The sequence below is a fragment of the Paenibacillus sp. NPDC101420 genome (assembly GCF_050277435.1).
Taxonomy (GTDB): domain Bacteria; phylum Bacillota; class Bacilli; order Paenibacillales; family Paenibacillaceae; genus Paenibacillus_AQ.
Map to the genome: position 1 here is coordinate 1,625,939 of NZ_JBNNSE010000001.1, position 57,671 is coordinate 1,683,609.

Below are 57,671 nucleotides of genomic sequence, written 5' to 3' on the forward strand. Positions count from 1 at the left end.
TCCAATTGATGACCCGTTACTCGCTTAACTGCATCTGGACTCCAAAAGGTTCGAACATCCGCAAAAATTTGTGCAGTATTCGTAAGCAAATAATTGAACAGCATCGTTACTCCGTTCAGGCTATCATTCTCTGTCGCTACGATATAAGGTGTACGTTTGCCATTCCAGTCAAAAGAGGAGTTCAGTATCGTTTCCATGAAATCCCCATTAGGAAAATGATCCGTCCATTGGCGTTGACCTTGGAACCCACCCACAATCGCATTATGACCGTTGGCCTCTTCCTCAAAGCCCAGCTCAGCGAGAACAGGATTTCCGATCATCAGATCACGGGCGATCAATGTCATTTTCACACAAGTCCCCCACTGCTTCTCTTTCTCATCATCACTTATTTGCAGATGCTTCGGATTATTATCGGCACCAACTTGGCAGTTTTCTTTGGTCCACGCGAGTGCTCGCTCATATTCCTCTTTATCATAAATCTCCTCTTCAAAGCGGCGTACATATTCTGACATATCTATATATTCATTACGCATTCCCAGATACTCTTGGAAGAACTGTTCATTCACAATCGATCCAGCAATCCCCATCGAAACAGAACCCATTGATAAATAGGATTTACCTCTCATTTGAGCGACAGCCAACCCAGCTTTGGCGAACTGCAGCAATTTAGTCTGCACATCCGCTGGAATCTCCTCACTGCTAGACTCCTGAACATCCTCACCATAGATACCAAACGCCGGAATTCCTTTTTGTGCATAAGCAGAGAGAACAGCAGCTAGATATACCGCACCTGGGCGTTCCGTTCCGTTAAATCCCCAAACCGCATGTGGGATTGAGGCATCCATATCCATCGTTTCAGAACCATAACACCAGCAAGGGGTCACAGTAATCGATACGCCAACATTAGCCCCGGCAAATTTCTGAGCCGCAGCAGCAGCTTCTTTAACACCACCAATCGTAGAATCGGCAATGATGCACTCTACGGGGCGGCCATCCGGATAAAATAAGTTCTCTTCAATAAACTTAGCTACCCGCTGAGCCATACCCATGGTTTGAGCTTCTAACGATTCGCGAACCCCTCTTCTTCTGCCATCAATGGTCGGGCGGATGCCAATTTTCGGATAGTTTTCTATCACTGCTGTTCCTCCTCAAGATCATCTTAGTATCATCGGTAATGGACCTATTTCTCCTTCATCATAAAATATGGAAACGCTTTAGTCAACATAAAACAACATATTTATAGATAAATTATGTGGTTTTATGTGGTATTAATATTATTATACTGTGGTATTATGTGAATATGAGGTTATTTCTTTGATTTATTGGGCAATGTAGTATACTAGGAAGTAGATGATGATAGAGGTGAGTGAACGGATGAAAGCATTTGAACGGCGGGATTTAATCATTAATGAGCTGTATAGACAAAAGAAAGTCCATGTCGCTCAGCTGGCGCAAAAATTCAATGTCTCGGAAGAGACCATTCGGCGGGATCTGGATAAACTGGACAAGGAAGGACTTGCCAAGAAAAATTATGGCGGTGCAATCCTTAATGCCCACACGAATGAAGACCCTCCCTATGTGAGTAGACATCAGGTAAATATAGAGGCCAAACGTACGATAGCTGATCATGTTCTCCAATTAATTAATGATGGGGACAGTTTGGTGACGGATACGAGTTCAACAGTTTTTGAGGCTTTACGGAGAATTATAGAGGAGAAAAACAATCTTACGATTATTACGAATTCTTTGGTTGTATTATCCGAATTTCAACATTCTGGGCAAAAGCTAATTTCCACTGGTGGAATACTAGGCCCCGAGACTAGCTCCTTCGTTGGACATACCGCCTCGCAGACTATTCAAAAATATAATGTGGACGTAGCCATATTCAGCTGTAAAGCTTTGTCTATGACTGGTGGGCTCAGCGATTCGAATGAAGAAGAAAGTGAACTAAAGATTCTGATGCAACAGCAGGCGAATAAAGTAGTTTTGCTCGCAGATCACTCTAAGTTCGATAGGACTGCGTTCATTAAATTATTTAGTTTCGATCGAGTGGATTATATCGTTACAGACGAGAAGCCTTCTGAGGAATGGATCGAGTTTCTGAATAACTATCATATATCTCTTATCTATGCACCCGCTGAGTAATCAGTAGGTGCATAAATAAAGATAAGGGGGAATCTTTATTTCACTAGTCGTTTAAAAGACCACTTTTCTCTACGATCTTCAGCCACTCCCCAGCAATCAGATCATGCCCAGCCGCTGTAGGGTGAACGCCGTCCCACAGCCAGTAGGCTGCATCTATTCTACGAGTACCTGCATCAAATGCTTCCTGTAAAGGAACAAACACAGCATTAAATTCCTCTGCAAGCTGCTTAACAACACCCTGATAATGAGTAATCCGCTCTTTCCATTCGTCCCATTGTTCTGCCGGAGCTCCGGTATTTAGAATAAAAGGCTCACACAAGACCAGCTTCGTTTGCGGAAGTACTTCCCCAGTTTCTTCAAGCACATGACGGTACGCACGTTCAAAGCGGTCCGTTATACCACTTGGTTCCCCTTTCATTGTTCTCCAAAGATCATTAACACCAATTAAAATACTGATGATATTCGGCTGAAGGTAAATCGCATCCTCATTCCAGCGTGCATATAAATCGGAGATCCGATCCCCACTAATTCCACGGTTATAGAACACGAGATTCTGCTCAGCCCGTTCGTTGCCTAGCTTACCGCCAATGATATATGCATAGCTATGTCCTAGAATATGATTGGGATCTTCATCACGACCACGGCTTCCATCCGTAATAGAATCACCCTGAAACAAAATCACTTTTTTAGCTTTAGAAGTTGGAATAGTCATTACTACGATTCATCTCCTTGATCTCGTCTTTTACATGAAACATTCAAGTTGAATGTTTCATAGGATACAAGTAAAGTTAACATATACAACTCAAGGAGGGAAGAAAATAATGAAATACAGAAGACTAGGCAAATCAGGACTAAAAGTCAGTGAAATCGGCTTAGGCAGCTGGCTTACATATGGAACAGCAGCAGAGCAAAAGGCAGCAGACGCCTGCATCAGCAAAGCTTTTGAATGCGGTATCAATTTCTTTGATACTGCTAATGCTTATAACCGTGGTGAAGGCGAAAAAGCAATGGGCGCTGCTCTTCGTGCTTATGAAAGATCATCTTATGTGCTGAGTACAAAGGTATTCTTCCCCATGGGGGATGATGTGAATAATCGTGGTTTGTCACGTAAGCACATCATGGAGCAATGTGAAGCTAGCCTTCGCCGTTTAGGAACCGATTATATTGATGTCTATTTTTGTCATCGCTTTGACAGAGAGACGCCTGTGGAGGAAACTTTACGCGCGCTGGACGACCTAACTGCACAAGGTAAAATTCTGTATTCAGCAGTGAGCGAATGGAGCGCAGCTCAAATTTCTGACGCCACCGGCATTTCACGCAGACTAAATCTGCGTCCGCTTATTTCCAATCAGCCTATCTATAACATGTTCGAACGTTACATTGAAGATGAGGTACTTGAGGTATCTCAGCGTGAGGGCCTCGGACAAGTGGTCTTTTCCCCACTCGCCCAAGGTATTCTGACAGGTAAATACAAACCTGGACAACAGCCTCCGGCAGGAACCCGCGCAGCTGATGATTCGGTAAATGGCGTCATTCGCAGCTACTTCCGCGATGATGTACTGACTGTTGTCGGACAGCTGGATGAACTAGCTAATAGTCTTGATTTGAAGCTGTCGCAACTAGCGTTAGCTTGGACCCTACGGCAACCTGGTGTAAGTTCTGCAATTATTGGGGCCAGTAAGCCAGCACAGGTGGAAGAGAACGCCCAAGCTGTTGATGCCGTTCTATCTCTAGATACTTTGGAGCGAATTGAAGAGATTCTAAAGCCAGTAGCCGATTTCGCTCCAGCGAGATAATCTAAAAGAGGTTGTACCAAAAGCCACAGCAATTGGCTTAGGTACAACCTCTTTTTTCTTAAGAGATCAATTTGGATTCTTCGGCTTGTTCAGCCGCCTTTTCGATATAACGCTCCAGCGGCTTTTTGAGCGTTAGCGCCAGTAAGAGTGCTATTACACCGAATAGGATCAAATAAAGACAATCGCGAATCGCCACTTCGGGCAGAATCCCCCCTACCGCCTCCCGCATCAAACTAATCGCATAAGTAAATGGCATAAACGGATTCAACATTTGAAAGAAATGACCTGTTGTACTGATTGGAAACGTACCGCCAGAGCTTGAGAATTGAAGCACCATGAATACGATTGCTATCCCCTTCCCAACATTGCCGAATACGGAGACAAGGGTAAAAACAATCGTCACGAATACGATACTAATTAATACTGCAAAAAGGACAAACCACACCTTGTCCACCACATAACATTTCAGAATAAAGATATTCCCAAGTACAGCCACCAACGCTTGCAGAATTCCAACCGTAAGAAACGTCAGCAGACGTCCAAAATACAATTGATACCGTTTGTACACAATTCCCTCAGTATCCACTCCCGTTCGGAGAAGTGAGATTAGGAGTGTGCCACCTACCCATAAGGAAAGTACAACATAAAAAGGAGTCATAGCCGAACCATAATTCGGAATAGGATATAACTTATTCTCTTTTAATACTACCGGATTGGCTAAAAAATCACTTTTGCTCTTAATATCCCCTCCGATCAGCTCAGCAATCTCTCCCAGATCCACCTCATCTTTGATCTGACGGATGGTAGCTGCCGCTTTACGAATCGAATCTTCCAGTATCGGAAGATCATTTCGCACCATATCCGCTGCGACCGCCACTCCCTTATCCGCACGGGGGAGACCTGTACGTATCAGATCAGAAATCTGGTGCACCCGTTCCTCTACAGCCGGCAGATCCTGACGGACGAAATTTGCAGCTTGTTGTATTTTTTCTCCTGCAACAGGCAAGCTGCTCTGAATTAGTGGAAGTGTATCGCGAACAAAAGTACCAAAGCTCTGTGTCTTATCTGCGACACCGCTAGCTGCTGTATGTACCGCTTCACGAATAGCTGGTAAGTCCTGCTGTAGACTAGCCAAGCTTGATTGTCCGAACTCAATCGCTGCCATAGTCTCCTCAAGAAGGGTACCCAGCGCCGATAGACGATCCGGAACTTGTTCCAGGGCAGTCGCTGTAGTCTCAGCAGCAGTGGATATTTGCTCTAATGTATTTTTTATAGCAGGGATAGTTGCCGCTTCATATTCGGAAATAAGCTTCGAAATGGCTACGTTCCCTTCGCCAGATTTAAGACCCAATTGCTTAACATTACTCGGATCAGGCTGACTCTCATTTTGTAGATCCGTCGCCAGCGAGTTTACCAAAGAAGACTGCCTGCTCAAGGCATTGTTTACAGCCTTCAAGGTGCCAATCTCAGCATTAGTTACTGTTCCTGGTGAGAATGTATTCAGTGCCGATAACAAAGAAAGCGTATGATCCATCACGTTACTTCCCGACACCAGCTGAGCGGAAACTGACTCAAGTTGCTCGCGTACCGCTTGCGGGTCAAGATCTTCTCCCTGCAGCAGTTCAGCAAGCTGAACTACTGCGTTCTCCGTATTTTGCAGCAGGTATATATTTTGTTTGAGGGCGGCAGGTACCGCTTCAAATGCAGCATTACTCTTCTCTAAGAACTGTTGAAGCTCTAGAACAAAATCATTTCCAGCAGTTACAATTTTGTCGGCCTTAGGTAGCGCAGTTAGGGCAGTGTTAACAACTTTATTTGCTTCCGCAAGACCTTCCGACGCCTTGTCCATGATTTGTTCCACTTCACCAAAATGATTATCAAGTTGAACGATTAGCTGTGCTGCTTGCTCAATTTTGGGTAGCTTATCCTGCAGCTCCCCTAAATGATCTGCAACATTGGCAATTTGAGGCCAATGTTCAGCTATTTTTTCTAAAGCCAATCCCGCCTTTTCAACCTCAGGCAGCTTATCCTCCAGCTTAGAGATGCGCGTTGCCGATGCATGAATTTGCGGCCATTGCTCCTCAATTTTCAATACATGCTGGCCTGCCGTTTCAATCTCGGGGAGACTTGCCTCTAACTTAAACAACCCTTTTTCAACCTTGCGTATAATAGGCAATTCAGATTGGAATTTTGAATCAATTTGCTTTAAAGCCGTAAATACGGTTTCGCTAATGGTTTCCGTAAAATTCTCACTGATCTGTGTTGTAATTGAAGAGGCACCTTTATCTGTGATTTTAGGGGCAATAGCATTTATCTTCTCATTGACGGTATATTCAATCTCTGGTTTCACGATCCTGCCTTCGAGGATTCCTGTCATTCTTTTGGAGAAATCAGCAGGGATAACAATACTCGCATAATAATCTCCACGCTTCACACCGTTGTGCGCAGCTTCTGCATCTACGAAGGTCCAGCCTAAGCTTTTATTATTCCGAAGACTTTCCATGACATCATTGCCGATATTGAAGCTCTTATCCTTCACAGTGGTCCCTTCATCCAAACTGGTTACAGCAATCTGAATGCCAGAGGTATTACTGTAGGGATCCCACACCGCCGCAACGTTAAACCAATCATACACAGATGGTAACACCACCAAAGCAGCGATCAGGAACACGGCCACAGGAACCTTAAATACGTTGCGCCAGTCGTTCCTATAAATCCGTAGTATTCCACCCATTCGTTGCTCCCCCTAATCTGTATGTTTTGACATTTTAATATGCCCGAGGAGACAAACTTTTACTATCATTTTTAGTGGATTCATGACCGGTATCGTTTTTCAGAAATATTTTTAAAAAATTGCAACAAAACCTGCTCGTTTAACGTAATAGAAGTATATAGCCCGTTTAGGAAAAAACGTAGCGGGTAATAAGATATATACAACCTTTTTACATATCTCAAGGGGGAGATTTCTAATGTTTAAGAAAAAGTCAGCGTATGTGTTACCGGTTGTTGTTCTATTGTTTCTTTCCCTAATTACTACTGCTAGTACCGTTGGAACACGAGTAGATGCGCAAGATAGTGGCAAGACTCAGCAACAGACGGTATATATCCATACTATTCAATCCGAGAATGGCAAGCTTTCCATTACAGCCGATGAAATAAACTGGTATCAGGGTGCTGATGCTGACCGAATCTTTGCTGAGAGAGACCCAGAAGGTGCAGCAGAAATTGGCGGAGCTCCAGACGGATATTATGTTGTTAATGATGTTGATACACTGACAACCTATCCGATCGCGGATAACGCAAAAGTCACCATGCAGATCTTTGATCACACTGGTAACATTGAGGACTTAGACATTCAGTGGAACGAAGCCGTTACCTTACAGCAATTTATCGATCAATTTAATAAAACGGATATTTTCGATCTAAGCCAGTTCCCTTATCACCTTACGATTCAAGACGGCGTAATCACTTCCATCGTGCAACAATATATACCTTAAGCAGCAACACGTAACATATGAAAAAGAGGGTTACCCAGCGGCCATTTACGTGGCTTAGGGGTAACCCTCTTTTTTTTGCAAAACGGATTATTTTTATTGCGCATCCTTAACAGGTACTCCAAAATTCGGCGTGCCATCTTCATTCCAATGGAAGACCTGAGCACGTGTATGACGGTTTGGATCATAAAGAGGATCGCCAGTAATTTCTTTATAATTGCGGCAGTGGTAGATGAGCACATCTTCCCCATTTTCATTGACCGTGAAGCTATTATGGCCTGGACCGAATTGTCCATTTTCTTCATTTGTTTGGAATACAGGATTTGGTAGTTTAGTCCATGAAGCTGCCTCCAGAAGTTCGCTGTCTTCATCCGCTACTAATAGTCCCATGCAATAATTGAAGTCTGTAGCACTCGCCGAAAAGCTGATAAAGATACAACCATTTCGTTTCAGTACTGCTGCGCCTTCGTTTACTTTGTACCCTATAATTTCCCAGTCATGCTCTGGAGTAGCAATCATAGTCTGAGGACCTGTGAGTGTCCACGGATTGCTCATTTCAGAAATATACAGATTAGAATTACCCTCAATATTCAGGTCCTTCTGAGCCCATACATAGTACAGTTTTCCTTTATGCTGAAACGTTGTCGCATCCAAAGCGAACGATTCCCAAGCAGTCTTCACTTGACCTTTTTCTACCCATGTTCCTTCTAAGGGATTAGCAGATGCATTCTCGAGCGCAAACATACGGTGATCGAACAAACCATCCGTCGTCTCCGTAGTCCGTGCTGCAGCAAAGTAAATGTACCATTTTCCGTCTATGTAATGAATTTCCGGCGCCCAAATGTTAGCACTAAGCGGCCCCGTCTCATACTTGCGCCATGCTACAACTGGTTCTGCAGTAGTTAATCCTTCGATGGTTGTCGATCTTCTTACTTCGATCCGGTCGTATTCTGGAACAGAAGCTGTGAAATAATAATATCCATCCGTATGTTTATATACCCATGGATCAGCACGTTGCTCCACCAATGGGTTGTTGTACTCTCTACTCGTATCCATAATCTCTCTCCTCTATAAAAGCTTTAACAATGCAGAACCATGCGGTGGAAGAACCTGCGTAACCCCTTCATTAGTAACTTCCAGGTCATGGCTTTGCCACAGATTACGTATCGTTTTTGGAACTGAAACATTTAGCTTTTGGAACGATACCTGAAGTGTCGACTCTTTGTCACTGAGATTAAACAACGCTACATAGTGGTTACCTTGTTCATCCTCAGAAGTCCAGATTGCATACTCTTCGTTCCGCTCTACTTGTCTACCACCCTTACCAAAATGATGTAGGTGAAGCACTTCCCTATTGGTTAACAAAGATAATGTCCACTCATCATTGTCTCTAAGCTCTCCCCCGAACATTAAAGGCGAACGGAATATAGTCCAGAGCGTCATCATGGTAACCTGTTCGTCTGGAGTAAACCTTGTAAATCGGTCTCCCCCGCCATCAACGGAACGAATCCCAAGATGACCTAGCGGCAGCATATCGCAGTCTGGCCAATGTCCAGGCTGAACGTAAGGAGCCCATTTTTCGCAGCGCTCGAACATTCCACGCAGCAAATGCCAATGATCCCAATAATCGTCGGTCATTCTCCACAGGTTAGCATGTTCAGCTAAGTGTTCAGCCTCTTCTACCGGAGCAGGTCCAGGTGAAAGACTAAGCACCATTTCACGACCACAGCGGTCGATAGCCTTACGGATCATGGCAACTTCGTCTTTGTGGTATCCATAAATACGTGAAGCGGCAATATCATCCACCTTCACATAATCTACGCCCCAACTGGCATACAGCTGGAAGAGAGAATCATAGTAAGCCTGACTGCCTTCTTTAGAAGCATCTACTCCATACATATCTGTATTCCACGGACATATAGAATTGGGATGTGCGATATCACGTGCAGTTTGCTCAGATCCTAGAATGGAACTTGCCGCATGAACGGCCTGTCGAGGGATTCCACGCATAATATGGATGCCGAATTTCAACCCTAATCCATGCACATATTCAGCGAGTGGGGCAAAACCTTTGCCTCCCTTTGCGGAAGGAAAACGATTTTCTGCCGGTTGAAGTCTGGAATACTCGTCCATGACCAGCGGTACAAAGTTACGATATTGCGAAGAGTTCGCTCCAGGCTCATACCACTGAATATCTACAACAACATATTCCCAGCCAAATCCCTTCAAATGAGCAGCCATATATTCAGCGTTGCCTCTTACCTCTTCTTCATTAACACTAGCTCCGTAACAGTCCCAGCTATTCCAGCCCATCGGGGGCGTTGCAGCTAACATAATGATTTTCACGTCCTTTTCTAAGACTTTCAGTTTAAAAATAGCATAGACAAAAAGACTTGTAAACATATTTATTTAAACCTTTTAATGCTTTTATAAAATAAATAGTGAAAGTAACATGATTCCGGTGTAAAACCATCTTATTTCGTGAATTAGTTTCATTAATTTTTAAATTAAATTAGATTAAATGCAAAAACAGGAAAAAATCCCCCTTATTTTTATCTTTCTACAAAATAAGGAAGGATGCTTTATTTATATGCTATATTAGTTTATAATTTCATAAAACAGTATTCATTTATGACCATTTGGAAGAAGGTATTGATAAAATGATCTATATTAAAGATTTAATGAGTGGTCTTGAAATATTCAAGGCGCTTAGTTCTGAAATCAGAATCCTCATACTCGAACTTTTAGCTACCAATCAAGCACTGAATCTGAATGAAATTGCCAAGAAGCTGAACCTCAGCAATGGCGCAATTACGATGCATATTAAAAAGTTAGAAGAAAGCGGTCTCATCGAGATAAACACATCTGTGGGTAAACACGGTATTCAGAAGGTCTGCTATTTAAATAAGGATAAGCTTATTGTTGATCTTCGCAGCAAGGATGTTGATAATCTCTACGAAGTAGAAATCCAAGTAGGACATTATAGCAACTATCAGGCTGTTCCGACCTGCGGTCTTGCTACCAAAGACAGCATTATCGGCGACTTCGACGAACCCCGTTATTTCGCTGATCCTCAGCGGATTGAATCCGAAATCATTTGGATGGCTGAAGGCTTTCTCGAATATAGAATTCCGAACTATCTTAAAGCTAATCAAACGTTCCGCGAAATCCAATTCTCGATGGAGATTGGCTCTGAGGCCCCTGGATCTAACGATAACTATCCCTCCGATCTTTATTTCTACTTAAATGGAATTGAAATCGGCTACTGGACTAGTCCTGGAGATTTCGGAGACACCCGTGGAACGTTTAATCCAGACTGGTGGCCTCCACATTTAAACCAATATGGTATGCTCAAACTGATCCGTATTAATAATGAAGGTAGCTTTATTGACGGTTGCCGGATTTCTGACGTGACCCTGGATGATATTCAGCTTGATTACAAGAGCGAGCTTACTTTCCGGATAGCCGTAACGGACAAGCCTGTAAACAAACGCGGGCTCACCATTTACGGCAAACATTTCGGCAACTATAGCCAGGACTTACTGGCGCGTGTACTATATGATGTTCATGAAGTAGAAATTGGCGCTTCTCGTACTGCCGTTACCTTATCAGAGTAAAATATTCCCTAAACAAAAAGACCTTAGAACCAGCAATAACTGGTCTAAGGTCTTCTTTTACTTTGTATATTTTTTTGAGTTTGACTCATAATAACCCTGTCTCCCAAACCACCGAGAAGGAGTGTTTCGAATGCGTGAAGGTCTAATTCCCGCTGTTCTTGGAACCGTCGTAACCGCTTCTAGCGCCGCTTTTCTTGGAAGCAAGTATAAGATGGCAGCAACAGGCGTACTTGGATTTGGTCTGGCTCATGTCGTATTGGGTGCCATTGATCTGTTTGAGCATCGGTAAGGATTGGAAGATGCCGGGTGGCATAAACACTGCCCGGTTTTTTTGATATACATATTTTGCGCAATTAGAGCTACTTCTTCATACACGAATCATGAATCATGAATCCAACATTCCATGAAGCATACGGACTCAGATGACGTTATCTGCTTATTTTTAGCCCCTCGTTTTCAATAGCAGGAACCACACCGAACTCAAAAAAGAAGGGCTGTCCCATCAGCTATTTTCATAGCTTTTGGGACAGCCCCTCTTAGTGTTGAATATTTATTTTATAGCAATATAAAATAAACGTTCCGCATCATCATCCGCCTCTATCCACTCGAAATCGGCGTAGGTCTTCACATCACTAAATCCAGCCTTAAGCAGTTCATCCTTCATCCACTGGGGATCGTAGGCACGCTGAATATGCGTCTCTTCGAAACGGCGATATACATCACTCCGTCCCTCTTCGCGAGCGAAAATGGACAGATGATGTTCTATTTCGCGGCGTGGAACATCCATCTCACAAGTCCAAATATAAGACACCGATGGTTCGTCCAGAATAAAGGGCTGCTCTTCTTCATAACGGATCAGTGTGTTTGGGTGATGCACATCGAACAGAAAGGTGCCACCTTGCTTTAGTCCTGCAAAGGTACTAGCAAAGACAGCTCTGATATCGTCTTCTTCCAGCACATAATTCAGACAATCACAGAAAGAAATCACAGAATCCACAAGCTCTGGAAGCTCCCATTCCTTCATGTTTTGTCTAATCCAACGAACACTACCTTCACGCAAGAAACGCCGTCCCTGGGGATGCTCTTCCATTTTGCGCTGTGCCACTGAGAGCATATCTGAAGATAGATCGATTCCGGTCATATGATACCCTGAACCCGCCAAAGGAATAGTGATACTCCCGGTGCCGCAGCCAAGCTCAGCCACGGTTACAGGCTTACCGTATTTGCTCCATGCGGTTTCAGCAAAGGAGATCCAATCAGGATACGGCATATCTGCCATGAGCTCATCGTATACATAAGCAAATTTCCCATAGGAAGACACTAGTACACCGCTTTCTATTACAACATTTAATATGATTCTATTATTGACCCATCGAGCATAAACGCTCTAGGCGTCCCCACAAGATCTCTTATGTTTTAAATTATTCGGTTGTTTCTTCATTTCCCTCGGTTGAACCTTCCTCTTCCTTAGGAGCAAGATACGTCCAATTCTCTTTTTGGGTAATATGGCCTTCCTTCATCAGCTTTCCAAGCGCACGCTTAAAGGCTGATTTACTAATTCCGAAACGCTGCTTGATAATATCCGGTGGTGTAGCATCCGAATAAGGCATCGCTCCACCCGGACGGGCATGCAAGAATTCCAAAATCGTGGCAGAGTCTACATCCATGCCTACTTCTTTACGGAGACCCATAGAAAGGTTAACACGACCATCCTCGCGAATATGGGAGACACGTGCTTCGAACTGCTCTCCAAGACGTAGTAGACGACTCCGTTCAGAGGAATGGACCATACCGATAATACCAAAGCCTAAAACCCCAGCATCTACAAGAACAAAAGTCCCCATTTGCAGCGGTTTGTACACCCGGGCTGTCACAGTCTGTCCCATCCAGGATTCAGGCGCAGGAAGAGCTAGCGGAGCTAGTTCCTGTTCTCCAGCTAATTTAGCACGAAGACGCCCCTGTTTATCATGCTCCATAATCGCATACACATAGTCGCCGATCTGAGGGCGCAGCTCTGGAAGCTCTGGAAGCTCACGAATAGGCAGCAGCAGCTGCCGTCCGAGACCCATTTCCAAGAAGCAACCTAGACGCGGATGGATATCAGCCACTTCCAATAAGGCCATTTCGCCCAATGTCAGAAACGGTTTCTTCATCGTTGCCGCTAGACGGTCCTCGGTATCGAAGAAGATAAAGACTTCTACTTTATCGCCTGTCTTAACCTTCTCGGTAAGCTCAGTATAATGCAGCATAACATCCTGATCTCCTGCATTCAGGAAAAATCCGTATGGGGATACCTCTCTTACTACATTAAGTGTAACTGTAGTTCCTGCAATCAGGCTCATACAGTCTCCACTACCTTCGCATCCGACCACAGACGCTCAATATTGTAGTATTCACGTTCATCGCGGTGGAAAATATGAACAATAACATCTCCAAGATCCATCAGCACCCAGCGTGCTGAATCCATTCCTTCGATCCCCTTAATTACTCCGCCTGCTTCATGGACCACTTTGCGGACTTCGGTGGCGATGGACTGAACTTGGGTATCCGAATTACCGTGACATACAACAAAGTAATCACTAATCGGTGAAACAGTACGCAGATCTAATGCCACTACGTTCATTGCTTTTTTATCTTCCACAGCCTTAAGGGCCAGTTCTAACAGCTTGCTTGGTTGTACACTCATATTTTATCCTCCAATATTCTAACTAAATCATTACGCGCCAGTACCGTTAACGGAAAGATCACTCGGCGTTTTTCCAGTAGCAAACTAATCGTAGAATCAAATCCAGCGACTAGTCCTTCTTCCAAACTTACTTTAGCCAGCTTACGTATCTTATCAACGCCTGGAAAATCTCGGCCAGGCTCGATATAGTCGGCGAGACAGACAATTTTCTCAAGTAAACTCATGTCTTCACGACCTGAGGTGTGAAAACGGATCGCATTAAGAATATCCGGATCTGTGATCCCATAATCTTGCTCTGCTACAAAGGCACCTACTTCCGAATGCCACAGCTGCTTGTCATGCTTCAGAAGATTCAAGTTCAGATGATTCTGCTCGATAATCTCCTTCATTCTCTCCACAGGCCAATACTTGGCCACATCATGCAGAATTGCCGCTGTCTCCGCACGCTCAGGATCAGCGCCATATTGCTCCGCTAGTTGAATGGATGACTCCATGACGCCCAGTGTATGCTTCCAGCGCTTAGCAGGCATTTGTGTCGAGACCGCCTCAATCAGAGCTTCGCGGCTGTATGCCATACAATCCACTCCTTTGAACATAATCGAACACTGCCTCAGGTACCATATAACGAATGGATTTTCCAGTTGCAGCCCGTTCTCTCAACATCGTTGACGAAATATCAACCAGAGGCATATCTGCTAGTAGTACCTTTTCTGCTATATAAGTTGGCAATGCGTCTAGATCAAGAGGTGTTCCCGGACGACCTACGCCGATAAATGTAAGCCGCTGCACAAGCTCTTCAATCTCGTTCCATTTCGGTAAATACTGGACCATATCCGCTCCAATGATGAAATAAAGATCGAAATGCGGATACGCCTCTTGCAGCCGTCTTATGGTCTCATACGTATAAGAAACGCCACCTCTGACAACTTCCCAATCTAATGTGCGAAAAGCTTCATGATTGTGTATCGCTTCCTGCACCATTGCCAGCCGATCTGCTCCAGATACCCCTGCCTCATGTTTATGAGGCGGAATATGTGAAGGCATAAACCATACTTCTTGAAGTCCATAAGTTTCTCTAGCTGCTTCCGCTGCCATCATATGACCAATATGAAGAGGATCAAAGGTACCTCCCATAATTCCAACTTTCAAGAGGACGACCTCCTCGGTAGTATGCTTTCAGGTATTAGCGTGGCAGCTCAATAGTTTTGTTATCACGCGATTCCTTGTAAAGGACAATGGTCTTTCCGATCACTTGTACAAGCTCAGAACCCGATTGTTCGGCCAATGCAGCACCGATTTCCTTGGGATTCTCAATATTGTTGCTCAATATACTAATCTTCATAAGCTCACGCTTCTCAATAGCTTCTTCAATGTGACGTACGAGGTGATCGTTTACTCCACCTTTGCCCACTTGAAAAATAGGATCGAGGTGATGCGCCAATGAACGAAGATACCGTGTTTGTTTACCAGTTAACATAAATGAATAACTCCTTAATTAACATATATTATTACCCTAAATTGATGAATCCATTTCTTACTCTTTTCCACCCAGACAATGGAGTATGGTCTGTCGCATGATTTCCGTAGGAGCAGGCTGCCCTGTCCAATATTCCAGTGCATAGGCTCCCTGATAGACAAACATCCCGAGGCCTCCATGAATCGTACAGCCTCGTTCAAGTCCTTCTAACAATAGACGCGTGCGCAGTGGATTATAAATCAGATCACTTACGACCATCCCTGCACGAAGCAGTTCAGGATCTATAGGTGTCTCATCCATATGAGGATACATTCCTACGGAGGTTGTATTGATCAGTACATCAACGCCATCTAGCATTTCCGCTACTTCGTTCATGCTAATCCCGACCACATTCCCTTTGCTCTGGCACTCTGCAGCCAAGTCCTGTGCCTTATCAACACTGCGATTAGCGATAAGGATAGAAGAAGGCTTCTCCTGAAGCAGTGCGGCAACAATTCCTCTTGCTGCTCCACCGGCTCCAATCACCATAATCTTCGTACCTGACAAATCAGAAATAGCTTCCGCTTTAAGCGAACGTACATAACCGATTCCATCCGTATTATATCCGGTGAGTATCCCGTTATTATTAACAATCGTATTGACTGCACCAACGGCTACCGCACTTTCATCTAATAGATCCACATAAGCCATCACCGCAACCTTATGCGGAATCGTCACATTTACGCCACGGAATCCAAGCGTGCGAATCGCTTGCACCGCATCCTCCAGATTCTCTGGAAGGATATGAAGCGGCACGTAAGCACCCGGAATTCCCAGTGCTTGCAGTGCTGCTTCATGCATAATAGGAGATTTGGATTGTATAATAGGATCTCCCATTACGCCCAGTAAAATATTCCCGGTATTGTAGCCCTCGGTTGCAGTTATCAAAGACACTGTAATAGCCTCCCGTTAGATCATCGAAGGGCGGGTAAGCACCTTCACACCACGCGGAACGTGGATAGCCACGACTGCGCCTTCTGTCCCGTTGACCTTAATCCAGCCCAAACCTGAAATATATAGATCGCTCCGACTGCCTTTATTAATTCGGAACTCATGCCGTTGCCATGGTGGCAGCTTGTCCATCCGGTCACTTCCTGGAGGAGACAACATTTCACCACGATGGTCCGCATAAAGGGAATCTGCACGTTCCAGTTTGGTGCGATGGATTTTTAAAGTACCACTAATAAAGCAAGTGAACGATTGATGCGGACCTTGCACGAAATCAAAACGTCCCAGTCCACCGAAGAATAGCGTCTGTCCTTCATTCAACTGGTAGACAGCAGGCTTCAACGGATTGGCCGGCATAACTGCATCCAGATCCTGACGCTCAACTAGTTCACTATAACGCCATGGATACACGATCCCTGGCGTATCTATAATATAGTGGCCATCATCTAGTGGGATTTTGACCGTATCCAGTGTTGTACCAGGGTAACGCGAGGTGGTTAACTCCTGCTCCAAATCACTATAGTCCGAAATCAAACGGTTGATAAGCGTGGATTTCCCTACATTCGTAGCACCCACTACATAAACATCACGCCCACCACGCAGTTCTGTTACAGCTTCCAGTAAACGGTCAAAGCCTTGATTACGTTTCGCACTACAAAGTACGATTTCAGCTGTCCGCAATCCTTCTTCTTTACAGCGTTGTTGCATCCAGTTACGCAGTTTATTCCAGTTCGTAACCTTAGGCAGCAGATCACATTTATTCACTGCAAGAATAACTGGGTTATTACCGACAAACCGCTGAAGGCCGGAAATCAAACTGCCTTCAAAATCGAAAATGTCAACAATATGAATAACAAGTGCATTCTTCTCCCCTACTCCACTCAGCAAGCGAAGAAATTCATCCTGGTTCACAGAAACAGATGAAGCCTCGTTATAATTCTTAATCCGGAAACAGCGTTGGCAAATCACAGGGTCCCGATCTAGTGCGACTTCCGGAAGGTATCCTGGTTGATCCTTATGCTCCGTCTGAAGCTTGATACCACAGCCGCTACACTTCTCAGTACGCTGTGTTTCACTTTGTTCGTTCATTACTATTTTTCCTCCTCGTGCCACAATCCTTTTTTACGAAGCCGTGTCAGAGCAACTCGCTCTACCCGACGATTAAATCTTGTGCCGAACCCTTCATCCTTAACGGAGATTGGCAGCACCAATACGGTATACAGGCCAAGCCGATTGCCGCCGTATACATCTGTAAGCATTTGGTCTCCCACCACAATCGTCTGCTCCGGTGGCAACTCCATCTGCTTCATCGCTTTGAGAAAAGGAGCATTACTCGGTTTACGAGCCTGATGCACAAATTCAATATTAAGCGGTGTAGCAAAGCGTGACACCCGTTCCATGTTGTTATTGGATACGATGATGAGCTTAAAGCCCACTTCCTTCACCTTCTCAAACCATAACAACAGCTCCGGAGTAGCCACAGGCGCTTTGGCACCGACCAGTGTGTTATCCAGATCCGTAATGATTCCACGGTATCCCTGTCGATACAGCTCTTCTAGAGAAATATCGAATACCGTATTCACCCGGAGTTTGGGAACTAACATTTCAAACAATACGTTCACCTCGATTTCATACAAAAAACTATAACATACTCCATGCGCTACGCAAATAAATCTATAGCAATGATTTACTGCATAAAGGCTATTTCTTGGATCTTATCGTTCTCCGCAGCCGCAAAGCTTCAGTATACACGCTCTGCCAGTCTTTGTCTTCAATAACATCAGGGCTATACTTCGCTTGTTCAAACATCGTTAGCAGTGAAGAAAGATGATTGGCCACAGCAGGTCGTTCCTGACTCCAGCGGACTACGGCTTCACGCAATGTTTCATGCTCTTCCTTCATTATTCCCTTACGATGCAAATACCTTACCCAACGCTCAGTTTCAGCCACAACTTTCTGATCAGGCGTTAAAGGTCGGCCCATTCGCATCTGTTGAACGAAGAAGCGAAGCTTAAAGCGAATATGCCAAACTTTAAAAATAGTCCAGGATAATAATACAACCACTGCCGCCAAAATTACCCATAAACCCACATGGAAGCCTTGATCTGCTTGTGCATTAGTCACAGGTGCAGGTGTTGGTTCTGCCATTTCATCTTGATCTTCCGGGTCTGTCTCCGGTATTTGCTCATTCTTAGTCAGGAGAGGAACATTAAACCCCGGTGTAGCTTCAACAGGAATCCAACCATACTCACCAAAATAGACTTCAGCCCAGGAATGGGCATCTGCATTGGTAATCGTGTAATTATTATTTGCCGCACCCACCTGCTGCGCCAGATTCATAGGCATTTCTGGCTGTTCTCCAGGTGCATAACCCTTAACCCATCTTGCAGGGATGTTTAGGGAACGTGCCATAGTGACTAGTGCCGTAGAATAATAATCACAGTAACCTTCCTTCAGCTCGAACAAAAATCCATCTACAAAATCCTCACTTGAAACACGTGTTATATCCGGCTTGTTGGTATATGGAAAGGTTTGTTGTAAGTATTGTTGCAAAAGTGCTGTTTTTTCATACGGTGTTCTTCCTTGGGCTGTAATTTCCTCGGCCAGATCTTTAACCCGTTGAGGGAAGTCATCAGGCAGCTGAAGGAAGCTTTCCTCCAGATCATTACCTTTGTATAGCTCCTCATAGGTCTTTGCTGTCAATTCCTGAACAGGAATGACGGGAACTTCAGAAGTCAGCTCGAAGGTCGAGGGATAGTCTAGTTTCTTCTTATCCATATCCCATAGAAGCTCACTATCACGATCTCTCCAGAAAAGACCCTTCCCGGCTGCCTCACCATTCAATGAATCCACCGAAGTTACAGAATAAGCACCGAATAACACCGGAAATTCATTATTGTTAAGCACTTTAACCGTCTGTTTCAATGTGCGGGTAGTGACCTTAGAAGCCACACTTTGCTCCAAGGATTTCCCCGTCTCCACCTCTTCTATTGGTCCTCGCTTCAATCGATCCTTATCCGACCATCCACTTCCAGAATAGACTCTGCGGGTTTCTCCTCGCATATAAACACGTAAATCTGAAACTACTGTCATCACCGGGGTATAATCGAAGTTAAAGCCCCCGCCCAGGTTGTCATCATTCAGACTATAGCCAGACGAAGTATTATTAACCGAGGAACCTGAGCCCGTATTGGAATTTGTTGTTCCAGTTGTGCTCTTACCAGAAGACTTTCCAATTCCATTCCACTCTTGCCACGCCGTATAAGGATCCGTCAAAGTAGGCCTTACATCCGGCATATTCACACCGATTAAAATAACCAGAGAGAAGACGATTGCGATATTCATGACTATTTTCGAGGGATATTCCAGCAAATGTACCCATCCACGCGGATAATGTAGCTGAAAACTTCTCAGGTGCTGGCTGACAAGCCAGCCCATACCCGCAAATACTGTCCAAGCCACTTCCTGCCACAATACAATAGATGTAAAGGAATCAAGCGCAGCCAGCGCTACAATGTTCATTCCTATAAACCATAAGATACGCTTCTTAGAGGATACCCACCAAGACGATAGCAGCAGCAAAGCAGAGGCACCAAGAGCAAACCAGATATACGGCACCATATACACACTAATATCCTGGAGCTTATCAAGAAGGCTTGTGGCCCATGGATCAGGAACATAAATTCCATAATTAGTAATGTTGCGATAAACGATATAGATAATAGCTACTGCTTCTATAATCAGTCTGAATTGGACTTTAACAGGGATAAAAATCTCAATGACAGTGATCGTTAATAGGGCAGCCCATACAGAAGCAGTGGTTTGATTTAGCCAGATGGGTTCCGTATAAGAAATCCACTGCTGTGCAATAATCAATAGCCATAATAGGCCGACGGAACGGTGCCAGGAGAATTTTATCTGATTCCACCAGGTTCTCATATCAACCTTCCCCTCCTAACACTGAGGGAAGCTCTTGAAGCGAGCTAATACCATAACCGGTTATTCCACGAGATCTAAGGACGTCTATCCAATCGTTACCTCTATTTACCTCTGCCAAATTTCGCACATGAATGTGAGAAGCAGTCATTCCTCTGCTGTCAGCCCAACGTAGTGCATCAAGTACAGGCTGTCCACGCTGTGGACTAATTAACACGAAGTAAGAGCCTTTAGGAAACATACGGTATCCTTTTTCCAATCGGGAGATAAGCGGACCGCGTCCCTCAGCGTTTAGATCGATTAAATATTGAATCATCTTCTGACGCTCAGCAGCACCTTCAACTGGTGCGAACACCTTCGTCGTCTTATCCAAACAACACAGTCCAATTCCAATTCTCTCCCGAATGCCGAAGCCGAGTAGTGATGCCGTCACCGAAACTGCTAGTTCGAACTGATTCGTATTCATATAAGCTGATGTGCTTCCATCAAGGACTAGAATGGTTTTGGGAATCGACTCATGCTCAAACTCTTTGGATTTCCAAGAGCCTGTCTTAGCAGTAGCGTTCCAGTGAATTCGCGTCAAGCGATCACCATATACATAGTCACGGACGCCATTAATCTGTGTGGTTTCACGCCGAGATTGAACAACGGATGTCTGCGGTCCAGATAGCCGAGATTTTCTCTCATATAACTGCCAGCGCGGAACGTAGATCGCACGAGGCAAAACCTGAAATTGTCCTTCCGATAAAAATGTTCCCTTATGCTCGACAAGCCCAAATATATCTTGGCTGATAATATCCGTATTAGCGAATGTGTATGTTCCACGCTCTAAGGCTGGTGTCTGAAACTTCAGTTCCCCAATGCCTCTGAGGCTTGGAATCACACTTTCTTCAAATACCCACGATTCTCCATTATGCCGCTTAAGAACTTCCCTTACAACAACGTAAGGCAAGGGTAAAATCCCGGGGATTGTAACCTTTAGTTTTACACGAAGATGCCCTCCGGCAGAGAGCAAATCTCCCTTGTCTTGTTCAGAATAAAGACTGCGAGTGCCCTTAGCTCGCCGAACGCCTCCTAAACCTCCAGCAATCAAATATGCAATAAGTACAGAGACCATGATAAACAACATAAATGCTGTTTTCCCGCCCTGAAAAAGTACATATAAGAGTGTAATACTCCAAATTACAAGGATGCTTGCAAGCTTAGAGGGCTGAATGATGGCTGCAACCGACGACAAATAACGTCTCATATCATTGCCTCATCGTAACAGGCACATGAATACTCTGCAGAAGCTTTTGAAGCAAAGATTCTACGCTAATATTATCTAGGCGCGACTCTGGACGCAACAATATTCGATGACCCAAGGCAAATGGAGTAAGGATCTTCACGTCATCAGGCAGAACGTAATCTCGTCCTTGCAAAAAGGCATAAGCTTTACAAGCCATCATAAAGGATAGTGAGGCACGTGGACTTGCACCCAGCATTACAAGTGGATGTTCTCTTGTCTGCCGCACAATATCTAACAAGTAATTCAGCACAGGATCACTCATGAAGATGTCGCGAATTTCTTCCTGAATCCCTGCAATTTGTTCCATGCTTGTTACTGGCGAAAGCCTGTCCACCGGTTGGCCTTCCTGATGGCTCAGCAATAAATTTTTCTCCGTCGCTGCATCAGGATATCCAAGGCTAATTCTCAGCATGAATCGATCTAATTGGGCTTCAGGCAGTGTATAGGTTCCCTCAAAGTCTATCGGATTCTGGGTAGCGCATAACATGAAAGGATGAGGAAGTGGATACGTCTCTCCATCTACGGTAACGTTTCGTTCCTCCATCACTTCCAGAAGTGCGGATTGTGTCTTCGTAGTAGCACGGTTAATTTCATCGGCTAGCAAAATATTCGTCATCACCGGACCAGGCCGGAAATGAAACATCTCATCCCTAGGATGATAAACAGATACACCTGTAATATCACTCGGAAGTATATCTGGATTACACTGAATTCGGCGATATTCACCGGACATTGATCTTGAAAGTGCGCGTATTAGCTGGGTTTTTCCTGTTCCCGGTACATCCTCGATCAATACATGACCACCAGCAAGCAGAGCGGTTAACAATAATTGTATTTCAAATGATTTTCCAAGTATGCAGGATTCCAAATTAGTGCGTACAGCATTCATAGTGTGCATCGATTCTTGACGTACGGGCATATATGATCCTCCTAGTCAGAATAAACAGTATTATTTATATTTTACATGATTAGGGGACCCAAAGTACATTGTTGAAGATCACGAAGTGAGGATACAAAAAAAACCATAAGATGAAACATCCTACAATTTTAAAATAACAAAAAAAGGATGCCGTCTTTTTCTGACGACAACCTTTTCATGTAGCATCAACTTTACCCCTTCGGCCGTACAACTAAAGCTGCCAAAAAGGAGAACACAATAGCTGACGAGATACCCGCACTTGTAATATCAAAGATACCCGTAACTACACCGATCCAGCCATCCCGCTCCAGCTCCGTTAATGCCCCATGAACCAATGAGTTCCCAAAGCTTGTGATCGGAATGGTTGCCCCAGCACCCGCAAATTTCACAAGTGGGTCGTAGATACCAAAAGCATCAGCAATCGCTCCGGCTACAACTAAGGTACTCATCGTATGTGCAGGTGTCAGCTTCAATACATCGAACATCAGCTGTCCTATAACGCAAATGGCTCCTCCAATCAGAAAAGCCCATAAGTAAATCATCATTATGCTTGACCTCCGCTCTCTATGGCTACGGCATGAGCAACACATGGAATACTCTCTCCCTGCTGATAAGACAAAGGTGATAAAAGTGCGCCCGTTGCCACTATAAGAACCCGTTTAAGTTCACCTTTTTTTAACCGCTTAAGGATATGACCATAGGTTACAACCGCTGAGCACCCGCAGCCGCTTCCTCCAGCGATCACATATTTCTGTTTCTCCAAGTCGTAGATAAGCAAACCACAATCGTCAAAGGTTGTTTGCTCCATAGGAATTCCTTCTTTAGCCAATAGGGTCTTGGCTATAGGTAACCCTACGGATGCCAGGTCGCCGGTAACAATTAAATCATAGTGCCCTGGCGATAGACCTGTATCCCGAAAATGCGCAGTGATTGTATCCGCGGCCGCGGGTGCCATAGCCGTCCCCATATTAAAAGGATCTGTCAAACCAAGATCCATAATACGTCCAAGCGTGGCAGACACCACGACTGGATAGTTACCCGAACCGTCATTCTGACCCACTACAGCACAACCCGAACCTGTAACTGTATATTGCGCCGTTGGGGGTTTCTGCGAACCATATTCCGTTGGATAACGAAACTGCTTCTCCACCGTACAGTTATGACTTGATGTTCCCGCTAGCGCATACTTACCGCCTCCAGAATCAACGATCATTGAGGCAATCGCAAGGCTCTCCATAGAAGTAGAGCAAGCACCAAAGACTCCGAGATAAGGCACACCTAATTTTCTTGCCGCGAAAGAGCTGCTGATAATCTGGTTCATCAAATCTCCGCCGACAAAAAACTCCAGCTTTTGTTTATCGATATTCGCATTAATCAGAGCCAGATGGGAAGCCTTCTCGAACAGAGCGCGCTCGGCCTTCTCCCATGTCTTCTCATCCATTTCCAGCGTATCAAAAATAAAATCAAAATCAGAAGCTAAAGGACCTTCTCCCTCCTCCGGTCCAACTACTGCGGAAGAGCCTAAAATAATGGGGCGGTTCGTGAACTCCCATGTCTGACTACCAAGCTGTTTCATGTATGGTGTGCACCTCCTGTGCCCAAAAAGATATAGACGATACCAATTATGAAAGCAGCGACGGCACCAAATACGATGACCGAACCCGCAAGCTTAAACATATTGCCGCCTACACCAAGTACAAGACCCTCAGCGCGGTGCTCCAGAGCTGCAGAGCACATACTGTTTGCGAACCCGGTCACTGGAACTGCGGTTCCTGCACCAGCCCATTGCGCCATTTTGTCGTACACGCCAAAGCTGGTCAGAATTACAGAGAGTAGGATCATCACCGCGACTGTGGGACTGGCAGCTTCTTTGGAGGTCATATCGAAGATTGCCATAAAAGCCTCCTGAATCCCTTGTCCAATAACGCAGATTATGCCGCCAGCAATAAACGCTCGTATGCAGTTTTTGAATACGGGCCTAGCAGGAACAAAAGGCTTGGACAATTTCTCATAATCTTGTGGAGTCAGGGTGTCAAGCTTCAGCTTGACACCCGATTTCTTAGTTTTCGCCGGCATTGAGGCACCTCCTGAAAGTTAGGCGAAGGGGGCTGACAAGCATCATAGTACTCACTTTTAAGCCCCTTAAGTTATTCTTCGCTTAGAAGTTTTCCTTATTGTTTGCCATCCTCCGCTTCGTTATGTCCCTCCAGTTCAGGAAAAATACAGTAACACAACAATCAGCAATAAAAAGAGCACAAAAATAAGTACTGCTTCTCTTTCCCTTGGATTGTGGCGCCAGTATCGTCTGCGCGTTCCGTTTCCTTGTAGGCTCCTACTTGATAATCCTCCCTGCACCCTTCTTGGGGGTACGCTACCCGCTACCCTCATTCATCTTCGCATCCTTTCTAAGGCTCCTGCCACCAAAGCCTCTAATGCATAGTATTCGTGGAGCTCGTGCCCGGTGTTCATTGTCTCTTGTCATGGACAAGTGAGCTCAGAATGTTCATACTAAGTTGCAGGAAGAAATAACGATGTGGTCCATTATGGATAACATCCGTTTCTCGTAGAAATATAAGAATGATGTATAAATGAGTTCTTATATTTTAATAAAGGAGTGAATTCATATGAATCAAGAAACATTGGACATGTTCAAAACACTTACCGAATTTCCCTCAGCCCCAGGATTTGAGCGCGAACTCCGCGCTTACGTCAAGGATGCTATGACTCCTTATACTGAAGAGTTCGTACAGGATCGTCTCGGTAGTTTGTTCGGCGTACTGCGCGGCGAAGAGAACGGGCCAAAGATTATGGTCGCTGGGCATTTTGACGAAGTAGGTTTCATGGTAACTGGAATTACTAACACCGGTATGATTCGTTTTCAACCACTTGGCGGCTGGCTTGCCTCTGCTGTTGCATCCCAGCGCCTACATATCATTACACCTAAAGGAACACTGACCGGAGTTGTTGGCAGTACGCCTATCCATTTGCTAAGCAATGAAGAACGTGGTAAGACTGGCGAAATCAGCAAAATGTATATTGATATCGGTGCAGACAGCCGTGAAGAAGCAGAAAGCTTTGGCGTTAGACCAGGCCAACAAGTTCTGCCGATTTGTCCTTTTACTCCCCTTGCTAATCCCAAAAAAATCTTGGCGAAAGCTTGGGACAACCGTTACGGCGTAGGTCTCGCCATTGAACTAGTTAAAGCATTGCACGGTAAAAAGCTGCCGAATACCGTTTTCGCTGGTGCCACTGTACAAGAGGAAGTAGGTCTTCGGGGTGCGCGTACTGCGGCTAATCTCCTGTCACCTGACATCTTCTTCGGTCTGGACGCGAGCGCTGCTGCCGATATGACTGGTGACAGTCAGGCATTTGGCCATCTGGGCAAAGGAGCTCTCTTGCGTATTTTTGATCCTACGATGGTTACACATCGCGGTCTGATTGAATATGTACAAGATACAGCGGATACCCACCGGATCAAATATCAGTATTTTGTATCCCAAGGCGGAACAGATGCAGGTCAGGTTCATGTTAGTGGAATTGGCGTTCCTTCCGCAGTAATCGGAATATGCTCCCGCTACATACACACCGCTTCATCAGTGATTCACAGTGATGACTACGATGCTGCTAAAGAGCTTCTGATCAAACTGGTAGAAGGCCTTGACCGGACTACACTACAGACAATTATTGAGAACAGCTAATCGCACAAGGAATGACAGAAGAAGCCCTCAAACACTTTTACAGTGATTGAGGGCTTCTCTTTATGTGAATAGAACGGATTTAAATCATATCTAGCGGTACTTTCCAAGAAGGTATTGGGAAAGCTTCGTCCAGCTTCCAAATTTCATCGTCACTTAGCGTAATCAAGCCTGCAGCAGCATTCTCAATGACGTGCTTACGAGAAGAAGCTTTTGGGATAGAAATAACATCCTCTTCACGCATCGTCCAAGCTAACATAATCTGAAGCGGTGTTGCCTGATGTGCACTGGCGATTTCCTGAACGACTTCACTCTCGATTACTCCTTTTCGGAGTGAACCAGCTTGAGCAAGCGGTGAGTAAGCCATTACCGGGATCTTGTGACTTCTCTGCCATGGCAGCAGTTCAGTTTCAATTCCTCTGGACCCTAAATGATATAGAATCTGATTGGTTGCACAATGAGTTCCTCCAGCAATACCAAGCAGTTCTTTCATATCGTCGACATCGAAATTGGATACACCCCATCTTGCTATTTTTCCTTGTGAGACTAGTTTCTCCATACCGACAACAGTCTCTTCTAGTGGAATATCTCCCCGCCAATGCAGCAAATAAAGATCCAGATGATCCGTATTCAAGCGTTTCAAGCTTTCTTCACAGCTGCGGATAAGTTGCTCATTCCCGGCATTATGTGGATAGACTTTTGACACCAGGTAAACTTGATCCCGAATGCCTTGGATGGCCTCACCTACTAAAAGCTCCGAGCGTCCGTCCCCATACATCTCAGCCGTATCTATTAAATCCATGCCTAGCTCCACGCCTAATCGCAGGGCAGCAATCTCTTCCTCCCTACGGGCATTGTCGTCACCCATATTCCAAGTTCCCTGCCCAATTCTGGGAAGTGACGTTCCATCTGGAAGCAGCATGCGGTTAGATTGGTTCATTCTTGCGATTTCAGCCAAATGTTCGATTGAATCCTTAGTCATATTAAAAATCCCCTTATTGAAGTATTGTATACTTACTTTATACGACCTATAAGAACCTTTCTAAACATCTGAATCGTGTCCAATTTATAACTAATCTCTCTTTTGAAGAGAAAAAGTAAAGAATGAATACCTAACTAAGCTATCAGCTTTAGTCCCACAGCGGCCCCCAGAATCATAATAATACAGACGATCCGGCGCCAGTCTTTGGCCTCTCCATACAATATCATCCCCAGAATCGCTCCGCCGGATGCGCCGATCCCCGTCCATACCGCATAAGCTGTTCCCATCGGCAGACTCTTCATAGCTAAAGACAGAAACAGAAAGCTTGCTCCAAAACCAAGAAAGAGCAGCGCGAACGACAGGAAATTCCGGTGTTTATTCAACCTATTAATCATAGCTACTCCAAACATTTCAAATAAACCAGCAACGACCAGAAATACCCATGCCATTTAAGACTCCCCCTTTACTTCGGCTTCTTTGGTCACCATTTTCAATCCTATAACGCCTGCCAGCAAAATAACCACTAGAACCAGCTTCATCAACTTGAACGGTTCTCCGAATAAAACCATGTCCGCAACTACTGTCCCTGCAGTTCCTAGACCAACAAACACGGAATATACCGTGCCGACCGGCAATTTGGTACTCGCTGAAATCATCACATAGAAGCTTATTATTATAGCTACCACAGTTATCAGCCACTCCCACATCGTGGAAGCATGTTTTAAGCCGATGACCCACATGACCTCGAAAACAGCTGCACCAACTACCTTTAACCACTCTGAATTGTTCTTCATTCCAAGCCCTCCTTCAATTCACTAACTTTATAATTGCCCACGAAACAAACAAATAAGCCCGGAAGGTCATCGTCATTTATAACGATACCTCCCGGGCTTTTATCCCTCCGTGTAGACACGAACGATGCTGTTCGTGCGTTTTCCCTCGGACCAGACCAGCTGTGCACCAGCTGCGGAACCCTAGAAAACAATAACTATTAAGTTACATCGTATGGTAGCAAATCGGGGTGATAAAATCAACCTTTTCTAAATAAAAAAAGAACAAACTCATAGCAATTATGAAGAGAGGTTAAAGATAAGCGGTGATTTTATTTCCTTAAATCCATTTATTCAATATTATGGTACAATTTAAGTGAATACAGCTTATAATGAACAACTAGGAGGGCGATCTAATGGTCTTTGGGATACTGTTTATTGGAGTCGTTGTATTTATAATCATACAGTCCATAGTTAGTAATGGTTCAAACTCGAACAGTAACAGATTTGAGAGAAATAGACGAGATGACGCCGCCAGCATGTCTTTTATGGCAGCTAGCCATCCAGATCTGCTGGATCCAAATAACCCGAATCATTCTAATCACCAATATCACCATCAACATCACGGGAGCGACTCCCATCACCATTCTGGACATGACAGCGGTCATAGCTGGGGCGGGGATAGCGGGCACAGCAGCGGGGGAGATTTCGGTGGCGGAGATGCTGGTGGCGGTGGCGGATGTGATTAGAGCGTTACTCTATAACAAAAGGAAAAGGGCATCCCTGATATTTCTTCAGGAATGCCCTTTTTATGATTGTTACTTTTTTAAAACACCAATAATCTTTGCTTGCGTGTGACTTAAAAAATTCTCAGCACCGTGCGGGTGTAGTGGTTCACTCCAAACAAATCCGTCTCCTTCGTATCTAGGGATAAGGTGCATATGGTAATGGGTCAGGTCGTTAAACTTCCCGCCATTTTGGCATATGCTTATGCCATCCGGTTTGAATAGATCCTTCAAGACGATTGACAGCTTCTTTGATGCGTCCATTATCGCATAGGAAGTCTCTGAATCGATTTCTTCGAGATCCCAATAATGCTTTTTAGGAAGGATCAGTAGATGTCCTTCGTTAAACGGAGCGATATCTAGCACACAAGTAATAAATTCATTCTCATATACTACTTTTACGTTAGGCTCAATTCCGTTAGCAATCCGACACCCCAAACACTCCATATAGCACACTCCATCCCATAATCAAAGGTCATCTCTATTATTGATTAAATTGAAACCGGCTGAGAAGCACCTCACCGTTAAAAACTACATAAACATCGCTAGTACCCGTCTCCACGGATACTTCGCCTTTCAATGTGCTCCACTGTTGCAGAACTCCACCAGAAGGAACAGTCACGGTTCCAACCAGTTTCCCAGCTGCGCTTCCGGTTCTGATCTCAATGCTGCCACCTTTTGCAGAGGAGACCAGAGCTTCAATTACTACTGCTCCATGATCGAACAATACGTCATTAAAAGCGATCCAAGCGCCCTCTTTTACCGGATGTACCGAAGCCCCGCCTGCTTTGCATTCGTCCAGATATACGCCTTCGTAGTCATCATTGTTCTCTGCTTTGGTGTTGTTATATAAATTACGGGAAGGAATGATGTCCCCTTTCACCGTTACTACTGAAGATAATTTAATATCAGCAGAAGAACAGCCGATCAAAATTGCGTATTCTCCATTTTCGACGCAATATTGTTCGCGTGTAACATCCCAGAATGCTAACTCTGTAACTGGTAATGCAAACTCTATAGTATTCGATTGACCTGCGGCGGTGCTCACTTTTTCAAAACCCTTCAGCTGCTTAATCGGACGTTTGACCCGGGAATTCAAAGTTTGCACATATAACTGAACAACCTCGTCCCCATCAGCTGCTCCAGTATTATCCACTTGAACGGAAATGTTAAGCGTATCGTCTTGCTGCAGTTCCTTTGTGCTCAAATTTAGATTCTTGTAATTCACTTCAGCATAACTTAGGCCGTGACCAAAAGGATACAATGGCTTACCGTCAAAGTACATATAGGTTCTTTTACCTTTGATAATATCATAATCCATCAGCTCAGGCAGCTGCTCCACAGAACGGAACCAAGTCATATTCAGCTTACCAGAAGGACTGTAATCTCCGAACAACACTTCTGCAACCGCATTACCAAGCTCTTGTCCACTGTGGGATGTATACAATACTGCCGGGATATTCTCGTCAATCCAAGTGGAAGAAATCGGATAACTGCCGACAATAACTACCACTGTATTTGGATTCGCTTCATAGACTGCTTTGACCAGGCGCTCCTGCTCCTCCGGAAGTACAATATCAGGTCTGTCGATTTCTTCTTTTCCGTTAAGGAGTGGATGATTACCGACAAAAACCACTGCTACTTCAGCTGCTTTGGCAGCTTCTACCGCAGCGTCCAGTCCGTTTGTAACGATGTTCTTTTTGAAAAGACGAGCGTCCGCACTTGCGACCTGATCAGCAACCTGCAGCGTGCCATCCTCAGCATTCACAGAGATCAATTTGTCATTCCAAGTCCGCAAAGAGACTTTACCCTCAGCTTCCGGGACGATGTTCAAGGATTCTTTTACAAACCAGCCGTAGATTTCATCAGCAGATGCTGTAAGTGTCTCCGCTTCGCTTAAAGTTACATACTGTCCACGACTTGTCGCCTTCAGAGTATTGCTAGTCCAGCCCCAAGCGGTATGTTGGAACAATTCTCCGTGCTCTGCTATGTCATGTTGTACAGCCAGCCTTCCGTCCTCACCCGTGATTCCGATGGCTTGGCCGTTTGCAGCTGAGGTAAGAATGATTTGATCTGCGCCGCTCTCAAAAGTAACTTGTTTACCAGGCAGTTTCTTACTAACACCTTGCAGTGGAGTCACTCCATAAGGTAATGTGCCGGAATACCAGTCTCTGAAAGCTTCATCGCCAAGTGGACCAATAATCGCCACTTTGTTTAATTCAGTCTTGCTCAGTGGCAATGTTGCCTGATCATTCTTCAGCAGCACAATGGATTGTTTGGCAGCTTCCAAGGAAAGTGCGGCATGTTTTTTGCTAAGAATTACGGAATCGTCGATTGCTGTGTATGGATTACCTTCAGCGGGGTCAAACTCTCCCAGACGGAAACGAACTCTAAATGTGTTAGTTAGTGCACGATCCAGATCTTCCTCTGATAGTAGGCCTTGGTCTAGTGCTTCATGAAGAACCTTGATCGTCTCTTCAGTTTCTTCTGTTACGCTGTCAATTCCGTTTTTGATAGATTCCGCCATCGACTGTGCAAAAGATTCATAATACTTATGATCCTTCACAATCCCGAATAAATCACCAGCATCACTGACGATAAAACCGTCCATGTCCCATTCGCCTTTGACAACATCCATGACTGCCGGATGAAGAATAACAGGCACGCCATTCACCGAGTTATAGGCGGTCATCATAGACTGTGCGCCACCTTCTTGAAAAGCAGGCTTGAATGCTTCCAGATAATACTCACGCATATTTCTCGGATCGATGCTGGCGGAACAATTTCCGCGTTCGATCTCGTTGTTGTTCCCTAGGAAGTGTTTAAGCGTTGCGACCGCTTTCAAATACACCGGGTGATCGCCTTGGATTCCTTGCACAAGTGATGTGCTGAGTTGTCCAGTTAACTCTGGATCTTCACCGTAGGCTTCTTCCGTTCTACCCCATCGTGGGTCACGCTCCATATCCACCGTTGGTGCCCATAACGTCAGGCCATTCACCGTTGGATTCTTTTTGTAAAATGCTCTTGCTTCATCTCCAATAGCCGAGCCGATTTCCTTCATTAGCTCTGGGTTCCAAGTACAAGCCAGTCCGCTTGGCTGAGGAAAAGAGGTCGCTTTTCCAAGCCAGGAAATTCCGTGCGCCGCTTCTGTACCATGCTTATAGGCTCCAACGCCTAAACGCTCTATAGCCGCTTGATACTGAGGGATCAGACTTACTTTTTCATCAAGCGTTAATCTGGAGATCAAATCCTGCACTCGGTCATTTAAGGGTAAATCAATCTGTTGAAATGGATATTTAGATGTCACTGTTTCCATCATAATCGCTCCTTCGATTCAAGTTGATAGCGGTTTCATATGTTCTCGAGGTAGTTGTCTGTGTCTAACACAAATCTGGTCTATCAACTTAATCATAGAAGATTAGCTTGATAAGTAACACCTAAACAATCTAAGTGAAAATCAGGTCAAAATTAGAGATTTATCGTATGCTTCGCTCGCCCGTCTCCCTTGGTGAAGTGAGATGCGATGATAACGGGACGTTCTCGGCCCTCTTTCGCTCAAATCCAGCCTTTTGGGTCGCATCTGGGGTATTTCTACCCCTCTTTTGCTCAATTCCAGCCTTTTAGGTCGCATCTGGGGTATTTTTACCCCTCTTTTGCTCAATTCCAGCCTTTTGGGTCGCATCTGGGGTATTTTTACCCCTCTTTCGCTCAAATCCAACCTTGTGGGTCGCATCTGGGGTATTTCTACCCCTCTTTTGCTCAATTCCAGCCTTTTAGGTCGCATCTGGGGTATTTTTACCCCTCTTTCGCTCAAATCCAACCTTTTAGGTCGCATCTGGGGTATTTTTACCCCTCTTTTGCTCAATTCCAGCCTTTTGGGTCGCATCTGGGGTATTTTAATTGCCTTACCATAACTGAATATCCTTTAAGGAATGGATATATTCATATTTGCAGACTCTACCGCTCTCCTGAGAAACTATGGGGCAAAACTTTCCTTTTTGGCTGAGAGCACTCAGTCCTTTTCGAGCCGTACGCTTATCAATCCCAAGCTCCCTCACCAAATCAACCGGACGAATGCACCCATTCGTGCGAACCGCAATCCGCAAAATATCACGCTCCAGTCGGCTAAACTCCCCCTGCTCCTCCATCTTCACAGCGAGGTAAGGCATCAGCAATGGTCTTAGCAAAGTAATCGTAAGTTCAGGATTCGCATCCAGATCATCATAAGGAATCGCCACGACCCGATAACCCGCGATTTGCAGATAAGTCTCTCGATTCAGCTCCTGTCTGTAGCGTGTTCGGTCTGTATTTTGCACATGTGGGCCGTAGCCTTTAACTTCAAACGCAAACTTAACCTGGCCAGGCTTCCACACAAAATCAACAAAGTAGGGCTTACTACGCCAATCCAACACTTCATATTCAGGATGAAGATTATTGAAATGCCCCATCATAGGCCACCATACCTTCTCCAAAAACATCCGCTCACCATGGCCATGTCCACGCTCCAATCTCCCCCGCCGTTCTCCCGTTCTTCTACTAATATGATCCTCTACCCACTTACGATGCTCCTCCGTAAATCCCATACGTCACCCTCCTTCTTGGCATAAAAAAATCCCGCACCCAATATGGGTACGGGACGTGCTTCGTCCTATTCCTCAAAAGTATAGTATTCACTTTCTGATGCTGTCAATAAACACTCTACATTCAATGATAGATCCAGCAAAATTTAACTTATCCATCAAAAAAGCTAATTGGTTTAAGTACGTTGCGTTAAAGCAAAGCCAGCTTTAGTAAGCTCATTTGGAGTTAGCTCTATTAGAGTTTGTTCAGAGAAATTAGTTCAGTTACCGTCGACTCAACTTCCCATTCCAGCTGCTTACCCCGCCCTGCAAATGTGCAAGGCGAGTATACCCCTGCTTGCTCAGAATCCGCGCTGCACTTTTGCTTCGCATACCGCTGCGGCAGTAGAGCAACACATCCCGATCCTTAGGGATTTCACCGAGCCGCTTTTCCAACTGAGACAGCGGGATGTTTTTCGCCCCCGGAATAAATCCACTCTTGTATTCATCCGGTTCGCGGACATCGATCAGCAGCCTATTTTTGGATTGCTCCATTTCGCTCCGAAACTCTGACACCTTTAACGTTCTTACACTTACACTTGCGCTTTTACCAAATCCGAGACGGGACATTAATGAGCTTAAATCCATTATCCTTCACAACAACCTTTCACCGAAATGTCGGAGAGTGTTCTTTTACTTCCTAAAAAATCACCATTTACCGCATATAACTTTCGAAAGCCCTGTTTATACAGAATTCTCGCAGCTTTGTTTCTTTTATAGTAACTATCAGCAAGGATTAGAACCGAATCGTCAGTAGATAGACAATGTTGCCAGACATAGGCTAACCGCCCGATCGATATATTTATCGAGCCACGGATACTATCCTTCTCATAATCTACGGCATCTCTAACATCGAGCATTTTCATGTCCAGTGATTGATCTGCTAATTCGCGAACGTCACGGGCTTCTACATAGGAGAGTGAACGGACTGGCCAAGCGGAACGTAAGAACCTTACTATACTAAAAGCAATTACTATACTCAGTAGGATCCTAAACATCATGTTCATCTATTACCCCCGTACCAAAAAATCATCCGTCCAAGCGCTTAATCCACCCGTCATGTTCACAACGTTATAACCCTTTTCGCTCAGCAGCTCACAAGCCAATCCGCTTCGACCACCACTTAAGCACATTACAATCATCTCTCCATTAGGATCTAGTTCATCTATACGCATTAACAGCTGCCCAAGCGGAATATGCTTCGCACCGATCACATGTCCCTCCACCCATTCGGCGGGTTCGCGTACATCCAGCAGCGTAGGAGCCTCTCCATTCTTCAGACGTTCCGCCACTTGCTGAGGGGTAATTTCCTTTAAAATTTTAAAAGACATCGAGCATCTCTCCTTCTCTTTTTTTAAAAAATAACTTGATTTTAATATCACTATATCATAATATTACGATATAAGGATATTGTAAAGCGAGGAGTTCATAACCATGGACAAAAATTTCAAAGCCTATAATCAAACCGCCGAAACCCTAAAGGCAATCGCTCATCCCGTTCGCTTGTGCATCATTAAAGGTCTGCTTGAAAAAGGCAGCTGCAACGTTAGCTTCATGCAGGACTGTCTCGACCTTCCACAATCTACGGTATCCCAGCATTTGCAGAAGCTTAGAGCTCTAGGCATTGTCGAAACCGAACGTAATGGACTGGAAATTAATTATTCTGTTAAAGACGAGAAAATCAAACATCTAATTCAGCTATTTTTAGGGGAGGAATAAATCATCATGAGTAAAAAAGTACTGATTGTCGGAGGAGTTGCAGGAGGCGCATCAGCGGCCGCCAGGCTTCGGAGATTAGATGAAGAGGCTCATATCATCATGTTTGAACGTGATCCGTACATTTCTTTTGCCAATTGCGGACTGCCTTATTATATCGGAGGTTCCATTCAGGATCGCTCCAAGCTGCTGGTTCAGACACCAGAGGCGATGCATAAACGTTTTAACATCGATGTTCGAATTCAAAGTGAAGTGGTGTCTATCGACCCTGTGAACAAGAAAGTAAGAGTAGAAAGTATAGAAAAAGGCTCCTATGAAGAGAGCTATGATGCGCTTATTTTATCACCCGGCGCTAAACCGATTCGTCCGAATCTACCTGGTATCGAGAGTTCCAAAATTCACATGCTGCGCAACATTCCCGACACCGACAAAATCAAAACCAAAGTCGCAGCCGAAGGCACTCGTTCCGCCGTTGTGATCGGTGGTGGGTTTATCGGTGTTGAGATGGCGGAGAACCTCAGAGAAGCAGGTCTGGAAGTAAGCTTGATCGAGGCGGGTCCACAAATCTTAGCTCCGTTCGATACTGAAATGTCTTCTATTTTGGCAAAAGAGCTCGACGAGCATGGCGTTAATCTTATTTTTTCCGATATGGTCCAGGGGTTTGCAGAAGTGGGTGAACAAATAGAGGTTCAGTTGGCAAGTGGCACTGTGCTTCAAAGTGATATGGTTCTGTTGGCCATCGGCGTTTCGCCGGATACCTCTTTCCTGAAGGATAGTGGTTTAGAGTTCGGTCCACGCGGCCATATCTTGGTCAACGAGCGCATGGAAACAAATTTGGATCAGGTCTATGCAGTAGGTGACGCGGTCGAGGTGGTTGATTTCGTGAACGGAACTAAAACTGCTATTCCACTAGCTGGTCCTGCCAATAAGCAAGGACGGATTGCTGCGGACAACGTCAGCGGTCTAGGCACTACTTACAAAGGATCACAAGGGACTTCTATTATTAAGGTTTTTGGAGTCACGGGTGCTTCTACCGGCAATAACGAAAAAACATTACAACGTTTGGGCTTACCATATCACGTGATTTACGTACATCCAAGCTCTCATGCAACTTATTATCCGGGGGCAACTCCAATATCTATGAAGCTGATTTTTGATCCAAAAGGTACAGTACTCGGCGCACAAGCTGTGGGTTACAGTGGAGTAGATAAACGTATCGACGATATCGCTACAGTGATTCGCTTTAGAGGTACGGTCACTGATTTAACGGAATTGGAGCTTACTTATGCCCCTCCTTACTCTTCTGCTAAAGATCCAGTGAATATGGCTGGCTTTGCTGCTGAAAATATTTTGAAAGGCATGACTACAGTATTCGTTCCTAAGGATTTAGAAGGTCGTGACAACAACAATACCATTTTAGTTGACGTACGTTCGGAAATCGAGCATGCCAACGGTCATATTGAAGGCTCCATTAACATCCCTGTGGATGATTTGCGTGGTCGTCTAAGTGAGCTTGACCCTGGTAAAGAAATTTGGGTGTATTGCCAAGTTGGACTCAGAGGCTACACAGCTTCCCGGATATTGCAGCAAAAAGGTTTCCGTGTGAAGAACCTGACCGGAGGCTATAAGACATATCAACTGAGTAAATATTCACCTAAAAAAAAAGATAGTCTGACGCCAAACGCAGGTATTTCAGCAGCAGCCCGTAAAGAAATCGCAGCAACGGGAGCACCGGCGGGAACTTACATTGCTTCAGCTGCAGCCAATACCAACGCTACAGCTTACGCAGCCAACTCCAGCGCATCTGTATCCGCCCCTGCCAAACAAGAGTCGGATCTAACACCTGATTCCGTGCTTGATGCTTGCGGACTATGCTGCCCTGGGCCGCTGATCCAAGTCAAGATGAGCATGGACCCGCTCTTGGACGGGCAAGTCTTAAAGGTAACGGCTTCCGATCCGGGATTCTATGAAGATATTAAGGCATGGGCTCGCATGTCGAAGCACACGCTTTTGCAATTAACGAAGCTGCCTACTGGCATGATTGAAGCTTATCTGCGCAAAGGCATTACCGCGGATTCCGTACCAGCAGGAGCACAACCCGTCCAAACTAGTAATGCAAGTACGATGGTGGTATTCAGCGGTGATCTGGATAAAGCGATCGCTTCCTTCATCATTGCCAACGGAGCTGCCTCCAGCGGCAAAAAAGTGACGATGTTCTTTACCTTCTGGGGTCTCAATATTATCCGCAAGGATGAGAAAGTGCCTGTGAACAAGAATATTATCGGTAAAATGTTCGGAGCGATGATGCCGCGCGGCAGTCGGAAGCTAACACTTTCGAATATGAACATGATGGGCATGGGCTCCAAAATGATCCGCTCTGTAATGAAGAACAATAATGTCTCTTCTTTGGAAGAATTGATTCAAATGGCTGTCGACCAAGGCGTCGAGATCGTTGCCTGCCAAATGTCCATGGATCTTATGGGCATTACCCGTGAAGAACTGATCGACGCTGTTGGAATCGGCGGTGTAGGATATTACCTCGGTCAAGCTGATCAATCTAGTCATAATCTATTTATCTAAATACCTTAACACCGCAAAGAGACTCCTCTATTTATATAGAAGAGTCTCTTTGTTATATAAAAATGAACTCACCAGAATCGGTGATATAGATTTGAATAACCAAAATGCAGAAATTGGCTGGATCTGGATACAGAATCTAAAACCTGCTATCCTATTTAATAGGCATTCATCCGAATAATGACCTATTTTAGGTGGAATAAGGAGATTAAATGAATAACCCGATACATATTCTCGTTGCTGAGGACGACAGCGACATCAACCGATTGCTGTGCAACCTTATTAAGAAAAGTGGCTACATCCCCCAACCTGCTTACTCGGGAACGGAGGCACTTCTCTATCTGGAGCAACGTCAATGGAGCATGCTGCTACTGGATCTGATGCTGCCTGGCATGTCGGGAGAGGAACTACTTGAGAAGATTGCCGGGCGGGACGATATGTCCGTAATTATCATTTCAGCCAAGGGTGAGCCCCAGACCAAGGTATCTGCCCTGCGGGCGGGGGCGGATGATTTCATTACGAAACCCTTCGACGTTGAGGAAGTCTCTGCACGGATCGATTCTCATCTACGTTTGTATTCGCGGATTGCGCAATCGGCTATGCCTAACGTGCTCCAGCATCAGGGTCTTGTACTTCATCGAGATACGATGTCGGTTACGGCAAATGGAGCGGAACTGACGCTCACAGCTCTAGAGTTTGAGATTCTCTCGTTGCTTTTGTCGGCCCCTAAGAAGGTGTTCACGAAAGCGAATTTGTACGAAAGGGTCTGGCACGAGCCATACTACGGGGATGACAATACGGTCAATGTCCATATGAGCAATTTGCGCAGCAAGCTAACCAAGGCCGCACCAGGAAGCGAATTTATCGAGACAGTATGGGGCATAGGTTATCGGCTCAAGCCTTAAGACATTCTTAAGATTTGGCTTTAGCTCTTCTTATGTTTTCAATTCTATACTTGGTCTATCACGAAAAGGAGGCCAAGACGAGATGTACGAGTATGTATTAAAAACAAATCAGCTATCCAAAAAGTTCAAGGGCCATACAGCGCTGGACAAAGTCAATTTGTCAATCCGTAAAGGCTCTATTTATGGTTTTATTGGGCAAAACGGAGCTGGAAAATCAACATTAATCCGGATTGTGACCGGACTTGCTTTTCCGACTCAGGGGACGATCGAGCTGTTCGGAGCCAGTGAAGAGCAGGCCTTGATCCAGGCTCGTAAGCGAATCGGCTCGATTATCGAGAGTCCCGCTTTGTTCCCCCATATGACTGCGAGCGAAAATTTAGAAGCAAACCGGATTCTACGTGGTATTCCCGGCAAAGATTGCGTTCCTAGAATGCTAGAGCAAGTTGGACTGCAGGGCGCCGGCAAGAAGAAAGCCAAGAATTTCTCACTTGGAATGAAGCAGCGGTTAGGTCTTGCCATCGCCTTGCTGGGAGATCCAGAATTTCTGATTCTGGACGAGCCGACCAATGGGTTAGATCCGATGGGTGTCGTCGAAATGCGCGAACTGCTCAAGCGACTAAACCGTGAGCTTGGCATTACGATAATGATCTCAAGTCATATTCTAAGTGAGCTGCATTTAATGGCAAGTCATTATGGCATTATTCATCGCGGTCAGTTGCTTGAACAACTCACTGCGGAGGAATTAAACGAGAAATGTCAGCAGTATTTGTTTATCAAAGTGGATGATCCGGGCAAGGCAACAGCCGTCATTCAGAACGAGCTGGGTACGGCCGATTTCGAAGTGATGCAGGATGGAACCATCAAGTTGTATAGCCGCATTGAGCAGCCAGGTAAAGTATCAACAGCGTTATTCTCTGCAGGCCTAGAGATTGAGAAGTTTATGCCTATGGGTGAAGACTTGGAAAGTTATTTTACGAAGCGGATTGGGGGGAATCCAAATGTATAATCTGATCAGAGTTGAGTTTTTCAAGCTCCGTAAGAATAGATCATTTTGGACTTTTCTATTGGCACTTTCCGTCCTCTCGCTTGCTTACCCATTGCTATATTATTTTGATCATCGGTCCAATGGGGAACCTCAGATCACCGGCGCTGAATTTCTGACTACCTTTATTTCAAGCAATGCCTACATTATTAAATTCGGCGTAGCCATTCTGGCTGGATTCTTTATCTCTAACGAATATTCCACAGGAGTCATGAAGACGATCGCATCTTCGGGCAACACCAGAGGCCGGCTGTTCGCGGCAAAACTAATCGTATTCGCAGTTGGGGCCATGGCGATTTCGCTCGTCTTTCCTATTGTCAGCACAGTCGAAGTCACGCTGCTTTCGGGCTTCGGTCATCTGCCGGAAGGAAGCACTACACTTTTTATACCGCGAGCCCTCGGGCTAACGTTGTTGTACACAGCTGGTTACGCAGCCATCGGGGCGCTGTTCACCGTAATCCTAACCGACAGCGGCAAAACTATCGGCTTCTCAATGATTTTCTTCCTTATGATCGATACGGTTTTGGCTGGTATAGGTTCGAAGATCTCTTTCTTTAGTAATTTGTACGATTATTCCATCTTCAAACTGGTGAGCGATATCGGTAAGCCCAGTATCGACAGTGGAGATTGGCCAGCGCTTTTACTTGTACCGTTGTTGACAATAGCCGTTTCCGGGGTACTCGGTATTCTCGTATTCCACAGAAAAGAAATCAAATAATAAATAGGAGGTGCAGGAGAGTGTTGCTTATTCTGACAATCATATTGTTTGCGGCAGGAGCTCTCCTGCTTTTCCGTTTGTTGATGTTAAGGCGAGAGCTAGGGCGGATAACAGGGCAATTGCATACCTACAATGAGCGATCAACCGGTAAAAAAATCGATGTGGCTCTATTCGACCAGAAGCTTGAGGCACTTGCGGGACAAATCAATCGTCAATCTAATTTAATCGTCGAAGCGGAAGCCCAACGAAAACGTGTCGAACAAGAATTCCGTCAGGCTGTAGCGAATATTTCACATGATATCCGTACCCCCCTCACCTCCATCTTCGGTTATATTCAACTGTTGGAGGATGAGTCAATTACCCCTGATGAAAAACTTGAATATGTTGCCATCGTTAAAAATCGGACGAAACGGCTGCAGGCACTGCTGAATGATTTTTTTGAGCTTTCCTTGATCGAATCGCTAGATTATCCTCTACATACCGAAAAGCTTGGGATGACGGCCCTACTCTCGGAAATTCTGGTCGGATTTTACGATTCTTTCAACGAACGCAATATTACACCGGATATACGGCTACCTGAGGAAAATGTATCCGTATACGCCGATGAGTCCGCTGTGCGGAGGGTTGTCGAGAATTTACTTGTCAATACGGTCAAACACGCGACCGGGTATGTGGAAATCCGTTTCGAACGACGGCAGGTAACAGCTGACTTAACGATAGTAAACGATGCGAAGGAACTAGCCGGAAGCGATGTTAACCTCTTATTTGACCGATTCTATACCGCAGACCGTACCCGATCTTCTCAAGCCTCCGGGCTTGGTCTCTCCATTGCCAAAAGTCTGATGAATAAAATGGGTGGCACGCTGACAGCCGAACTGGAGGGTGAGAAACTGATAATGACCTGCCGTTGGAAACTAGGCGATGCTGGCAATGTCTTAGCTAATTAATTTGAATGTAAAGGGGACCGACAACGATTTGTGGAACCATTTATCCTGAAAAATATTCCAATCAAAAAGACTCCTCTATTTATATAGAAGAGTCTTTTTGCGTTGAAGGGCTGGCAGAAGTAATGTTCAATTCTAACTCAGCAAGTTGATGCTTGCTTCTTCAAGCGAAGGTATAAGAAATTTATGATCGATTGGCGATGACATCACGATTAGAATCGTATAGGTACCGTATTTGTCACATTGATTTCCGAAATCCTCGAGGGCTCGTGTAGAGTCGGTTACTACTTTCAATAAGTAGTTGTGTTCCCCACTTATACGGTAACATTCGACGACATCAGGACTTGAGCGGCAGAAATCAAGGAATGCATTACAATCCCTAGAATGAAATAACATGTAGGCAGCAGCATGTTTTCCAATTTTTTCAGGGGAAATAATGGTGCGATACTCGCTGATGATGCCTTTCTCCTCCATACGCCTAACTCTTTCCGTAACTGCAGGTTGCGATAAACCGACACATTTTCCCAGCTCTGTCATAGAAATTCTTGCTTGATTTTGAAGATGAAAAAGAATTTGCTTATCAATATGGTCCATCAAAATCACATCCTTTAAATTTAAGGTTCCCCCTATAAACTAGCTTGTAATTAACCGTTATAAGGCTAATTTAACTTAGTTGCCTTATGTAATCAAGATAACTTGTTATATATAATAACCCTACAATAGTAAAGTGTTCCTGGCTTTAACTATTCCGAAGGGATGAAGAATGTTGAGTATATTGGATTCAAACAAAATAAATACAGAATGGTTATCAGGTCGCATCGATGAAGTAATTGATCGAACCCTTGCTGACAAGCGCCTGGTCGGTGCTGTCATTAAAGTGGCGATAGATGGGGAACTGGTTTATAGTCGCGCTGCCGGTCTTGCCGACCGCGAGATGAGCAGACTTATGCAAGAAGACGCCTTATTCCGGCTCGCCTCAGTTAGCAAACCTATCGTTTCAACGGCAGCCCTAGTATTAGTTGCGCAAGGTCGACTACAGCTGGATGACCGCGTTGATCGTTGGCTCCCAGAGTTTCGGCCACGTTTGCAGAATGGCGAGTTCGCGACATTGACGATTCGTCATTTGATGACGCACACAGCAGGCCTTTCTTACCGATTTTTCCAAGAAGAGAATGGTTCCTATCAGTCAGCAGGGGTATCAGATGGTATGGATCAGTCCGGCATCACATTGGAAGAGAACCTGCGTCGTCTTGCCTCTGTCCCCCTCCTCTATACGCCAGGTACCGAGTGGAAATACTCCATCGCGACAGATGTGCTAGGAGCAGTAATTGCAAAGGTCACAGAAACACCGCTCAATGAGGCCGTACATTCACTCGTGACAAAACCGCTTGGCATGAGCGACACGGGTTTTATTGCAGTCAATCGAGAACGACTGGCTACTTCCTATGCCAATGATACTCCAGAGCCACGGCCTTTACATGATCCCGACAGTATTGCCTTTATGGAGGGAACGGCTGGATTCCTGCTTGCCCCTGGTCGAGCACTTGACGATACTGCCTATCATTCTGGAGGAGCTGGCATGGTCGGCAGTGCAGGGGATTTTTTGCAGCTGCTGGAAACATTACGTAAGGGCGGAGCACCGCTGCTACCAGAGTCTCTGGTTCACGATATGACGACCAACCAGATCGGTGATCTGCCAATGGCCTTCTGGCCAGGACGAGGCTTTGGCCTAGGCATTACGGTACTGAAGGATCCTGTCGCCGCAGACACTTCGGAATCCCCGGGTACATGGCGTATGGGTGGCACCTATGGTCACTCGTGGTTCGTCGACCCCGAGCAACGGCTCAGTGTCGTGGCATTTACTAATACTGCACTAGAAGGTATGTCGGGTCAGTTTACCGTTGACCTTTGTGATGCCATTTATGATAGACGTAATAAATAAAGAACGAACACAAAGAGCCTTGGTCCGGAATGAACCGGTCTAGGCTCTCTGTCTAGTAAATCCTATTCGAGTGTGTATCATTGAGTTTTTTACAATTTAAAAGAGAGGTGCTTCTCCAATGACCCAAAACACAACTTCTGCCACACAAAGTGCCTCCAGTACTCCCTCTTCTGAACATTTACCATGGGCAGGATTACTCGCCCTTGCTATGACGGGGTTTATCTGTATTCTTACCGAAACGATTCCGGCCGGCTTGTTGCTCCAAATAGGTGATGGGCTTGGTGTCTCCGAGGCCCTTGCGGGTCAACTTGTCACTTTGTACGCCCTTGGTTCACTGTTGGCCGCGATTCCCTTAACCACCATGACGCGTGGATGGCGGCGGCGACCACTGCTACTAATGTGCATCCTTGGTTTTCTCGTATTCAACACCGTCACCACTTTTTCTTCCAATTATATACTTACGCTGGCAGCTCGGTTCTTCGCAGGCGTATCCGCTGGAGTCTTATGGGGCATGATAGCAGGTTATGCCCGGCGCATGGTGCCGGAGTCACTCAAGGGACGAGCAATGGCGGTAGCGATGGTTGGCACGCCTCTAGCTCTGGCACTCGGAGTCCCTGCTGGAACACTTCTTGGCACTCTTGTGGGCTGGCGCTCCATCTTCGGGATCATGTCGCTGCTGGCTCTGATGCTGGTCGGCTGGGTACTTTGGAAGCTACCGGACTATCCAGGGGAGGCTCCTGATAAGCGGCTCCCTCTCTACAAGGTTTTTGTTATTTCAGGGGTACGGCCGGTACTGTTTGTCGTTCTGACATGGGTGCTAGCACATAACATCCTGTATACCTACATTGCACCCTATCTTACTCAGGCTGGGCTTACCCAGCGCGTTGACTTGGTACTGCTTATTTTCGGCATTACTGCGCTTATTGGCATCTGGGTCATCGGTATTTTGATCGACCGCAAACTACGTCCATTGGTTCTTAACAGCCTCGCTGCTTTCGCCTTGTCATCCATTGCACTGGGCATTAGCAGCAGCCAACCCATAGTGATCTATCTAGTGGTTGCTGTATGGGGGTTGACGTTCGGAGGAGCGGCTACTTTGCTACAAACAGCAGTTGCTGAAGCAGCTGGCGAAAGTGCAGATGTGGCCCAGTCGATGTTAGTGACGGTATGGAACCTAGCTATCGGCGGCGGCGGCGTGATGGGTGGGATTCTTATTGAAACAGTTGGTGTCCGCTCCTTCCCGTGGGTACTGTTTATTCTATTGATTCTTGCGCTACTAGTAGCGTGGCGCGCTAAAGAATACGGATTTCCTTCAAGAAAGCGTTGAAGCACACCTATGAAATCATGCCACAATCATCAAGTTTACGGAGCACGGTAGCCGAACACGAAATATAAAAAAAAAAGCCAGTGGTGCATATTATAAATGACTAATATGAACTACTGGCTTACTTATATTAGATTTTTATTAAAGACCAGACTTGGCCTTTTCTGATCTCCTACTCTACAGCCAAAGCATTAAATTCTTGCAGATCCTTGGCTAAATCTTCTTCTGTGTATTTCCCTTGACCGAACCCAACCAGCGCCCGTAGCGGCATATATTTCATCATCGCCATGAACATTTCTGGATTATCGTCCATCGCACCTTCCATGCCAAAAATACTGCTGAACTTCTTCACTTTATCTGCCGTGCGTGGATTGTCCAGCAAATCACCAACGGTACTGTTGCGATGATAACTTAATGCAAGCGGAGCAGTCGATTCCACTTCAATAGAAGCAGTCAGACGAATATCCCGCGAAGATGAACCGATAGCAATCTCAAAGACTCCACTTTCCACATGCCAATCACCAATGTTAACGTTGTAATAAGCAAAGGAGCGTTTATCCAGTTCAAAAGAAACCTCTTGCTCTTCCCTAGGCTGAAGCTCTATCTTCTGGAAGCCCTTAAGCTCCTTAAGTGGACGGATCACGCTACTCTTCACATCGCTAACATAGAGCTGAACGATTTCTTTTCCTGCGTGAGTACCCGTGTTTTTGACGGTGGCCGTAACTTGTACGTTCTCGGTATCTTTTATGCTGCTCTTGGAGATTCTCAAATTGCTGTATTGAAACGCTGTGTAGCTTAGTCCGAAGCCGAAAGGAAACAGCGGTTCAAGCTCTTTTTTATCATAATAACGATAGCCAACAAACAAACCTTCTTTATACTCTACTGTATCCCCTTCACCTGGGAAATTAAGAAAGGATGGATTATCGCTCAGCTTCATCGGGAAGGTCTCTGCCAGTTTGCCACTTGGACTAACCTCTCCAAACAGTAAATCTGCCACTGCACCGCCAAAAGCCTGACCGCCTAGATAACCTTCAAGAATACCCTTCGTTTTATGAATCCAAGGCATTTCTATGGGTGAACCATTGCTGAGTACGACAACGATATTGCTTTGCACCTCAGACACTGCTTCGATCAGCGCTTTATGGCTCTCTGGAAGCGACAAATGACTGCGATCATAACCCTCTGATTCATAGTTATCCGGAAGTCCAAGGAACAATACGGCTACATCCCCTTTTGCCGCTGTATCCCGTGCCTCTTGTAGCAAAGCTTCATTAATCCCGTCATGATTCAGTTCATATCCTTGCGCATATAGCAGTTCGGCAGAACCTGCAATGACCTTCATCTCTTCAAAAGCATCGTCCAATTTCGTCGGATTCACATGTGAGCTGCCCCCGCCCTGATAACGCGGATTTCTAGCAAACTCGCCAATGACCGCAATCGTTCCTTGCTTTGTCAGCGGCAGAATGCCTTCCTCATTTCTAAGTAGAACCATGCTCTCCCGCGCCACTTCACGAGCCAGACGGTGATGCTCATCAGCATTAAATGAAGCATTATCTTTACGGTTCTCCACCGCCTTAAAAACAAAGGTAAGTAAACGTTCCACTGCAAGATCTAACGTTTCTTCAGACAGCTCGCCACTTTGTACTGCTGCGACAATCTTGGCATCACCAATGCCTCCGGTTGACGGCATTTCCAGCTCCAGTCCTGCTTGTAGAGCCTTCACCCGTTCATTAACCGCTCCCCAGTCGGAAACGACGAATCCCTCGTAGCCCCATTCCTCTCTAAGAATCTTTGTCAGGAGAAATTCACTCTCGGAGGCATATTCACCATTTACCCGATTGTAAGAGCACATCACGCTCCATGGCTGACTCTGCTTAACTGCGCCTTCAAAGCTAGCCAGATAAATCTCCCGCAGCGTCCGCTCATCAATAACAGCATCAACAGACATTCTCCGGTGCTCCTGATTATTAGCGGCAAAATGCTTAAGCGAGGTGCCTACCCCTTCACTTTGCACACCTTTGATATGATTCCCACCCATCTCCGAGGAAAGATAAGGGTCTTCCGAAAAATATTCGAAGTTACGACCGTTCAGCGGGGAGCGCTTAATATTCGTTCCCGGTCCGAGCAGAACAGCAACGTTCTCTGCTTGACACTCTTTCCCGAGTGCTTTACCTACACGACCGATTAACTCCCGATCCCAGGAAGAAGCCATCCCTGCTGCCGAAGGAAAACAAGTCGCGGGTACACTGTTATGGAGTCCGAGGTGATCGGCGCTCTCTTTTTGCTTGCGTAAACCATGGGGTCCGTCCGTTACCATTAAAGAGGGGATTCCGAGTCGTTCAATGCCCTTTGTATTCCAGAAATCAAGCCCTGAGCAGAGTCCTGCTTTCTCCTCAAGGGTCATTTGTGATATGAGTTCATGAATATTGGTTTTCATAAAAATACCTCCTCTGAATGTATACTATCCCCATTTTAATCTACTTCATGTTAGATTTATGGCATTATCATTGTTTTTTTGGTATTCTGGTTGGGCGAGGAGGTTGAAAGAATGTTGAATCATTTGGACGGTCATGAAGGAGCTCAATATATTTGTAAAGTGTTGTATGAATCGCTGCAAATTCCTGTGTTTCTGCTAGATGCCAATCGGAGAATCGAGCTAGCGCTGCCTTCCTCTTCAGAGAGCGCCCCGTGGGTTCATAACCTCAACGAGCTTCTTTCAGAAATTGCAGACTCTACTAAAAGCGAGAACAACTCTAAGCACGATAGCTCAAATGCCTCTATACCGATCATTCGCACCACTAACTTCCTAGAGAATTACATCCTTCTCCATCTGCCCTCAGGCAGCAGTAACGGGGGAAGCATTGTGATCGGTCCTACACTTTATACTCACCTTTCAGAGGACAATATGACAAGTCTGATGCGTGACCATGAAGTTCCATTAAAGCTTCAAGAGCAATGGATGAAATACTACCGCAGCTTGACCGTGCTAAATAAAATGAGACTCTACCATACCGCTATGCTGATGTACTCGCTCGTCACCGGAAAGACGTTATCTCTTAGCGAACTGCTACTCGACACCCGAACTCTTGAGCATAAACAGCCTCCCGCAGGCAGTCTGGACTTGGATGTTTCCTATCGACGTGAGAATACATGGCTGCACCACGAACCCATGCTGGAAAAAGCTCTATTTCACCATATCAAAAATGGAAATAAGGCTGAGCTACTTCGTGTCCAAGCAACCTTCTCTGAAGACAATTACGGAGTACTCTCCAAGAAGAGCCATTTACGCAACAAAAAGAATCTGGCGATCTCCTGTATTACGCTCGCTACACGAGCTGCTATTGATGGAGGGCTGTATTGGGAGATTTCTTATACCCTCAGCGACTTTCATATCCAGCATATCGAAGAACTAAAGGATGTTCCGGCTGTAGATCATGCTATTCTTAATGCGCTTTGCGATTTCGCCGACCATGTCAAAGAGAGCCGGATGGCGAAACTTTCGCGCACCGTGGCCCTCAGTCAGAACTATATTTTTAATCACTTATATGAGGAACTCTCCTTAGATAAGCTGGCTGAAGTCGCTGGATTGAACAGAAGCTATCTCTCCCTATTATTTAAGAGGGAAACAGGATTCACGATCAGTGATTTTATTCAATTCGAGCGGATTGTAGAAGCCAAACGATTAATCGAATTACCGGGCATTAGCTTATCTGATATCGCTACGAGGCTACATTTCAATGACCAGAGCTATTTTACCAAAGTGTTTAAGAAATATACCGGCACCACCCCTAAACAATTCAGAAGAAACTGGGAAAGCACGCTTTAAGTATAGATGACATGACAAAAAAAACTAAAAAGAGGATTAAAGATCAGTGATGGCTGCCAGAACAGTATTATTGAAGTAATCCACATACATATTTTTAAATGGCTTCTGGTGATCTAGCTCTACAGATAAATGCACCGTAACTGTCTGATAAATCGGATCAACGCAGAGGAAAGGACCTGCCGCGCCCCAGTGTGAATAGGCTTCTGGCGAGAACAAATCTCCACCATCACGCTTCGAGCCGTTAATCGCCCATCCGTACCCCCAATACGCTTCTGGAAAAACCTCGTCTCTATATTGTGAGGATACGCCTGGAATTTGATTGCGGGTCATTTCTTTTACGGTTACCGGACTAAGGAATCGTACTCCGTTATATATCCCGCCGTTAAGAAACATCTGGCCAAAGACAGCCAAATCCATAGCCGTCGAGTAAGCGCCGCCCCCCGCAGATACGGAATTCAAATTATACTCGCTGTCCACCCATTCCGCGCACGCTGCTTCTGGTGCACGTCTTACTACTTTGTCCCGCACGTCCATGGGTACACGATAATATGTATTTTCCATACCAAGCGGTTTAAAAATGGTTTCCTTTACGAATACATCATAAGCCTGTCCGCTAACGCGCCGGATGATTTCACCCAACAGCTCATAGCCATACCCGCAATAAGACATGACCGTACCAGGTTCGTTACTAAGCGGTGCATCATAACCGCCATATAAGTACTTATGCTGATCTGGATCTTGATTAGGTTCGTGTGGAGGGTACTCTCCTTGTTCCTTTTTCAACTGTCCGTTCTGCCAAATCACCTCACCCTCCAGGCCAGAGGTATGTGTCAATAAGTGATGTACGCATACCTTAGTTTTGCCTTCACCTGTAAATTCGGGGATGTAATCGGAAACAGGTCTGTTTAAACCAATCTTCCCTTGTTCCATTAACATCATTATAGCGGTTGCCGTAAACAGTTTTGTTATGGAACACAGTGGATAAATAGCATCTACAGTTAATTCCGCTGCGCCTGGCTCTGGACTGAATTTCCCGTTCGCTTGATGGACCAGTAGCGTCCCCTTTCTCGCAGCAACAATAACTTGTGCCGGTGTGATGTTGTCTTCAACCATTTGTGCAGCTGCTATACGTATGCGCTCTACACCGTAAGCCGACACACCCGCCTGTTCTAAAGAATGAAATAATAGTTCTTTCATGGGTAGCCCTCCTAAATAAATTTATTCAATACATATATAAACTATTATACAAATATGTTAAATAATCCTGCTTACTTATTATTTACCTGTGACTCCATGGTTAATGGGCTATTCTTAATATAAGAAAAACGCTAATCTCGGTTATCTCCCGAAAATTAGCGTTTTATTTTAACCGCATCCACTTCTTCACTAAGTGACCGCTACCTTAAAAGCATCGACATTCAATGCCGTCCCATTGATGGTTAATGTGGCGTTGTAATAACCGCGATCACCACTCGGCTTACATTTATAATCACCCGAACATCCGCACACAAAGAATTTTGTATTTGTATAACCTGGATATATATTAGTAAGCTTTCGATAAAACAAATGTCCATGATGTGTGAAAATAGCTAGCACCTTATCCCTCACTTTCGTAGGAATAGCTGCAAAAAACTTAGCAGTCTCCGCCGCGCTTAATACATGGCTAGGATCGACCGTGATCCCGCTCACTTTTAAAGGCCAATGAAAATCAATAATATAAAAATGCTGATCATCTAAATTTTTCAATATATTTATACTACCCGGAGTGAACAGACCCAGAGCACAATTAAGCCACACGTACTTCACCTTACCCTGTGTCCCAGGGAAATTCATTTGCCCTTCTACTGCACCTAAATATTGCGTGAATAAGGACTGCGTACTTGCCTCCCAATTTCCTATCGATGCTTTATAGGGGATACTTCCGAGCGTGCTAGTTACTGTATCCTTGAAGTCCTTGTAATAGGCATTTGCATTATTTCCATGATTCGCTCCCGCTTGCGTGTTATCTCCTCCAAAAATAACAAATCTCTTATTCCCGCTCCCTACAGCCTTTGGCAATAGATTTCTAAAAATGCTTGCGCTATTCCCATATCCCACATGACTATCCCCAATTACCGCGAAGTTGATAGTCTGGGCTGTTGCTTTAGGATTCAGATTACGTTTGGGCTTAGGACTGGCGAGAAGCCTTCGCTTCTTAGTGGAGGCTGTCTGCTTTTTCATCTTAATCACCTCTTTAAAATGGATGAAGAATACCTGGTAGTATATATATTCGATCCAATATGCTTTCTCTTGGACAGACGTATCCTTTAAAAAGAATAATAGGGCAGATAATTAACAGGCTTATCTAAAAAGGTAAGATGTTATAATTAGTTCCACAGACGTCAATAATACAGTTCGATCCATAGCATTATAGTTTGAAAATATATTCAAGTAACGGAGGCCTTATTTTGAATAACGTTATCCCGGAATGGGCCGAATCTCATTTTCCTTTATATAGCGCTGGCAGCATTCAATCGATGTATGGGACCTCAAATCTACCAAGAGTTCAGATTCATGAGAATCTAACCGTATTACTGGCCGTTGCCGCTGGTAAAGGGAGCCTTGAGGTTAATAATCTGACTTATGAGCTTACGGAAGGAAGCGTAATCCTTCTCCCCGCTAATACTCATGCCTCTTTAATTACAAATCTCCAGCAGCCGCTTCATGCCTATAAGCTCACCATCTGGATTCAAGAGCAGACTCAGGCTATACCTGGCGGTGCGATGATACGAAAAAGCGAAATGGCTTCGAGTTCAAATATGCTGTTGTTTCCTTATGAGCCTACTATTGTATCCAGTGTCAAGGAATTGTATCTTCACCGACTGCCAGATCGAGAAACACGCCATGTACAGAATCAAATGCTTTTTCATCAGATTATTCTACAATTGCTCGAACAGCAGGAAGCCAGATATACAGTTAACGAGCAACCATCGATGGAACGGAGCATTTCTTACCTGGAGAATCACTTTAGCGAAAAAATAACACGTGAGCACTTAGCCGCCATTGCGGGTGTAAGCAGCTCGCATTATTCAACGTTGTTTAAGCAGGTGACAGGCTTCAGCCAGAGCGAATATCTGTCGCGGCTACGGGTTCATAGTGCCAAGGAGCTTTTGCTTAACGGTTCAGGCACACTTAGGGAAATTGCGCTAAAGGTAGGCTACAAGGATGAATTTTATCTCAGTCGTCGTTTTAAGCTGCAGACAGGCGCATCTCCGTCTGGTTACAGCCGAAGCTCTTTCCAGCGAGTTGCCGTAATGCTTACCCCTTATGCAAGCCATTTGCTGTTACTTGGCTTAGAACCTGCGGTAACCATCTCTGAAAGTAGTGAATATTTGAATCTTTCGGATCAGGAGCCACCGCAGTCGATGAAGTTTATCAATACAAACAGCTCGGCTGAACAGATCAGATCGCTATTAATTGATGCCAACGTTGAACTGATTATTGCGGCCAAAGAACATCTGGAGGAATACGGATTGAAGGCCGGGCAGCTGCGAGCTGTAGCACCTATTATGGAGATCTCTTGGAACGAAATCGGCTGGAAAGATCAGCTACGCCTAATCGGCCGAGCCATTCAGCGGAGTGAACGGGCGGAGCAGTGGCTGAAGGATTTTGAACAAGAAGAGCTAGAAGCCCGAGAAATAGTACAGCACAGCACAGTAGCTAACGATATCATCACCATTCTGGTAATCAAGCCTGAGGAGCTACTCGTTTACGGAGCAAGGAATGTAGGTTATGTGATGTACCAATCCCTTGGACTTAGAGCACCGACCTTGATTGACAACGAGATAAAAAGATTGGGAGATCAGTTCCATTCGATTTCGATCGGGGTTTCAGATCTTGCAGATTATGCAGGAGACCGAATTTTAGTCATTGTATTTCCCGATGCCAAAGGCTCTACTGCGCATACTGAAGCGATCTTTCAATCCCCTTATTGGAGCCAGCTTCCCGCAGTGCAGCAGAAGAAAGTCCATATTCTTGATCTGGATGATTGGGTGCCTTATAACCCGGCTTCGATTCGCTTACAACTAGGACGAGCGGTAGCTTTATTCGGAGGCAAATAATAGTCCAAGTCTTTTTTCCAACAAAAAGGCATGGTTAGGCACATGAGTGATCCCTATAATGATTACAAATGCGAATGATTCTCATAATCACTCTAAGGCATAGGCTGAAGATTGATTTACATTGTTTGAATTGTTCAAAGTAACACTGTCATACAAAAAAGGGGAGAATTATTTAATGAGAAAGATATTTATTCCGTTTGTACTTATTATGGGGATTGCACTTAGTGCTTGTGGGGGAAACCAGGCGAAAAATGATGCTAGTTCTACAAACAGCCCATCTTCTACTCCTGCTGCGGAGTCAGAAAGTGCGACCTTTACTTATCAATCCGAAGATGGACCTGTTGAGGTTCCAACACATCCTCAGCGTGTTGTTGTACTCACCCGTTTTTTAACAGGTAATGTCATGGCACTGGGTGTACCTGTTGTGGGCGTAGATGAAATGTCCAAAACTAACCCGCGCTTTGAAGAGCAACTAAAAGACGTAGAAGCAGTTAGCGATGAAAGTCTGGAGAAAATCATTGAACTGCAGCCGGATCTGATCATCGGGCTCTCCGATATTAAGAATATCGATAAATTCAAGCAAATCGCACCAACCGTTACTTATACTTATAATAAAGTGGATTACTTAACCCAACAGCTGGAAGTCGGCAAATTGGTGAACAAAGAAAAAGAAGCTCAAGCTTGGGTCGATGATTTTAGTGCCCGTACCAAAAAAGCGGGTGAAGAAATCAGAGCGAAGATCGGTGATAATGCAACTGTCTCTGTTATTGAGACCTTTAATAAGCAATTGTATGTATACGGGTATAACTTTGGCCGCGGAACTGAACTCCTCTATGGGGACTTCAAGCTTGGCATGCCAGAAACAGTAAAAGAAAGCACCAAAACGGATGGATTCTTTGCTGTCTCGACAGAAGTGCTGAAGGATTATCTGGGCGATTACGTTATTTTCAGTAAAAATGCGGATGAAGATAATTCCTTCCAGAATACAGAAATCTACAAGAGCATCCCTGCCGTCAAAAACAATCGTGTTTTCGAGGCTGATGCAAAAGCATTCTATTTTAACGATCCGCTTAGCCTTGAGTACCAGTTGGAATTCTTTGAACAACAATTTCTTGGAAAATAAAGATAATGACTACGAAGCAAACTTCCATTCCATTTTTATATAAGCTGCTTGGTAGCGTGCTGGTAATGGTTATATGCCTCGTGATTGCTATGCTATTCGGGGCTAAAGAAACCACTTTCAATGATCTGTGGCTTGCCATCACCTCTAATTCAAAGGCAGACAATGTCCTTATTCTGCGTGAGATCCGGCTGCCTCGCGAACTCGCCGCCATGCTGATCGGTGCTGCCTTTGCCGTATCCGGTGCTATCATGCAGGGGGTTACACGCAATCCATTAGCCGACCCAGGCCTGCTCGGTCTGACCTCGGGCGCGAATATGGCGCTGGCTCTTACGTTTGTATTTCTGCCGGGACTGAATTATTTTGGTACCATGATCGCTTGTTTTTTTGGCGCTGCCCTAGGAGCCGTGCTAGTGCTTGTTCTAGGTTCTGTGCGCCAAGGTGGCTTCTCTCCGATTCGAATCGTACTCGCCGGTGCAGCGGTATCTGCCTTTCTGTATGCTATTGCAAGTGGTGTAAGCATTGCCTTCAAAATATCCAAGGATGTATCCATGTGGACAGCGGGTGGATTGATCGGCACAACCTGGGGCCAGCTTCAGGCTATCGCACCCGTTATTCTCATCGGCATTGTGGTGGCATTAATATTTTCAAACCAGTTAACCATTCTTAGCTTAAGTGACGAGGTAGCCATCGGATTAGGACAAAACCTTGCTGTGGTTAAAGGGATTCTATTCACTCTTATTATTCTGCTGACTGGAGCATCGGTCGCTCTAATTGGGGATATGGCTTTTGTAGGGCTGATGATTCCGCATATTGTCCGTAAGATTGTCGGTACCGATTACCGGTATATTTTGCCGATATCGATCTTTACGGGTGCATCGTTCATGCTTCTCGCGGATACAATTGGACGGACAATCCATGCACCTTATGAGACGCCAGTGGTCGCCGTCGTAGCTATGCTTGGGCTACCTTTCTTCTTGTTTGTTGTTCGGAAAGGAGGTAAAACACTCTCATGATTTCCTCTGCACCCGTGCGAAAGCAACGTATTATCCTATGTGTATGCACCGGTTTGATTCTGCTAACAGCAATCGTCAGCATGGGAATCGGATACTCTTCCCTATCTTTTGACAGACTGCTTCCGGTTCTGTTCGGGCATGGAACCTTTAAAGAAGACTTTGTATTATTCTCTGTAAGATTGCCGAGGATTCTGATTACACTGCTGGCAGGCATGGCCTTGGCGTTATCCGGTTCCATTCTGCAAAGCGTTACACGAAACGATCTAGCCGACCCCGGTATTATTGGTATCAACTCTGGTGCGGGTGTCGCTGTCGCTGTTTTCTTTCTTTTTTTCCCGGTTAGCGCTGGATCATTCATTTATGCGCTGCCGCTGGTTGCTTTTATAGGGGCATTACTTACGGCAGCGTTAATCTATCTATTTTCATATAGTCGGACTAAGGGGCTTGATCCTGTTCGATTGGTGCTCGTTGGGGTAGGGTTCTCCCTAGCGTTGTCTGGCGTTATGATCGTGATCATTTCGTCCGCGGATCGTGCCAAGGTAGATTTTATTGCAAAATGGATCGCAGGGAATATATGGGGTACAGATTGGCCATTCATTTGGGCTTTACTGCCTTGGTTGATCTTACTAGTTCCCTTTACCCTGTACAAATCACAGCGACTCAACCTGCTCAGCCTAAGTGAAGTCTCTGCCATTGGTGTCGGGCTGAATCTCGAACGTGAACGTATCGTTCTGATTCTCACGGCAGTTGCAGCTTCCGCCTCCGCGGTTTCTGTCACAGGCGGGATCGCCTTCATCGGACTGATGGCCCCACATATTGCCAAATCGCTAGTCGGCCCGCGTAATCAGATGTTTATTCCCGTCGCTGTATTGCTGGGCGGCTGGTTACTTCTGATCGCGGACACCGTTGGCCGCAATCTCGTCGATCCTGACGGCATTCCGGCAGGGATCATGGTGTCGCTAATCGGCGTACCTTATTTCGCTTATTTATTGCTTAAGAAATAAGCAGTTCTATAAACAAAAAAGAGGACCTCGGCATAATTGCCGAGGTTCTCTTTACTGACCGTCTTTGTCCCCAGATTTCCACCGCTACGAGCGGTTCAATCAAGAAATCTGGGGACAACAACGGCCGGAAGTCCAATGATTCACCGCAGTGAATACTGAGCTTTTTGTTCGCAAATTTAGTTCAGCCTATATATCACCTAAATCTTCATATCCTTACCCGTATAATCTACAAACATGAAATGACCTTCTGGTGTAGTACGCTTCTCGATCAGGTCAAGGATCCCCTCGGCACTTTGATTTGGATTTGTCGGTGCCTCTGCCCCGCCCATATCGGTTTGCATCCACCCCGGATGCACGCTGAGCACTTGAATCCCACGTTCTTTTACATAGACATGCAACTGCTGTGTGAACATATTGAGCGCCGCTTTGGAAATGCCATAAGGATAGTCGTTCGGATAAGCATTGGTGATACTTCCTGCTTCCGACGATATATTGATGATCGAGCATTCGGGTTCCGTAAGTAGCGGCAGGAAATGCTTAACCACTCGTATCGGTCCATACAGATTAATATCCATCGTTATAAGCATATCTTGGAAATCCAACGCTTCAATCGATGTATCCCGAGCGTTGAGTACCGCCGCATTATTAATAATGGCACCGAGGGTCCGACCTTGTTCTTGTAGACTCGCAGCCAGTGCCGCGATTCCTGCCTCGTCCGTCACGTCCATCGCAGCGATGGTTAGCTTCTCTCCATAGGTTTCAGCAAGCTTCGATAGCGCTGTTTGTTCCTGATCGGGCCGGCGAACCCCAGCAATAACTCCATAGCCCCGCTTCAGCGCTTCGGCCGCCAGTTCATAACCCAGTCCACGTCCAGCACCTGTAATGATAATATTCATAGTTATTCCTCCCCGTTATCCTTATCGTTCTCTAGCAGCTCCACAATTACTTTTAACTCCTTGAAAGTGTCCATATAAGCATAACGCCCCCCGGTATACTCACCCTTTTGCTGGAGTGGGAAGCCTTTGCCTTCTAGCAGCATTATCTTTTCTTTCATTCCTTCAACTACAAAAGCAATATGATGAGGCCCCTCACCATGTTCATTCAAGTAATCCCGCCACGTACTCGGCTCATGATCCGGTTCAATCAATTCCAGCTGTAAAGAGCCCATATCAAAAAAAGCTAGCTTAGCCCGCGCCTGCGTAGCCACGCCATTATGCCGGGTCTGCGCAATATCTTCTGTATCTGTAACGATAATTTCCGGCTTTTTGAGTCCAAAAAACTCCGCATATGCCGTACTTACCTTCTCCACATCATTCACCAATATTCCAATCTGCGTAACAAAATTACCAAGCAATCCTGACATGTGCATCAACCTCCTATTAGTCTGACAAGTCCACCATACCGATTCTTTGAAAGGGCTGTCAAGCCTGTGTTGAAATCATTCTGAGCAGCGATAATTTCAAGTATGTTTGTTTCGCTTAATCACCAATCCGGTTATAGAATGAAAAGTTTACATTAACAAAAAGGGGTGAGGAACGATGGACCATAGAAAAAGATCACGCCTGATGCAGCAGTTTGTTTTTGTCGGGCCGACTTCCTTGTTTTTCTTTATGATTGTGCTGATTCCTTTCTTTTTAGGACTCTATTATTCTTTTACCAGTTGGAACGGAATCTCACGTGATGTGGAGTGGACCGGACTCCGGAATTATCTACATATCTTCACAAAGGACCCTTCCTTTCTTCATTCATTCTGGTTCACGGCGAAGTTCACTTTCTTCGGTCTGATACTGACCAATCTGCTCGGCTTCGCACTCGCTTATGTACTGACCCGCAAGCTATTCACGCGCAATGTCCTGAGAACGGTATTTTTTGTACCTCATGTTATCGGTGGACTTTTGCTCGGGTTCATTTGGCAGTTTATTTTTGTCAGAGGGTTCTCCTCGATTGGACAGGCTACGGGCTGGTCCTTCTTTAATCTTCCGTGGCTGGGCACCGGAGGGACAGCTTTCTGGGCGATTGTGATCGTATTTGTCTGGCAAAATGCAGGGTACCTAATGGTCATCTACATCTCTGCAATCAACAACGTTCCCAAGAGCCTGCTTGAAGCCTCTAAAGTGGATGGCGCTGGACGCTTTCAGGCTTTATGCAATGTCACTATCCCACTCGTTATGCCAGCTGTTACCGTCTGCCTATTTCTGTCTATCTCTTGGTCGTTTAAGCTGTTCGATCTTAACCTATCAC

General features: G+C 45.2%; 57 protein-coding genes and 1 riboswitch (2 of these 58 running past the window's edge). Of the genes, 22 read left to right on the plus strand and 35 right to left on the minus strand.

Annotation, left to right across the window (positions count from 1 at the left end):
- Window positions 1-1,136: the 5' portion of an L-fucose isomerase gene (locus ACQKMP_RS07050; RefSeq protein WP_427469070.1), read on the minus strand. Its footprint begins 631 nt before the window's first position; the window shows 1,136 of its 1,767 coding nt (coding positions 1-1,136); the start codon lies at window positions 1,134-1,136; its stop codon lies beyond the left edge, outside the window.
- Window positions 1,137-1,374: 238 nt separating this feature from the next.
- Here ACQKMP_RS07050 and ACQKMP_RS07055 point away from each other — a divergent pair, with 238 nt between their 5' ends.
- Window positions 1,375-2,145, plus strand: coding sequence for a DeoR/GlpR family DNA-binding transcription regulator (locus tag ACQKMP_RS07055; protein ID WP_042193458.1), 771 nt, complete (start codon window positions 1,375-1,377; stop codon window positions 2,143-2,145).
- A 43-nt stretch (window positions 2,146-2,188) separates the two neighbouring features.
- Here ACQKMP_RS07055 and ACQKMP_RS07060 read toward each other — a convergent pair whose 3' ends face one another.
- Window positions 2,189-2,857 carry an SGNH/GDSL hydrolase family protein gene (locus tag ACQKMP_RS07060; protein WP_427469071.1) on the minus strand — a complete coding sequence of 223 codons (669 nt, stop codon included), beginning with the start codon at window positions 2,855-2,857 and terminating at the stop codon, window positions 2,189-2,191.
- 109 nt (window positions 2,858-2,966) lie between these two features.
- Between ACQKMP_RS07060 and ACQKMP_RS07065 the strand changes: the two genes are divergently transcribed.
- The gene (locus tag ACQKMP_RS07065; protein WP_427469072.1) at window positions 2,967-3,941 is read left to right on the plus strand and encodes an aldo/keto reductase family protein; all 975 of its coding nucleotides are present in this window, start codon (window positions 2,967-2,969) and stop codon (window positions 3,939-3,941) included.
- A gap of 58 nt (window positions 3,942-3,999) precedes the next feature.
- Here ACQKMP_RS07065 and ACQKMP_RS07070 read toward each other — a convergent pair whose 3' ends face one another.
- A complete protein-coding gene (locus ACQKMP_RS07070) occupies window positions 4,000-6,675 on the minus strand; it encodes a YhgE/Pip family protein (protein ID WP_427469073.1) in 2,676 nt (891 codons plus the stop codon).
- A 235-nt stretch (window positions 6,676-6,910) separates the two neighbouring features.
- Here ACQKMP_RS07070 and ACQKMP_RS07075 point away from each other — a divergent pair, with 235 nt between their 5' ends.
- Entirely contained in the window at window positions 6,911-7,438 is a 528-nt protein-coding gene (locus ACQKMP_RS07075) for a hypothetical protein (RefSeq protein WP_149647879.1), read from the plus strand.
- A gap of 93 nt (window positions 7,439-7,531) precedes the next feature.
- Here ACQKMP_RS07075 and ACQKMP_RS07080 read toward each other — a convergent pair whose 3' ends face one another.
- Complete coding sequence (locus ACQKMP_RS07080; RefSeq protein WP_427469074.1) at window positions 7,532-8,491, minus strand: glycoside hydrolase family 43 protein; 960 nt, start codon at window positions 8,489-8,491, stop codon at window positions 7,532-7,534.
- Window positions 8,492-8,503: 12 nt separating this feature from the next.
- The gene (locus ACQKMP_RS07085) at window positions 8,504-9,769 is read right to left on the minus strand and encodes a glycoside hydrolase family 27 protein (protein ID WP_405175954.1); all 1,266 of its coding nucleotides are present in this window, start codon (window positions 9,767-9,769) and stop codon (window positions 8,504-8,506) included.
- Window positions 9,770-10,095: 326 nt separating this feature from the next.
- Between ACQKMP_RS07085 and ACQKMP_RS07090 the strand changes: the two genes are divergently transcribed.
- Both ACQKMP_RS07090 and ACQKMP_RS07095 read left to right on the plus strand, forming a co-directional pair.
- Window positions 10,096-11,052 (plus strand): ArsR/SmtB family transcription factor, encoded by a 957-nt coding sequence (locus ACQKMP_RS07090; RefSeq protein ID WP_042131966.1) that lies wholly within the window; start codon window positions 10,096-10,098, stop codon window positions 11,050-11,052.
- 130 nt (window positions 11,053-11,182) lie between these two features.
- Window positions 11,183-11,341 carry a hypothetical protein gene (locus ACQKMP_RS07095; RefSeq protein WP_036675694.1) on the plus strand — a complete coding sequence of 53 codons (159 nt, stop codon included), beginning with the start codon at window positions 11,183-11,185 and terminating at the stop codon, window positions 11,339-11,341.
- 261 nt (window positions 11,342-11,602) lie between these two features.
- Here the strand turns inward: ACQKMP_RS07095 and ACQKMP_RS07100 are convergent, their stop codons facing one another.
- The 15 genes from ACQKMP_RS07100 to spoVAC all read right to left on the minus strand — a co-directional run bounded on the left by ACQKMP_RS07100 (window position 11,603) and on the right by spoVAC (window position 24,421).
- The gene (locus ACQKMP_RS07100) at window positions 11,603-12,373 is read right to left on the minus strand and encodes a class I SAM-dependent DNA methyltransferase (protein WP_042185976.1); all 771 of its coding nucleotides are present in this window, start codon (window positions 12,371-12,373) and stop codon (window positions 11,603-11,605) included.
- Between the two features lie 100 nt (window positions 12,374-12,473).
- Window positions 12,474-13,394 carry a CvfB family protein gene (locus tag ACQKMP_RS07105; RefSeq protein ID WP_042185974.1) on the minus strand — a complete coding sequence of 307 codons (921 nt, stop codon included), beginning with the start codon at window positions 13,392-13,394 and terminating at the stop codon, window positions 12,474-12,476.
- A complete protein-coding gene (gene rsfS, locus ACQKMP_RS07110) occupies window positions 13,391-13,738 on the minus strand; it encodes a ribosome silencing factor (protein WP_042185972.1) in 348 nt (115 codons plus the stop codon). The genes ACQKMP_RS07105 and rsfS overlap by 4 nt, the downstream gene beginning before the upstream one ends.
- Window positions 13,735-14,313: a bis(5'-nucleosyl)-tetraphosphatase (symmetrical) YqeK gene (yqeK, locus tag ACQKMP_RS07115; protein ID WP_042185970.1), complete on the minus strand. Its 579-nt coding sequence runs from the start codon at window positions 14,311-14,313 to the stop codon at window positions 13,735-13,737. The genes rsfS and yqeK overlap by 4 nt, the downstream gene beginning before the upstream one ends.
- Entirely contained in the window at window positions 14,285-14,887 is a 603-nt protein-coding gene (locus ACQKMP_RS07120; protein WP_042185968.1) for a nicotinate-nucleotide adenylyltransferase, read from the minus strand. The genes yqeK and ACQKMP_RS07120 overlap by 29 nt, the downstream gene beginning before the upstream one ends.
- 34 nt (window positions 14,888-14,921) lie before the next feature.
- Complete coding sequence (gene yhbY / locus ACQKMP_RS07125; RefSeq protein ID WP_042185967.1) at window positions 14,922-15,215, minus strand: ribosome assembly RNA-binding protein YhbY; 294 nt, start codon at window positions 15,213-15,215, stop codon at window positions 14,922-14,924.
- A 57-nt stretch (window positions 15,216-15,272) separates the two neighbouring features.
- Complete coding sequence (gene aroE, locus ACQKMP_RS07130; protein WP_269321813.1) at window positions 15,273-16,148, minus strand: shikimate dehydrogenase; 876 nt, start codon at window positions 16,146-16,148, stop codon at window positions 15,273-15,275.
- A 15-nt stretch (window positions 16,149-16,163) separates the two neighbouring features.
- Complete coding sequence (gene yqeH, locus ACQKMP_RS07135; RefSeq protein ID WP_042185965.1) at window positions 16,164-17,291, minus strand: ribosome biogenesis GTPase YqeH; 1,128 nt, start codon at window positions 17,289-17,291, stop codon at window positions 16,164-16,166.
- A 2-nt stretch (window positions 17,292-17,293) separates the two neighbouring features.
- Complete coding sequence (locus ACQKMP_RS07140) at window positions 17,294-17,815, minus strand: YqeG family HAD IIIA-type phosphatase (protein WP_042193454.1); 522 nt, start codon at window positions 17,813-17,815, stop codon at window positions 17,294-17,296.
- A gap of 88 nt (window positions 17,816-17,903) precedes the next feature.
- Window positions 17,904-20,141 carry a DUF4129 domain-containing transglutaminase family protein gene (locus ACQKMP_RS07145; RefSeq protein ID WP_427469075.1) on the minus strand — a complete coding sequence of 746 codons (2,238 nt, stop codon included), beginning with the start codon at window positions 20,139-20,141 and terminating at the stop codon, window positions 17,904-17,906.
- A gap of 1 nt (window position 20,142) precedes the next feature.
- A complete protein-coding gene (locus ACQKMP_RS07150; RefSeq protein ID WP_042185961.1) occupies window positions 20,143-21,387 on the minus strand; it encodes a DUF58 domain-containing protein in 1,245 nt (414 codons plus the stop codon).
- Between the two features lies 1 nt (window position 21,388).
- Complete coding sequence (locus ACQKMP_RS07155; RefSeq protein ID WP_076284318.1) at window positions 21,389-22,345, minus strand: AAA family ATPase; 957 nt, start codon at window positions 22,343-22,345, stop codon at window positions 21,389-21,391.
- A 191-nt stretch (window positions 22,346-22,536) separates the two neighbouring features.
- The gene (gene spoVAE, locus ACQKMP_RS07160; RefSeq protein WP_036675923.1) at window positions 22,537-22,887 is read right to left on the minus strand and encodes a stage V sporulation protein AE; all 351 of its coding nucleotides are present in this window, start codon (window positions 22,885-22,887) and stop codon (window positions 22,537-22,539) included.
- 2 nt (window positions 22,888-22,889) lie between these two features.
- Window positions 22,890-23,921, minus strand: a complete 1,032-nt coding sequence (spoVAD, locus tag ACQKMP_RS07165; RefSeq protein WP_427469076.1) for a stage V sporulation protein AD — start codon at window positions 23,919-23,921, stop codon at window positions 22,890-22,892.
- The gene (gene spoVAC, locus ACQKMP_RS07170; RefSeq protein WP_042185955.1) at window positions 23,918-24,421 is read right to left on the minus strand and encodes a stage V sporulation protein AC; all 504 of its coding nucleotides are present in this window, start codon (window positions 24,419-24,421) and stop codon (window positions 23,918-23,920) included. Before spoVAC ends, spoVAD begins: the two co-directional genes overlap by 4 nt.
- A gap of 548 nt (window positions 24,422-24,969) precedes the next feature.
- On the opposite strand from spoVAC, the gene ACQKMP_RS07175 reads away from it, so the two are divergent.
- The gene (locus ACQKMP_RS07175) at window positions 24,970-26,043 is read left to right on the plus strand and encodes a M42 family metallopeptidase (RefSeq protein WP_042185952.1); all 1,074 of its coding nucleotides are present in this window, start codon (window positions 24,970-24,972) and stop codon (window positions 26,041-26,043) included.
- Window positions 26,044-26,122: 79 nt separating this feature from the next.
- Here ACQKMP_RS07175 and ACQKMP_RS07180 read toward each other — a convergent pair whose 3' ends face one another.
- From ACQKMP_RS07180 to ACQKMP_RS07190, 3 genes are all read right to left on the minus strand, one after another.
- A complete protein-coding gene (locus tag ACQKMP_RS07180) occupies window positions 26,123-27,022 on the minus strand; it encodes an aldo/keto reductase (protein WP_339246042.1) in 900 nt (299 codons plus the stop codon).
- A gap of 134 nt (window positions 27,023-27,156) precedes the next feature.
- Window positions 27,157-27,471 (minus strand): DMT family transporter, encoded by a 315-nt coding sequence (locus tag ACQKMP_RS07185; protein ID WP_042125359.1) that lies wholly within the window; start codon window positions 27,469-27,471, stop codon window positions 27,157-27,159.
- Window positions 27,472-27,816, minus strand: a complete 345-nt coding sequence (locus ACQKMP_RS07190; protein ID WP_042125357.1) for a DMT family transporter — start codon at window positions 27,814-27,816, stop codon at window positions 27,472-27,474.
- Between the two features lie 86 nt (window positions 27,817-27,902).
- Window positions 27,903-28,011: riboswitch (guanidine-I (ykkC/yxkD leader) on the minus strand.
- A 197-nt stretch (window positions 28,012-28,208) separates the two neighbouring features.
- On the opposite strand from ACQKMP_RS07190, the gene ACQKMP_RS07195 reads away from it, so the two are divergent.
- A complete protein-coding gene (locus ACQKMP_RS07195) occupies window positions 28,209-28,541 on the plus strand; it encodes a hypothetical protein (RefSeq protein ID WP_339246038.1) in 333 nt (110 codons plus the stop codon).
- Window positions 28,542-28,610: 69 nt separating this feature from the next.
- On the opposite strand, the gene ACQKMP_RS07200 is transcribed toward ACQKMP_RS07195, so the two are convergent.
- On the minus strand, window positions 28,611-29,024 hold the full coding sequence (locus ACQKMP_RS07200; RefSeq protein WP_042185945.1) for an HIT family protein: 414 nt from the start codon (window positions 29,022-29,024) through the stop codon (window positions 28,611-28,613).
- Between the two features lie 37 nt (window positions 29,025-29,061).
- A complete protein-coding gene (locus ACQKMP_RS07205) occupies window positions 29,062-31,893 on the minus strand; it encodes a glycoside hydrolase family 3 C-terminal domain-containing protein (RefSeq protein WP_427469222.1) in 2,832 nt (943 codons plus the stop codon).
- Between the two features lie 253 nt (window positions 31,894-32,146).
- Here ACQKMP_RS07205 and ACQKMP_RS07210 point away from each other — a divergent pair, with 253 nt between their 5' ends.
- Window positions 32,147-32,491 (plus strand): hypothetical protein, encoded by a 345-nt coding sequence (locus ACQKMP_RS07210; RefSeq protein ID WP_427469077.1) that lies wholly within the window; start codon window positions 32,147-32,149, stop codon window positions 32,489-32,491.
- Here the strand turns inward: ACQKMP_RS07210 and ACQKMP_RS07215 are convergent.
- The 4 genes from ACQKMP_RS07215 to ACQKMP_RS07230 form a co-directional block, all read right to left on the minus strand.
- Window positions 32,483-33,160 carry a hypothetical protein gene (locus ACQKMP_RS07215; RefSeq protein WP_427469078.1) on the minus strand — a complete coding sequence of 226 codons (678 nt, stop codon included), beginning with the start codon at window positions 33,158-33,160 and terminating at the stop codon, window positions 32,483-32,485. The two genes, ACQKMP_RS07210 and ACQKMP_RS07215, sit on opposite strands and share 9 nt — an antisense overlap.
- A 261-nt stretch (window positions 33,161-33,421) precedes the next feature.
- A complete protein-coding gene (locus ACQKMP_RS07220) occupies window positions 33,422-33,784 on the minus strand; it encodes a rhodanese-like domain-containing protein (protein WP_042185939.1) in 363 nt (120 codons plus the stop codon).
- Complete coding sequence (locus ACQKMP_RS07225; protein WP_197071272.1) at window positions 33,784-34,197, minus strand: rhodanese-like domain-containing protein; 414 nt, start codon at window positions 34,195-34,197, stop codon at window positions 33,784-33,786. The genes ACQKMP_RS07220 and ACQKMP_RS07225 overlap by 1 nt, the downstream gene beginning before the upstream one ends.
- A gap of 9 nt (window positions 34,198-34,206) precedes the next feature.
- Window positions 34,207-34,527, minus strand: a complete 321-nt coding sequence (locus ACQKMP_RS07230) for a rhodanese-like domain-containing protein (protein WP_042185937.1) — start codon at window positions 34,525-34,527, stop codon at window positions 34,207-34,209.
- A gap of 103 nt (window positions 34,528-34,630) precedes the next feature.
- Between ACQKMP_RS07230 and ACQKMP_RS07235 the strand changes: the two genes are divergently transcribed.
- The 6 genes from ACQKMP_RS07235 (at window position 34,631) to ACQKMP_RS07260 (ending at window position 41,101) form a co-directional block, all read left to right on the plus strand.
- Entirely contained in the window at window positions 34,631-34,915 is a 285-nt protein-coding gene (locus ACQKMP_RS07235) for an ArsR/SmtB family transcription factor (RefSeq protein WP_042185935.1), read from the plus strand.
- 6 nt (window positions 34,916-34,921) lie between these two features.
- Window positions 34,922-37,492, plus strand: coding sequence for an FAD-dependent oxidoreductase (locus ACQKMP_RS07240; protein WP_427469079.1), 2,571 nt, complete (start codon window positions 34,922-34,924; stop codon window positions 37,490-37,492).
- A 209-nt stretch (window positions 37,493-37,701) separates the two neighbouring features.
- Complete coding sequence (locus ACQKMP_RS07245) at window positions 37,702-38,394, plus strand: response regulator transcription factor (RefSeq protein WP_427469080.1); 693 nt, start codon at window positions 37,702-37,704, stop codon at window positions 38,392-38,394.
- A gap of 82 nt (window positions 38,395-38,476) precedes the next feature.
- Window positions 38,477-39,400, plus strand: coding sequence for an ABC transporter ATP-binding protein (locus ACQKMP_RS07250; RefSeq protein WP_036675740.1), 924 nt, complete (start codon window positions 38,477-38,479; stop codon window positions 39,398-39,400).
- Window positions 39,393-40,154: an ABC transporter permease gene (locus ACQKMP_RS07255; RefSeq protein ID WP_341125900.1), complete on the plus strand. Its 762-nt coding sequence runs from the start codon at window positions 39,393-39,395 to the stop codon at window positions 40,152-40,154. The genes ACQKMP_RS07250 and ACQKMP_RS07255 overlap by 8 nt, the downstream gene beginning before the upstream one ends.
- Window positions 40,155-40,174: 20 nt before the next feature.
- Window positions 40,175-41,101: a sensor histidine kinase gene (locus ACQKMP_RS07260; protein WP_379422793.1), complete on the plus strand. Its 927-nt coding sequence runs from the start codon at window positions 40,175-40,177 to the stop codon at window positions 41,099-41,101.
- 132 nt (window positions 41,102-41,233) lie between these two features.
- On the opposite strand, the gene ACQKMP_RS07265 is transcribed toward ACQKMP_RS07260, so the two are convergent.
- A complete protein-coding gene (locus ACQKMP_RS07265; protein WP_076298160.1) occupies window positions 41,234-41,692 on the minus strand; it encodes an Lrp/AsnC family transcriptional regulator in 459 nt (152 codons plus the stop codon).
- 169 nt (window positions 41,693-41,861) lie between these two features.
- Between ACQKMP_RS07265 and ACQKMP_RS07270 the strand changes: the two genes are divergently transcribed.
- Window positions 41,862-43,040 carry a serine hydrolase domain-containing protein gene (locus ACQKMP_RS07270; protein ID WP_042185922.1) on the plus strand — a complete coding sequence of 393 codons (1,179 nt, stop codon included), beginning with the start codon at window positions 41,862-41,864 and terminating at the stop codon, window positions 43,038-43,040.
- A 118-nt stretch (window positions 43,041-43,158) separates the two neighbouring features.
- On the plus strand, window positions 43,159-44,367 hold the full coding sequence (locus tag ACQKMP_RS07275; RefSeq protein WP_427469081.1) for an MFS transporter: 1,209 nt from the start codon (window positions 43,159-43,161) through the stop codon (window positions 44,365-44,367).
- Between the two features lie 169 nt (window positions 44,368-44,536).
- Here the strand turns inward: ACQKMP_RS07275 and ACQKMP_RS07280 are convergent, their stop codons facing one another.
- Window positions 44,537-46,801: a beta-glucosidase family protein gene (locus tag ACQKMP_RS07280; protein ID WP_427469082.1), complete on the minus strand. Its 2,265-nt coding sequence runs from the start codon at window positions 46,799-46,801 to the stop codon at window positions 44,537-44,539.
- Window positions 46,802-46,912: 111 nt separating this feature from the next.
- On the opposite strand from ACQKMP_RS07280, the gene ACQKMP_RS07285 reads away from it, so the two are divergent.
- Window positions 46,913-48,190: an AraC family transcriptional regulator gene (locus ACQKMP_RS07285; RefSeq protein WP_340968073.1), complete on the plus strand. Its 1,278-nt coding sequence runs from the start codon at window positions 46,913-46,915 to the stop codon at window positions 48,188-48,190.
- Between the two features lie 36 nt (window positions 48,191-48,226).
- On the opposite strand, the gene ACQKMP_RS07290 is transcribed toward ACQKMP_RS07285, so the two are convergent.
- Together ACQKMP_RS07290 and ACQKMP_RS07295 are read right to left on the minus strand one after the other, a co-directional pair.
- Window positions 48,227-49,387, minus strand: coding sequence for a serine hydrolase domain-containing protein (locus ACQKMP_RS07290; RefSeq protein WP_427469083.1), 1,161 nt, complete (start codon window positions 49,385-49,387; stop codon window positions 48,227-48,229).
- Between the two features lie 189 nt (window positions 49,388-49,576).
- Window positions 49,577-50,410, minus strand: a complete 834-nt coding sequence (locus ACQKMP_RS07295) for a metallophosphoesterase family protein (RefSeq protein WP_427469084.1) — start codon at window positions 50,408-50,410, stop codon at window positions 49,577-49,579.
- A gap of 227 nt (window positions 50,411-50,637) precedes the next feature.
- Here ACQKMP_RS07295 and ACQKMP_RS07300 point away from each other — a divergent pair, with 227 nt between their 5' ends.
- From ACQKMP_RS07300 to ACQKMP_RS07315, 4 genes are all read left to right on the plus strand, one after another.
- Window positions 50,638-52,290 carry a helix-turn-helix domain-containing protein gene (locus ACQKMP_RS07300; protein ID WP_339246007.1) on the plus strand — a complete coding sequence of 551 codons (1,653 nt, stop codon included), beginning with the start codon at window positions 50,638-50,640 and terminating at the stop codon, window positions 52,288-52,290.
- Between the two features lie 175 nt (window positions 52,291-52,465).
- The gene (locus ACQKMP_RS07305) at window positions 52,466-53,413 is read left to right on the plus strand and encodes an iron-hydroxamate ABC transporter substrate-binding protein (protein WP_427469085.1); all 948 of its coding nucleotides are present in this window, start codon (window positions 52,466-52,468) and stop codon (window positions 53,411-53,413) included.
- Window positions 53,414-53,418: 5 nt separating this feature from the next.
- Window positions 53,419-54,426 (plus strand): FecCD family ABC transporter permease, encoded by a 1,008-nt coding sequence (locus ACQKMP_RS07310; RefSeq protein WP_149647855.1) that lies wholly within the window; start codon window positions 53,419-53,421, stop codon window positions 54,424-54,426.
- A complete protein-coding gene (locus tag ACQKMP_RS07315) occupies window positions 54,423-55,430 on the plus strand; it encodes a FecCD family ABC transporter permease (RefSeq protein ID WP_042185906.1) in 1,008 nt (335 codons plus the stop codon). The genes ACQKMP_RS07310 and ACQKMP_RS07315 overlap by 4 nt, the downstream gene beginning before the upstream one ends.
- A 197-nt stretch (window positions 55,431-55,627) precedes the next feature.
- Here ACQKMP_RS07315 and ACQKMP_RS07320 read toward each other — a convergent pair whose 3' ends face one another.
- Window positions 55,628-56,326, minus strand: coding sequence for an SDR family oxidoreductase (locus ACQKMP_RS07320; RefSeq protein WP_042185904.1), 699 nt, complete (start codon window positions 56,324-56,326; stop codon window positions 55,628-55,630).
- Between the two features lie 2 nt (window positions 56,327-56,328).
- On the minus strand, window positions 56,329-56,793 hold the full coding sequence (locus ACQKMP_RS07325; RefSeq protein WP_042185902.1) for a VOC family protein: 465 nt from the start codon (window positions 56,791-56,793) through the stop codon (window positions 56,329-56,331).
- 175 nt (window positions 56,794-56,968) lie between these two features.
- Here ACQKMP_RS07325 and ACQKMP_RS07330 point away from each other — a divergent pair, with 175 nt between their 5' ends.
- Window positions 56,969-57,671, plus strand: the 5' portion of a protein-coding gene (locus tag ACQKMP_RS07330) for a sugar ABC transporter permease (RefSeq protein WP_339245998.1). The gene runs 179 nt beyond the window's last position; the window shows 703 of its 882 coding nt (coding positions 1-703); the start codon lies at window positions 56,969-56,971; its stop codon lies beyond the right edge, outside the window.

Coding starts and splice junctions, on each gene's coding strand:
- ACQKMP_RS07055 (WP_042193458.1), top strand. CDS start 1,375: ATGAAAGCATTTGAACGGCGGGATTTAATCATTAATGAGCTGTATAGA.
- ACQKMP_RS07060 (WP_427469071.1), bottom strand. CDS start 2,857: ATGACTATTCCAACTTCTAAAGCTAAAAAAGTGATTTTGTTTCAGGGT.
- ACQKMP_RS07065 (WP_427469072.1), top strand. CDS start 2,967: ATGAAATACAGAAGACTAGGCAAATCAGGACTAAAAGTCAGTGAAATC.
- ACQKMP_RS07070 (WP_427469073.1), bottom strand. CDS start 6,675: ATGGGTGGAATACTACGGATTTATAGGAACGACTGGCGCAACGTATTT.
- ACQKMP_RS07075 (WP_149647879.1), top strand. CDS start 6,911: ATGTTTAAGAAAAAGTCAGCGTATGTGTTACCGGTTGTTGTTCTATTG.
- ACQKMP_RS07080 (WP_427469074.1), bottom strand. CDS start 8,491: ATGGATACGAGTAGAGAGTACAACAACCCATTGGTGGAGCAACGTGCT.
- ACQKMP_RS07085 (WP_405175954.1), bottom strand. CDS start 9,769: ATGTTAGCTGCAACGCCCCCGATGGGCTGGAATAGCTGGGACTGTTAC.
- ACQKMP_RS07090 (WP_042131966.1), top strand. CDS start 10,096: ATGATCTATATTAAAGATTTAATGAGTGGTCTTGAAATATTCAAGGCG.
- ACQKMP_RS07095 (WP_036675694.1), top strand. CDS start 11,183: ATGCGTGAAGGTCTAATTCCCGCTGTTCTTGGAACCGTCGTAACCGCT.
- ACQKMP_RS07105 (WP_042185974.1), bottom strand. CDS start 13,394: ATGAGCCTGATTGCAGGAACTACAGTTACACTTAATGTAGTAAGAGAG.
- rsfS (WP_042185972.1), bottom strand. CDS start 13,738: ATGAGTGTACAACCAAGCAAGCTGTTAGAACTGGCCCTTAAGGCTGTG.
- yqeK (WP_042185970.1), bottom strand. CDS start 14,313: ATGGCATACAGCCGCGAAGCTCTGATTGAGGCGGTCTCGACACAAATG.
- yhbY (WP_042185967.1), bottom strand. CDS start 15,215: ATGTTAACTGGTAAACAAACACGGTATCTTCGTTCATTGGCGCATCAC.
- yqeH (WP_042185965.1), bottom strand. CDS start 17,291: ATGAACGAACAAAGTGAAACACAGCGTACTGAGAAGTGTAGCGGCTGT.
- ACQKMP_RS07145 (WP_427469075.1), bottom strand. CDS start 20,141: ATGAGAACCTGGTGGAATCAGATAAAATTCTCCTGGCACCGTTCCGTC.
- ACQKMP_RS07150 (WP_042185961.1), bottom strand. CDS start 21,387: ATGAGACGTTATTTGTCGTCGGTTGCAGCCATCATTCAGCCCTCTAAG.
- ACQKMP_RS07155 (WP_076284318.1), bottom strand. CDS start 22,345: ATGCCCGTACGTCAAGAATCGATGCACACTATGAATGCTGTACGCACT.
- spoVAE (WP_036675923.1), bottom strand. CDS start 22,887: ATGATTTACTTATGGGCTTTTCTGATTGGAGGAGCCATTTGCGTTATA.
- spoVAD (WP_427469076.1), bottom strand. CDS start 23,921: ATGAAACAGCTTGGTAGTCAGACATGGGAGTTCACGAACCGCCCCATT.
- spoVAC (WP_042185955.1), bottom strand. CDS start 24,421: ATGCCGGCGAAAACTAAGAAATCGGGTGTCAAGCTGAAGCTTGACACC.
- ACQKMP_RS07175 (WP_042185952.1), top strand. CDS start 24,970: ATGAATCAAGAAACATTGGACATGTTCAAAACACTTACCGAATTTCCC.
- ACQKMP_RS07180 (WP_339246042.1), bottom strand. CDS start 27,022: ATGACTAAGGATTCAATCGAACATTTGGCTGAAATCGCAAGAATGAAC.
- ACQKMP_RS07185 (WP_042125359.1), bottom strand. CDS start 27,471: ATGGCATGGGTATTTCTGGTCGTTGCTGGTTTATTTGAAATGTTTGGA.
- ACQKMP_RS07190 (WP_042125357.1), bottom strand. CDS start 27,816: ATGAAGAACAATTCAGAGTGGTTAAAGGTAGTTGGTGCAGCTGTTTTC.
- ACQKMP_RS07195 (WP_339246038.1), top strand. CDS start 28,209: ATGGTCTTTGGGATACTGTTTATTGGAGTCGTTGTATTTATAATCATA.
- ACQKMP_RS07200 (WP_042185945.1), bottom strand. CDS start 29,024: ATGGAGTGTTTGGGGTGTCGGATTGCTAACGGAATTGAGCCTAACGTA.
- ACQKMP_RS07205 (WP_427469222.1), bottom strand. CDS start 31,893: ATGGAAACAGTGACATCTAAATATCCATTTCAACAGATTGATTTACCC.
- ACQKMP_RS07215 (WP_427469078.1), bottom strand. CDS start 33,160: ATGGGATTTACGGAGGAGCATCGTAAGTGGGTAGAGGATCATATTAGT.
- ACQKMP_RS07220 (WP_042185939.1), bottom strand. CDS start 33,784: ATGGATTTAAGCTCATTAATGTCCCGTCTCGGATTTGGTAAAAGCGCA.
- ACQKMP_RS07225 (WP_197071272.1), bottom strand. CDS start 34,197: ATGATGTTTAGGATCCTACTGAGTATAGTAATTGCTTTTAGTATAGTA.
- ACQKMP_RS07230 (WP_042185937.1), bottom strand. CDS start 34,527: ATGTCTTTTAAAATTTTAAAGGAAATTACCCCTCAGCAAGTGGCGGAA.
- ACQKMP_RS07235 (WP_042185935.1), top strand. CDS start 34,631: ATGGACAAAAATTTCAAAGCCTATAATCAAACCGCCGAAACCCTAAAG.
- ACQKMP_RS07240 (WP_427469079.1), top strand. CDS start 34,922: ATGAGTAAAAAAGTACTGATTGTCGGAGGAGTTGCAGGAGGCGCATCA.
- ACQKMP_RS07245 (WP_427469080.1), top strand. CDS start 37,702: ATGAATAACCCGATACATATTCTCGTTGCTGAGGACGACAGCGACATC.
- ACQKMP_RS07250 (WP_036675740.1), top strand. CDS start 38,477: ATGTACGAGTATGTATTAAAAACAAATCAGCTATCCAAAAAGTTCAAG.
- ACQKMP_RS07255 (WP_341125900.1), top strand. CDS start 39,393: ATGTATAATCTGATCAGAGTTGAGTTTTTCAAGCTCCGTAAGAATAGA.
- ACQKMP_RS07265 (WP_076298160.1), bottom strand. CDS start 41,692: ATGGACCATATTGATAAGCAAATTCTTTTTCATCTTCAAAATCAAGCA.
- ACQKMP_RS07270 (WP_042185922.1), top strand. CDS start 41,862: ATGTTGAGTATATTGGATTCAAACAAAATAAATACAGAATGGTTATCA.
- ACQKMP_RS07275 (WP_427469081.1), top strand. CDS start 43,159: ATGACCCAAAACACAACTTCTGCCACACAAAGTGCCTCCAGTACTCCC.
- ACQKMP_RS07280 (WP_427469082.1), bottom strand. CDS start 46,801: ATGAAAACCAATATTCATGAACTCATATCACAAATGACCCTTGAGGAG.
- ACQKMP_RS07285 (WP_340968073.1), top strand. CDS start 46,913: ATGTTGAATCATTTGGACGGTCATGAAGGAGCTCAATATATTTGTAAA.
- ACQKMP_RS07290 (WP_427469083.1), bottom strand. CDS start 49,387: ATGAAAGAACTATTATTTCATTCTTTAGAACAGGCGGGTGTGTCGGCT.
- ACQKMP_RS07295 (WP_427469084.1), bottom strand. CDS start 50,410: ATGAAAAAGCAGACAGCCTCCACTAAGAAGCGAAGGCTTCTCGCCAGT.
- ACQKMP_RS07305 (WP_427469085.1), top strand. CDS start 52,466: ATGAGAAAGATATTTATTCCGTTTGTACTTATTATGGGGATTGCACTT.
- ACQKMP_RS07310 (WP_149647855.1), top strand. CDS start 53,419: ATGACTACGAAGCAAACTTCCATTCCATTTTTATATAAGCTGCTTGGT.
- ACQKMP_RS07315 (WP_042185906.1), top strand. CDS start 54,423: ATGATTTCCTCTGCACCCGTGCGAAAGCAACGTATTATCCTATGTGTA.
- ACQKMP_RS07320 (WP_042185904.1), bottom strand. CDS start 56,326: ATGAATATTATCATTACAGGTGCTGGACGTGGACTGGGTTATGAACTG.
- ACQKMP_RS07325 (WP_042185902.1), bottom strand. CDS start 56,793: ATGTCAGGATTGCTTGGTAATTTTGTTACGCAGATTGGAATATTGGTG.